The 42,366-nt window shown below is 56.1% G+C and carries 44 protein-coding genes and 4 pseudogenes; 22 read left to right on the top strand and 26 right to left on the bottom strand.

Going from position 1 to position 42,366, the window contains the following annotated elements; genetic code table 11:
• Both QMP16_RS22100 and QMP16_RS22095 read right to left on the bottom strand, forming a co-directional pair.
• Window positions 1–396, bottom strand: a pseudogene (locus QMP16_RS22100) (type III glutamate--ammonia ligase); the annotation flags it as partial.
• 80 nt (window positions 397–476) lie between these two features.
• Window positions 477–1,076, bottom strand: a pseudogene (locus tag QMP16_RS22095) (glutamate synthase-related protein); the annotation flags it as partial.
• Here QMP16_RS22095 and QMP16_RS22090 point away from each other — a divergent pair.
• Complete coding sequence (locus tag QMP16_RS22090) at window positions 993–1,244, top strand: hypothetical protein (RefSeq protein ID WP_282154160.1); 252 nt, start codon at window positions 993–995, stop codon at window positions 1,242–1,244. The pseudogene QMP16_RS22095 and the gene QMP16_RS22090 overlap by 84 nt on opposite strands.
• Window positions 1,245–1,441: 197 nt before the next feature.
• Window positions 1,442–2,422 (top strand): annotated as a pseudogene (locus QMP16_RS22085) (TIGR03032 family protein).
• Window positions 2,423–3,261: 839 nt separating this feature from the next.
• Here the strand turns inward: QMP16_RS22085 and QMP16_RS22080 are convergent.
• Window positions 3,262–4,293, bottom strand: coding sequence for an NADP-dependent oxidoreductase (locus QMP16_RS22080; protein ID WP_282154159.1), 1,032 nt, complete (start codon window positions 4,291–4,293; stop codon window positions 3,262–3,264).
• A gap of 217 nt (window positions 4,294–4,510) precedes the next feature.
• On the opposite strand from QMP16_RS22080, the pseudogene QMP16_RS22075 reads away from it, so the two are divergent.
• Window positions 4,511–4,983 (top strand): annotated as a pseudogene (locus QMP16_RS22075) (transposase); the annotation flags it as partial.
• A gap of 191 nt (window positions 4,984–5,174) precedes the next feature.
• Here the strand turns inward: QMP16_RS22075 and QMP16_RS22070 are convergent.
• Genes QMP16_RS22070 through QMP16_RS22060 form a run of 3 tightly spaced genes read right to left on the bottom strand, consistent with a single transcriptional unit; the run spans window position 5,175 to window position 7,744 of the window.
• Window positions 5,175–6,554 (bottom strand): MATE family efflux transporter, encoded by a 1,380-nt coding sequence (locus QMP16_RS22070; protein ID WP_282154158.1) that lies wholly within the window; start codon window positions 6,552–6,554, stop codon window positions 5,175–5,177.
• Between the two features lie 12 nt (window positions 6,555–6,566).
• On the bottom strand, window positions 6,567–7,154 hold the full coding sequence (locus QMP16_RS22065) for a helix-turn-helix domain-containing protein (protein ID WP_282154157.1): 588 nt from the start codon (window positions 7,152–7,154) through the stop codon (window positions 6,567–6,569).
• A gap of 11 nt (window positions 7,155–7,165) precedes the next feature.
• Complete coding sequence (locus tag QMP16_RS22060; RefSeq protein ID WP_282154156.1) at window positions 7,166–7,744, bottom strand: carboxymuconolactone decarboxylase family protein; 579 nt, start codon at window positions 7,742–7,744, stop codon at window positions 7,166–7,168.
• Between the two features lie 308 nt (window positions 7,745–8,052).
• On the opposite strand from QMP16_RS22060, the gene QMP16_RS22055 reads away from it, so the two are divergent.
• Genes QMP16_RS22055 through QMP16_RS22035 form a run of 5 tightly spaced genes read left to right on the top strand, consistent with a single transcriptional unit; the run spans window position 8,053 to window position 12,075 of the window.
• Complete coding sequence (locus QMP16_RS22055) at window positions 8,053–8,799, top strand: amino acid ABC transporter ATP-binding protein (RefSeq protein WP_282121048.1); 747 nt, start codon at window positions 8,053–8,055, stop codon at window positions 8,797–8,799.
• 1 nt (window position 8,800) lies between these two features.
• On the top strand, window positions 8,801–9,643 hold the full coding sequence (locus QMP16_RS22050; RefSeq protein ID WP_282154155.1) for an amino acid ABC transporter permease: 843 nt from the start codon (window positions 8,801–8,803) through the stop codon (window positions 9,641–9,643).
• A gap of 35 nt (window positions 9,644–9,678) precedes the next feature.
• Window positions 9,679–10,512, top strand: a complete 834-nt coding sequence (locus tag QMP16_RS22045; protein WP_282121046.1) for a transporter substrate-binding domain-containing protein — start codon at window positions 9,679–9,681, stop codon at window positions 10,510–10,512.
• 59 nt (window positions 10,513–10,571) lie between these two features.
• Window positions 10,572–11,453: an amino acid ABC transporter permease gene (locus QMP16_RS22040; RefSeq protein ID WP_282154154.1), complete on the top strand. Its 882-nt coding sequence runs from the start codon at window positions 10,572–10,574 to the stop codon at window positions 11,451–11,453.
• A gap of 13 nt (window positions 11,454–11,466) precedes the next feature.
• The gene (locus QMP16_RS22035) at window positions 11,467–12,075 is read left to right on the top strand and encodes a glutathione S-transferase family protein (protein ID WP_282154153.1); all 609 of its coding nucleotides are present in this window, start codon (window positions 11,467–11,469) and stop codon (window positions 12,073–12,075) included.
• 12 nt (window positions 12,076–12,087) lie between these two features.
• On the opposite strand, the gene QMP16_RS22030 is transcribed toward QMP16_RS22035, so the two are convergent.
• The 3 genes from QMP16_RS22030 to QMP16_RS22020 all read right to left on the bottom strand — a co-directional run bounded on the left by QMP16_RS22030 (window position 12,088) and on the right by QMP16_RS22020 (window position 14,588).
• Window positions 12,088–12,405, bottom strand: a complete 318-nt coding sequence (locus QMP16_RS22030; RefSeq protein ID WP_282154152.1) for a non-heme iron oxygenase ferredoxin subunit — start codon at window positions 12,403–12,405, stop codon at window positions 12,088–12,090.
• Window positions 12,406–12,408: 3 nt separating this feature from the next.
• Window positions 12,409–13,350 (bottom strand): fatty acid desaturase family protein, encoded by a 942-nt coding sequence (locus QMP16_RS22025; protein ID WP_282154151.1) that lies wholly within the window; start codon window positions 13,348–13,350, stop codon window positions 12,409–12,411.
• A 152-nt stretch (window positions 13,351–13,502) separates the two neighbouring features.
• Window positions 13,503–14,588 carry a hypothetical protein gene (locus tag QMP16_RS22020; RefSeq protein WP_282154150.1) on the bottom strand — a complete coding sequence of 362 codons (1,086 nt, stop codon included), beginning with the start codon at window positions 14,586–14,588 and terminating at the stop codon, window positions 13,503–13,505.
• 96 nt (window positions 14,589–14,684) lie between these two features.
• Between QMP16_RS22020 and QMP16_RS22015 the strand changes: the two genes are divergently transcribed.
• Together QMP16_RS22015 and QMP16_RS22010 are read left to right on the top strand one after the other, a co-directional pair.
• Window positions 14,685–15,614, top strand: coding sequence for a LysR substrate-binding domain-containing protein (locus QMP16_RS22015; RefSeq protein WP_282154149.1), 930 nt, complete (start codon window positions 14,685–14,687; stop codon window positions 15,612–15,614).
• A 96-nt stretch (window positions 15,615–15,710) separates the two neighbouring features.
• The gene (locus QMP16_RS22010; RefSeq protein ID WP_282154148.1) at window positions 15,711–16,757 is read left to right on the top strand and encodes an aromatic ring-hydroxylating dioxygenase subunit alpha; all 1,047 of its coding nucleotides are present in this window, start codon (window positions 15,711–15,713) and stop codon (window positions 16,755–16,757) included.
• Between the two features lie 113 nt (window positions 16,758–16,870).
• On the opposite strand, the gene QMP16_RS22005 is transcribed toward QMP16_RS22010, so the two are convergent.
• On the bottom strand, window positions 16,871–17,659 hold the full coding sequence (locus tag QMP16_RS22005) for a phytanoyl-CoA dioxygenase family protein (RefSeq protein ID WP_282154147.1): 789 nt from the start codon (window positions 17,657–17,659) through the stop codon (window positions 16,871–16,873).
• Window positions 17,660–17,967: 308 nt separating this feature from the next.
• Between QMP16_RS22005 and QMP16_RS22000 the strand changes: the two genes are divergently transcribed.
• The 6 genes from QMP16_RS22000 to QMP16_RS21975 all read left to right on the top strand — a co-directional run bounded on the left by QMP16_RS22000 (window position 17,968) and on the right by QMP16_RS21975 (window position 24,297).
• Window positions 17,968–19,218: an FAD-dependent oxidoreductase gene (locus tag QMP16_RS22000; RefSeq protein WP_282154146.1), complete on the top strand. Its 1,251-nt coding sequence runs from the start codon at window positions 17,968–17,970 to the stop codon at window positions 19,216–19,218.
• Window positions 19,219–19,232: 14 nt separating this feature from the next.
• A complete protein-coding gene (locus tag QMP16_RS21995) occupies window positions 19,233–19,490 on the top strand; it encodes a sarcosine oxidase subunit delta (protein ID WP_282121036.1) in 258 nt (85 codons plus the stop codon).
• Complete coding sequence (locus QMP16_RS21990; RefSeq protein WP_282154145.1) at window positions 19,477–22,347, top strand: 2Fe-2S iron-sulfur cluster-binding protein; 2,871 nt, start codon at window positions 19,477–19,479, stop codon at window positions 22,345–22,347. Before QMP16_RS21995 ends, QMP16_RS21990 begins: the two co-directional genes overlap by 14 nt.
• A gap of 1 nt (window position 22,348) precedes the next feature.
• Window positions 22,349–22,846 (top strand): sarcosine oxidase subunit gamma family protein, encoded by a 498-nt coding sequence (locus QMP16_RS21985; protein WP_282154144.1) that lies wholly within the window; start codon window positions 22,349–22,351, stop codon window positions 22,844–22,846.
• 13 nt (window positions 22,847–22,859) lie between these two features.
• Window positions 22,860–23,273 carry a RidA family protein gene (locus tag QMP16_RS21980; RefSeq protein ID WP_282154143.1) on the top strand — a complete coding sequence of 138 codons (414 nt, stop codon included), beginning with the start codon at window positions 22,860–22,862 and terminating at the stop codon, window positions 23,271–23,273.
• Between the two features lie 91 nt (window positions 23,274–23,364).
• The gene (locus QMP16_RS21975) at window positions 23,365–24,297 is read left to right on the top strand and encodes an AEC family transporter (RefSeq protein WP_282154142.1); all 933 of its coding nucleotides are present in this window, start codon (window positions 23,365–23,367) and stop codon (window positions 24,295–24,297) included.
• A 4-nt stretch (window positions 24,298–24,301) separates the two neighbouring features.
• Here the strand turns inward: QMP16_RS21975 and QMP16_RS21970 are convergent, their stop codons facing one another.
• From QMP16_RS21970 to QMP16_RS21940, 7 genes are read right to left on the bottom strand one after another with little or no spacing between them, the layout of a single operon-like run.
• Window positions 24,302–25,585, bottom strand: a complete 1,284-nt coding sequence (locus QMP16_RS21970) for an amidase (RefSeq protein WP_282154141.1) — start codon at window positions 25,583–25,585, stop codon at window positions 24,302–24,304.
• A complete protein-coding gene (locus QMP16_RS21965) occupies window positions 25,582–26,772 on the bottom strand; it encodes a DUF1116 domain-containing protein (RefSeq protein WP_282154140.1) in 1,191 nt (396 codons plus the stop codon). The genes QMP16_RS21970 and QMP16_RS21965 overlap by 4 nt, the downstream gene beginning before the upstream one ends.
• Entirely contained in the window at window positions 26,772–27,398 is a 627-nt protein-coding gene (locus QMP16_RS21960) for a hypothetical protein (RefSeq protein WP_282154139.1), read from the bottom strand. The genes QMP16_RS21965 and QMP16_RS21960 overlap by 1 nt, the downstream gene beginning before the upstream one ends.
• The gene (locus tag QMP16_RS21955) at window positions 27,398–28,030 is read right to left on the bottom strand and encodes a hypothetical protein (RefSeq protein WP_282154138.1); all 633 of its coding nucleotides are present in this window, start codon (window positions 28,028–28,030) and stop codon (window positions 27,398–27,400) included. Before QMP16_RS21955 ends, QMP16_RS21960 begins: the two co-directional genes overlap by 1 nt.
• Window positions 28,027–29,397: a Rieske 2Fe-2S domain-containing protein gene (locus tag QMP16_RS21950; protein ID WP_282154137.1), complete on the bottom strand. Its 1,371-nt coding sequence runs from the start codon at window positions 29,395–29,397 to the stop codon at window positions 28,027–28,029. The genes QMP16_RS21955 and QMP16_RS21950 overlap by 4 nt, the downstream gene beginning before the upstream one ends.
• Before the next feature lie 24 nt (window positions 29,398–29,421).
• Entirely contained in the window at window positions 29,422–30,882 is a 1,461-nt protein-coding gene (locus QMP16_RS21945) for an aldehyde dehydrogenase (protein ID WP_282154136.1), read from the bottom strand.
• Window positions 30,883–31,905, bottom strand: a complete 1,023-nt coding sequence (locus tag QMP16_RS21940; RefSeq protein WP_282154135.1) for a succinylglutamate desuccinylase/aspartoacylase family protein — start codon at window positions 31,903–31,905, stop codon at window positions 30,883–30,885.
• A gap of 130 nt (window positions 31,906–32,035) precedes the next feature.
• Here QMP16_RS21940 and QMP16_RS21935 point away from each other — a divergent pair, with 130 nt between their 5' ends.
• Genes QMP16_RS21935 through QMP16_RS21925 form a run of 3 tightly spaced genes read left to right on the top strand, consistent with a single transcriptional unit; the run spans window position 32,036 to window position 34,247 of the window.
• Window positions 32,036–33,130 (top strand): pyridoxal phosphate-dependent aminotransferase, encoded by a 1,095-nt coding sequence (locus QMP16_RS21935; protein ID WP_282154134.1) that lies wholly within the window; start codon window positions 32,036–32,038, stop codon window positions 33,128–33,130.
• A complete protein-coding gene (locus QMP16_RS21930; RefSeq protein WP_282154133.1) occupies window positions 33,130–33,678 on the top strand; it encodes a decarboxylase in 549 nt (182 codons plus the stop codon). The genes QMP16_RS21935 and QMP16_RS21930 overlap by 1 nt, the downstream gene beginning before the upstream one ends.
• Entirely contained in the window at window positions 33,675–34,247 is a 573-nt protein-coding gene (locus QMP16_RS21925; protein WP_282154132.1) for a thiamine pyrophosphate-dependent enzyme, read from the top strand. Before QMP16_RS21930 ends, QMP16_RS21925 begins: the two co-directional genes overlap by 4 nt.
• Here QMP16_RS21925 and QMP16_RS21920 read toward each other — a convergent pair.
• Entirely contained in the window at window positions 34,234–35,124 is an 891-nt protein-coding gene (locus QMP16_RS21920; RefSeq protein WP_282154131.1) for a LysR substrate-binding domain-containing protein, read from the bottom strand. The genes QMP16_RS21925 and QMP16_RS21920 overlap by 14 nt on opposite strands.
• Window positions 35,125–35,243: 119 nt before the next feature.
• Window positions 35,244–35,822, bottom strand: coding sequence for a helix-turn-helix domain-containing protein (locus QMP16_RS21915; protein ID WP_282154130.1), 579 nt, complete (start codon window positions 35,820–35,822; stop codon window positions 35,244–35,246).
• A 656-nt stretch (window positions 35,823–36,478) separates the two neighbouring features.
• On the opposite strand from QMP16_RS21915, the gene QMP16_RS21910 reads away from it, so the two are divergent.
• Window positions 36,479–36,949 carry a transposase gene (locus QMP16_RS21910; RefSeq protein WP_282154129.1) on the top strand — a complete coding sequence of 157 codons (471 nt, stop codon included), beginning with the start codon at window positions 36,479–36,481 and terminating at the stop codon, window positions 36,947–36,949.
• A complete protein-coding gene (locus QMP16_RS23695) occupies window positions 36,946–37,167 on the top strand; it encodes a hypothetical protein (protein WP_432653428.1) in 222 nt (73 codons plus the stop codon). Before QMP16_RS21910 ends, QMP16_RS23695 begins: the two co-directional genes overlap by 4 nt.
• A gap of 9 nt (window positions 37,168–37,176) precedes the next feature.
• Here QMP16_RS23695 and QMP16_RS21905 read toward each other — a convergent pair whose 3' ends face one another.
• The 7 genes from QMP16_RS21905 to QMP16_RS21875 form a co-directional block, all read right to left on the bottom strand.
• The gene (locus QMP16_RS21905; RefSeq protein WP_282154128.1) at window positions 37,177–38,004 is read right to left on the bottom strand and encodes an MBL fold metallo-hydrolase; all 828 of its coding nucleotides are present in this window, start codon (window positions 38,002–38,004) and stop codon (window positions 37,177–37,179) included.
• A 32-nt stretch (window positions 38,005–38,036) separates the two neighbouring features.
• A complete protein-coding gene (locus tag QMP16_RS21900; RefSeq protein WP_282154127.1) occupies window positions 38,037–38,660 on the bottom strand; it encodes a protocatechuate 3,4-dioxygenase in 624 nt (207 codons plus the stop codon).
• A gap of 15 nt (window positions 38,661–38,675) precedes the next feature.
• Window positions 38,676–39,077 (bottom strand): DoxX family protein, encoded by a 402-nt coding sequence (locus QMP16_RS21895; RefSeq protein WP_348774628.1) that lies wholly within the window; start codon window positions 39,075–39,077, stop codon window positions 38,676–38,678.
• 81 nt (window positions 39,078–39,158) lie between these two features.
• On the bottom strand, window positions 39,159–39,548 hold the full coding sequence (locus tag QMP16_RS21890) for a nuclear transport factor 2 family protein (protein WP_282154126.1): 390 nt from the start codon (window positions 39,546–39,548) through the stop codon (window positions 39,159–39,161).
• Window positions 39,549–39,809: 261 nt separating this feature from the next.
• Window positions 39,810–40,673, bottom strand: coding sequence for an MBL fold metallo-hydrolase (locus QMP16_RS21885; protein WP_282154125.1), 864 nt, complete (start codon window positions 40,671–40,673; stop codon window positions 39,810–39,812).
• Between the two features lie 17 nt (window positions 40,674–40,690).
• Window positions 40,691–41,134, bottom strand: a complete 444-nt coding sequence (locus tag QMP16_RS21880) for a hypothetical protein (protein WP_282154124.1) — start codon at window positions 41,132–41,134, stop codon at window positions 40,691–40,693.
• A complete protein-coding gene (locus QMP16_RS21875) occupies window positions 41,079–41,282 on the bottom strand; it encodes a hypothetical protein (protein ID WP_282154123.1) in 204 nt (67 codons plus the stop codon). The genes QMP16_RS21880 and QMP16_RS21875 overlap by 56 nt, the downstream gene beginning before the upstream one ends.
• Window positions 41,283–41,378: 96 nt before the next feature.
• Here QMP16_RS21875 and QMP16_RS21870 point away from each other — a divergent pair, with 96 nt between their 5' ends.
• Complete coding sequence (locus QMP16_RS21870) at window positions 41,379–42,281, top strand: LysR family transcriptional regulator (protein ID WP_282154122.1); 903 nt, start codon at window positions 41,379–41,381, stop codon at window positions 42,279–42,281.
• Window positions 42,282–42,366: the final 85 nt, after the last annotated feature.

Genomic DNA, 42,366 nt, shown 5'->3' with positions numbered 1-42,366 from the left:
GTCCGGGGTCAGCAGAAAAAACTCGGCCTCAATACCGGTTTTGACATGCATGCCTTCGCCTGCGGCTTCGTCAATCAGTCGGCGCAGGACGTTGCGCGGCGCCTGCGCCACATCCTGACCTTCCATCACGCAATTGCCTGCAACCCAGGCCACTTCGGGCTTCCACGGCAGTTGAATGACCGAGGACGGATCCGGCACCGCCAGCATGTCCGGATGCGCCGGTGTCATGTCCAGCCATGTGGCGAACCCGGCAAAACCTGCGCCGTCCTGCTGCATGTCGGCAATCGCCTGCGCGGGTACCAGTTTGGCCCGCTGTCCACCGAACAGATCGGTGAACGAGATCATGAAGTATTTGACGCCTTTTTCTTTTGCGAAAGCTGCGAGATCTATCGTCACGATTGCTTTCCTTTCCCTGTTGAATTTTAGTTTTTCAAAGCAAAAACGCGGCCCCCATCAGGGAGCCGCGCAGCATATATTCAGAACCCTTCCTTACCCGGGTACCAACTGGTTCCCGCCAGCGGCACCCGCGCCATGGCGGCGGCCTCCATTGTCAGGGCACACAAGTCCTCGGGCTCGAGGTTGTGCAGGTGATTGTGCCCACAGGCGCGCGCAATGGTCTGCGCCTCAAGCGTCATAACTTTCAGGTAGTTACGCAGCCTGCGGCCCGCATCGACCGGGTCTAGACGTGCGGCCAGTTCGGGATCCTGCGTGGTAATACCAGCCGGGTCCTGTCCTTCGTGCCAGTCATCATAGGCACCGGTTGTCGTGCCCAGCTTCTGGTACTCGGATTCCCACTTGGGATCGTTGTCGCCTAGGGCAACCAGAGCGGCGGTGCCGATAGCAACCGCATCTGCACCCAGCGCCAAAGCCTTAGCCACATCGGCCCCGGTGCGGATACCGCCCGAGATAACCAGCTGCACCTCACGATGCACACCCAGATCCTGCAGCGCTTGCACGGCGGGGCGGATACAGGACAGCGTCGGCAGACCGACATGTTCGATGAATACGTCCTGCGTGGCGGTGGTGCCGCCCTGCATGCCGTCCATGACAACAACATCGGCCCCCGCCTTTATGGCAAAATTGGAGCAATCTTCTTTGCCAACCCCGACACCACTGTGACGGCCCGCATCGGCGATGGTCCGAATTTCGACAACACCAGTGATATTGACCGGATGTTTTGGGGCATCGAGGTCGGTCTGTCACTGTTCGAAAAGGACAAAACGACCCTCAAACTGCGCTCTTAGGGTCGCTTTTCAGGCGATACAAAGGTCAATGGTGCCTTTGTCAAAGGCAGTATTCGGTTTTGATACCGCTTTCAGACAAATCGCAGGGGGGCGCGGCAGGCAGACTTTGCATCTACCTGCCGCGTTGTTGATAAGAAAAAAACGACTATGCAGGATACCGTTGTGCAGGAAAATCAACCTCTCGTTCAGGGCGCTGCGTGCTAGTTTGCCGAAAGCCCAGAGGCGCGACATGCCGCACAGTTCTCGGTTTCGGGCGGGTTCGTGCGGTTGCTGGACGCCCCAATATCTCGGTCGGTGTGGTGTCCTACCAGTCCGAGCGGCTCTATCTGCTGCGTCGCGACCCCAGCGGCGGGTTGATGGTGCACGAGCAAATGTTCCAGCGCTCGGTGGGGCTGCATTATCGCGACGATACACTTTACCTTGCTACTCAGGCTAATATCTATCGGATGCCCAATATTATACGGTCCGATCAAATCATCGACGGGCGATTTACCGAGTGTTTTGTCGCCCAAACGGCGCATCTGACAGGATATCTGGATGCCCACGACATCGGTGTTCAGGCGGATTGAAACGAGGTGTTCGTCAACACGCGCTGAAACTTCATCGCCGAACTATCCGACGCGCAAGCGTTCAAACCGGTCTGGAAACCGGGATTCATATCCGCGATTGTGACCGAAGATCGCTGTCATCTGAACGGTATGGTAATGCAAGACGGCAAACCCCGTTATGTCACCGCTGTCAACAAGTCCGATACAATCGACGGGTGGCGTGATCGCCGGGCAGATGGCGGCGTCGTCATCGATGTTGAGCGGGACGAGATCGTGTGCGAGGGGTTATCAATGCCACACTCTCCGCGACTGAATCAAGAAAAACTGTGGGTTCTGAACTCGGGAACGGGCGAGCCGGGTTGGATTGACATAACCCAGCAAGATGCGCGTCAATGGTTTCAACCTTTGGCCATCTGCCCGGGCTTTGTGCGTGGTTTGGCTTTTTATGAAAATTTCGCATTTGTGGGCCTGTCCAAGCCTCGGTACGAGCGGTTCGAAGGATTTGCGCTGGACCAGAAGTTGAAGGACGCAGACAGCGCGCCGTGGTGTGGTGTGCAGGTGATTGATCTGAACGCCGGAATCTGTGTGCAATGGTTTCGTATCGACAGCGATATCGCTGAACGTCTATGACGTTGAAATCCTGCCCCAGATCTTGTGCCCCCGGTCCTATGGATTCCTGAGGAAGGATGTTTTTGAGATTATGACGGGGATTTCAGGTTAGCCATCGTTTGGTCGCTTATGTTTGTAATAAGCCGTGGCTCGCATCGATTAAATCAAAATTGATCAGTTACATACGCCTCGGATTGGTGTTGTCACATTGATTTCGGGCCTAACAAGGAATGCCTCGAGGCGGTGATGTCGGATTGTTAAGTCAGAGCGACGCCATGTTGATCGACCGCGCGCTAAACCAAATGTTTCTGACATGAGATTTTGACGACCACCTCAACAAGATGTCAGAAGTCACTAGGATGGCCCTGTCGCTGACGAAATTTGTGAGCGATCTGCGAACCCAACTTGACGACCCAGCGCCGGATGGGTTCGTGGGATGTTTCAATCCCACGATGTTGTAGCATCTCCTCAATTTCACGCAGGCTCATATTGAAGCGAACAAAAAGTCACGCCGCGTCGCAATGATTAGAGAAGGATATCGGAGACGATTGAAATGGATGGGGGATTAATACCGTCGATGCCACTTACTTCCAGATCTAGGCACAAGTAATCGAACGATGGATAATGTGACAACCTTTTAACCAACTCTTAGCGTTAGTAGGCAGCGAACCACCCCTATCGGCCTTTCACCTAAACTTTTCGCGCTGCAATGCACTATTCCCGACCCGCGACGTTCGTAGCGAGCACAAATCTAGTGGTCGTGGCATAGTTTTTTAATTTGACACTCTTGCGTTTCGCCAACGACCTGGATTGTGGCATCGAGGCGCGGGTTGATGGAAACAACTTTTTACTGCCCTGGCTCAATCTATCTTGACGACCATTTTCCCAAAGTTGTCTCCGGCCAGCAGTTGGTTAAATGCAACCGGAGCATTTTCAAGACCTTCAACCACATGCTCTTTATACGTAATTGAGCCTTCCTTCAGCCATCCTGTCATGTCCCGAACGAACTCGGAATACACCTTGGGGCCGAAATTGTCGAAAATGATGAAGCCCTGCATTTTGACCTTCATCCGCAACAAGGTACCCATGATCACCGGGCCCATATCCGGTCCGTCCGGCAAACCCGGCAAGTTGTACCAGGCCACGACGCCGCAGACCGGAACACGCGCAAACGGATTCAAAAGCGGTAAGACCGCATACAGCACCTTGCCACCGACATTCTCGAAGTAGACATCAATGCCGTCAGGGCACGCGTCGCGCAATTGCGCCGAAAGATCCGCCGCGCGGTGATCAACGCAAGCGTCGAACCCAAGGTTCTTTACCACGTGATCGCATTTTTCCGGGCCACCCGCGATACCCACCACGCGGCACCCTTTAAGCTTTGCGATCTGACCTACGGTAGCGCCCACCGGTCCAGCCGCAGCCGCCACGACAACGGTTTCACCGGGCTTTGGTTCGCCTATCTTCAGCAGCCCCGCATAAGCCGTGTAGCCGGGCATTCCCAGAATACCCAACGCCCAGGACGGATTGTCCGGCGTCTTGCCAAGATTGACGACCTGCTCACCAGTTGAGATCGCATAATCCTGCCAGCCACTCGTGTTTAAAACGTAGTCTCCGGCTTCGTACCCTTCGAGGTTCGATTCCACTACCTGCCCCACAACCTGAGCCGTCATGACGCCACCGATCGGAACCGGTTCAGCGTAGGATTTCGCGTCATTCATACGACCCCGCATGTAAGGGTCCAGAGACAGGTACACCGTGCGCACCAGCATCTCTCCGTTGCCGGGTGTTGGAATGTCTGTGATTTCAAGCCGCAAAGTGTTTTTGTCCGGGCGACCAGTGGGGCGTTCCGCAAGAACTATGCGACGGTTGGTGTCGGATGCTTGGGGCATTGAAATCTCCTGAAAAATGAGAGTGGTGCAACGCAGCCAAGCAAGATTGTCAAAAACTGTCCAGCCCAAAAACCTAAGCAAGTAGCGCATATACCGATTGCGCTATTCAAGGCCGCCCATTGGTGTCGTCACATTAGCCGTCGTTCGTTGCTCGTGCTAGGCTCCGTATACATTGATTTTAGTCGTACGGCATAGTTCACCGCGCTCAAAATTAGCGGTGAACAAGTCAAATTTTTTCTGGTTGAGAGGCGCGCAGATAGCGCGTCTTGAATCGATTTTTATCAAGTCCCTCGGCAAGCCGAGTGTTGATGTCAAGGCGTTCTCTACGGGATTGTATTTATCAATCTCAATGGCTTTCGGTGGTGCGATGCGCCCAGGGATGACGGTCCAAACAAAACGCTCTACAACCGCTGGTAACGGCGGAGTGATGAAGGGATCTTTGCCAAGATGTTGGTCAACTTGGCGGTTGACCACGGCGAAGGGAATACAGTTGTGATCGAACCCACATATCTTGAAGCCCATCGCACAGCGCCCAGCCTTGCTGTGAAAAAGGGGACGTGGACGCATGATTGGTAGTACCAAAGGCGGAACGAACACCAAGTTCATGCCTTCTGTGACAGCCAAGGGCGTCTGCTGTACTTGTTTGTCACCGCCTATCAGGTCTGCGATATCGTCAGACCACGCGCTTTGGGTGGCAGCTGTCAAAAATAGATTTGTTGCTCGGAGATGAGGCTGCTCACCGCCGCCACAAACTTTTCGCCTTTGCAAGAATTCTTGAGCAGACTTTCGACTTACTATTTCTGATAGCCATTCACTCGCTACTGCCACAATCGTCAATCATCTAAAGTACGCAAAAGATCCTTTCAGATGTGCGATCATTGTCACCCCGTGGCAGGCACCCACAATCCGCCGATCTCTGTCTTCGCAATACGTATGGTCAACGCCATTGCGACTATCCAGCCGGTCACTACGGCCGCGGCCGTTCCGAACCACACCCCGGTTTCGTTGAATCCCAATATGCCAATAAACACCCAAACAAAGAACGCGACCCCAAAGGCCTGGCGATAAAGGCTGATCCAAACGGTCCAAATAGGTTTTTTGAAGGCCTGCAAAAGTGAGTTGATTGAAAACAGCATCATGTAAAAAGGCAGGATCAGACTGTCGACTCGTAGATATCCCACACCAACGCGAACAACCTCTGGGTCAGCTGTAAAAAGGCGCATCACTAAGGGACCACCAAGCCAGAGGATCGGGATCGCAACCAGTGACATGTAAAATCCGATTCGCCAGCAATAGAACAACGCGGCGCGCACCCGCTGGCTGTCCCGAGCACCGAAGTTCTGTGAGGCGATTGGCAGTAGGGCACCCGTGACGCCAAGAATGGGCAGCAACAAAACTTGTTCAAGCCGTATAGCGATTGCGTAACCGGCAATTGCATGTTCACCAAACAGCTTCAGCGCAAACTGTAGGACAAAGGCTGACAACAGCATGATCGTAAACGAAAAGGCAGTGGGCAGAACCTGCAGCGAAATTTCTGCAAACCGTTTTAGGCGTGGTCTGAAATAGGCCGCGCGCATACGTTTCATTCGCTTTCGCCGAAGAACCTGCTGGATCAAAAAGATCATCACGCCTGTCTGGCTGATCACCGTGGATAAAGCCAAACCGTTGAAGCCGATGCCCGGGGTCACGCCCGGAATTCCGTAGATCAGAAGGGGATTCAGGATGATGTTCGCCAGAAACGCGACGATAAGTGCCCGTTGCATAGACACTGCGTCGCCATGGGCCTGCAAGATGCCATTACATCCATGAGCCAGAAGAAATCCCGGCATTGCCAAAAGCAACCAATAGAAATAACGAAGCCCGGCTTCACGATAAACGCCTGGTTCCGAGACAAGCTTGATTAACAATGGGCCGAACCAAAGCCCTGCCAGGGCAAGCAGGCAAGACGCAACGATTCCATAAGTTATCCCTTGGGCCGCTAGGCGTCGTGCCGTTCGGTTGTCGCCAGCTCCCAGAGCGTTTCCAACCAGTGCACTCATAGCTGCGCCCAGCCCGACGCCCACGGAAATAGAGATGAAAAAAGCTTGAAAACCAAGGGCCAGCCCGGCTTGGGCGCTAGTCGACAACAGCCCGGCAAAGAAGATGTCGACGATGTTGTACAGTGTACTGAAAAGCATTCCGACCGCGCCGGGTATCGCCAATGTTCGGAAATGGCCTGCAATGGACCCTTGGGTCAGATTAAGGTCGATTGCCTGAGCCATGTTAACTGGGTGTCATGGGCGCTCGGCCTGGACTGTTAGAAAGACAAACTCAGGGGTCAGAACATCTTCGAACCCGTGGTTGAGTTCAGCATCCACACTGATCGAGTCGCCAGCTGACAGCGTAAAGCGGGCCTCGCCATATCGGTAAACGGCCTGGCCTTCGAGTGCTTGTACAAACACTACGCCGTGGCCGACATAAGTGGGCGGCGGCCCGCCTTCGCGCAATAGAGTCACGCGACGCGCCTGAAATCGCAGGTCTTTACGAGAATGTAGTGAAAGATTGACATATTCGTGGCTGTGCCCCGCCGAGATACGGTTTGATTTCAGTCCCTCACCATGGCGCACGAGAGTGTAGTCAGTGTGATCTGTACGCGCTTCGCGGAACAAAGAAACAATCGGAACTTCGAGCGCTTCGGCCAGTGCCGCCAGAGTGTCGATTGAGGGAGAAACCAACCCATTTTCGATCCGGCTGATCATAGCGGCTGAGATACCGGACTGTTCTGCCAGCCTTCGCGCGGATTGCTTCCGACTTTGCCGCAGTTCCTTCAGCGAGGCGCCGATGGCACGGTCGATCTGTCTGCCTGGAGTGTCTCCTTGCATGATCCGTCCTTTCAGTCGCTGCTATAATACCCCACCACATCGCCATCAGTGGTGACACCAAGGCCATTCAGCAACCGGTTGGCGTAGTTGAAGTAACCTACGATCTGGTTGATTTCGAGAATCTCGCCATCCTCCCAACCGGTGTCTTTCAGGGCTGCCACATCAGAATCGACCATCGTACCCGGCGAAAGTGTAAGCTTTTCCGCATAGGTCAGTGCCGCCAAATGTGCGCTGTCGAATGCATCTTGAGGGCGATGTGCCTCGAGTGCGGCTTCGATCTTGTCGGCGCGTGCGGCGTCGTCGATCAGGTGACGGGCGTTTGACCAGTGGTTGGCATAGGAATAGGGGCAGGTGTTGAGAGTGGATACGTAGGAACTGATCACTTCCTGAAACCACATGGGAACTTTGTTCGCCTCATCGTGCAGACAGGCCCGGTACAGAATCACATGCCCCTTCATGGTGTTAGGCCGCAGGGAATGCACCCGCATGACATTGTCGACAGTGCCGTGCGGTGTACGCGCCAGATCCAGAGTGGCCTTCAGATGCGAGTCAGCATCTTCGTCAGATATCATGCTGATCCAGGCAGACATTTGCGGTTCCTCCCTTGGTCGTCAGTATTATCTGAGGGCAGATCAAAAATTGTCCTCTGAGTTTTTTATTGACGAGTATTGCATATTAAGCAACCATATTAATTAGTGTGCAACGTATTTGAGGAGGCTCAGGCCTTGCCCGACTGCCCCAAACAATCGCAGCGCCAGCCCGGCCTCGGCTATTTTGTCAGGCCAGGCACCACGCCATGCCGGCCTGCCTTTGCAGGAACGGTGGAGGAAACTCCTTTGCGCGCCCGGTCCATCAAAAGACAAATTCGCATGGTGTCCCGAACCCAAGCAGGTACGACATGAACCAAGCCACTCCGATGATTGAAGTGACCAATCTGGATAAATATTACGGTGCGTTTCACGCGCTGAAAAACATCGATCTGACGGTCCATCAGGGTGAAAAAGTCGTGATCTGCGGTCCCTCGGGATCGGGAAAATCGACGCTGATCCGGTGTTTTAACGGGCTAGAGTGGCACAACTCCGGCCGCCTCGTGATCGACGGGATCGAGGTTTATGACGGAGCCAAAGAAATTCGCGAGCTGCGGCAGGAAGTCGGTATGGTTTTTCAGCAGTTCAACCTGTTTCCACACCTGACAGTACTAGAGAATCTGACGATCGGTCCGATGAAAGTGCGCGGGATATCCAAGGCGCAGGCCGAAGAAACTGCACGCAACTATCTTGAACGTGTTCATATCCCGGAACAGGCCGACAAGTACCCGGCACAGCTGTCGGGCGGGCAACAGCAGCGCGTGGCAATTGCGCGTTCTCTATGCATGGAAACTCGGATCATGCTGTTTGACGAACCGACATCCGCGCTGGACCCCGAGATGATTAATGAGGTCTTGGATGTGATGGTCGAGCTGGCCGATACCGGCATGACCATGGTTGTCGTCACTCACGAGATGGGCTTTGCTCGTAAGGTCGCTGATACGATGGTCTTTATGGAGGCGGGCCAGATCGTCGAAGTCTCACCACCCGAACAGTTTTTCACAAACCCCTCAAGCGAACGCTGCCGTTTGTTCTTAGATCAGATTTTGGCGCATTGACATGAGCGATCTGGGCATCTCCCGGCCAAAAGGTCAGCCGCTGCCTAAGCCGCCTTTTTTAAAGCGGTTTTTTGACTCAACCCTGATTTCGGTCGGGATCTATGCCGTTATCGCGGGGCTGATCGCCTATGGTGCATATACAGGCGCGCAGGGCATGGGGTATAACTGGCAATGGTACCGGGTGCCGCAGTTTCTGTATCGAAATACCGAGGTCGGGTTTGAATGGGGTGAAATTCCCATCGGGCTGGTCGCGACGATCAAATTGTCGGTCACGGCTTTCATTCTGGCTATGGTTATAGGCCTGCTTGTGGCGTTGCTGCGTCTGTCGGATCTTGTCATCGGGTCCGCAGTTGCGGTTGGATTTCTGGAGCTGATCCGAAATATCCCGCTGTTGGTTCTGCTCTACCTCTTCTATTATGTTCTGGGGCCGATTTTTGGGTTTGACCGATACACGGCCAGTATCCTTACCCTGGCCGTTTTCCATTCTGCCTTGATTTCGGAAATCTTCCGGGCCGGGATCAACGCCGTCCCCACAGGCCAGTGGGAGGCCGCTAAATCCATCGGGATGAGCCCGTCCCAGACTTATCGCTATATCATCCTGCCACAATCCGTCCGCTTCATGCTGCCGCCGATGACCGGTGAAGTCGTTCACCTCATCAAATCTTCGGCCATTGTTAGCGTGATTGCGGTGGCCGAGCTGACGACCTTCGGACGCAACATCATTTCAGACACATACATGAGTTTCGAAATCTGGTTCACCATCGCACTGGTTTATCTGGTGGTGACCCTGATCCTGTCGATTGGCGTAAGCCATCTGGAGAAGAAATATGCCGTCGACCAATAACCCAGAAAATATGTCGGACAACAAGGAGAACCAAGATGAAGCTTTCTCGCAGAATGCTCGGGGCTGCCCTCGGCGCGGTCGTGGCTACCGGTGTGGCGACCTCAGGCTGGGCGCAGAGCGCTACGCAGGAACTATCCAGCGAAAGTGTGATTGAAACTATCAAGCAGGATGGCGTGATCCGGATCGGTCTGTCGCTGTTCGTGCCATGGTCGATGCGCGACAAGAATGGCGATCTGATCGGATTCGAACTGGATGTTGGCCGTCAGCTGGCCGAGGATATGGGGGTTGAGGTCGAATTCGTGCCCACCGCTTGGGATGGTATCATCCCGGCGCTGGTCTCAGGCAATTTCGACGTGATCATCTCGGGCATGTCGGTGACAGCGCAGCGGAACCTGACCATTAACTTTACCGATCCATACGCCTATTCGGGTCTGGCCATTCTGGCCAATAAGTCGATGACTGAAGGCATGACGCTTGAGGATTTCAACAATCCCGAAGTGACCTTTGCCGCCCGGCGTGGTGCAACACCTGCGGCGGTGATTGCACAGAACTTCCCAGACGCGACCTTGCTGTTGTTCGATGAAGACGGTGCCTCGACTCAGGAGGTTCTGAATGGGAACGCTCATGCTTCCATGGCAGCGCAGCCAACTCCGAACCGCGAGGCTGGGTTGCACCCTGAAACGCTGAGTGTGCCGTTCGAAAATCTCTATGATCCGCGCGGTGAAGCCTTTGGTGTGCGAAAGGGCGACCCGGACGCCATGAACTATTTCAACAACTGGATCGCGCAGCAGTGGCGTTCCGGTTGGCTGAAAGAACGTCATGACTATTGGTTTGCTGGAAATGAATGGGCTGACCAGGTCGCCCAGTAACCCTGACCCACCCGGGGGGCAGCGATGCAGCCCCCCGGATCTGATACGGAGCGTCTCGCGTGCAGGATTTTCTCAAAAAACTCAGATGGCCGGACTACCTGATCGCCGCGGTTCTGTTCGTGTTTTTCGGGTATATCTGGCTGTCGATTGAAGGCACGCTCAATTATAGGTGGCGCTGGGACGTCATCCCCAGTTACATTGTCGGCTGGCATTCAGGTCGTGAGGAATACTTTGCCAATTTGCTGCTGCAAGGGTTGGCCGCAACGGTTCGCATCAGCCTCTATGCCGGAATTCTGGCGTTGATCCTGGGCACCATTCTGGGTGTAGCCCGCTGTTCATCAAATCTGACCATCCGCATGCTGGCGCGCACCTACTTGGAATTCTTGCGCAATGTGCCGCCGGTTGTTGTCGTTTTCATTTTCTTCTTCTTCCTGTCCCAACAACTGATTGATGCGTTGAATCTGGAACGATGGGCGCGCGGTATCGCGCGGCAGGAAAACAATCAGATCTGGGAGTTCTTCTTCGGTGAAATGCGCCGCTTCCCATCGCTTGTTTCGGGGGTCATTGTCCTGGCCCTTTTTGAGAGCGCATTCGTTGGTGAAATTGTGCGTGCCGGTATCCAGTCGATCCCTAAAGGTCAGAGGGAAGCCGCGCGCTCTATCGGTATGAGCCGCATTCAGGAACTGCGTTATGTGGTACTGCCGCAAGCGATGAAGAAAGTGGTGCCACCGCTCGCCAATCAGTTCATATCGCTGATCAAGGACAGCTCAATCCTGTCGCTGATTTCTGTGCAGGAACTGACTTATAAAACGGTTGAGCTTGTGGCCTCATCCCGCATGATCTTTGAGGCGTGGATCACCACGGCCGCTTTCTACTTTGTGGTTTGCTTCGGCCTTAGCCGACTGTTTGCGCGGCTTGAAAAACGGTCGGACAAACGCTGACGTAAAGGCCAGTATGATACGCCTCTATGATTTCCGGCTTTCGGGCAGTTGTCACAAAGTACGACTGCTCCTGTCCATGCTGCAGCGGGATCATGAGGTCATCGACGTGGACTTGCTGAACGGTGACCAAAACCAGAGCGCGTTTTTGCAGGTCAATCCGCTGAACAAGGTACCGGTTCTGGACGATGATGGGTTCGTTCTGCGCGACAGCGCTGCTATCATGGTCTATCTGGCACAGAAATATGGCGCAGACGAATGGGCCCCGACCACACCGAAAGAACACGGCGACATACAGCAATGGCTGTCGTTTTCTGTGAATGAAATCTTCCACGGCGTCGCAATGGCCCGGGCGATTGTTCTGTTTGAACGCGATACCGATCTGGCCGAGCCGCAGGCGCTTGGGCAGAAATCCCTGAAGATTATGGAGCAACACTTGTCAGACCACCGCTGGCTGGCCTGCGACCGTCCCACCCTCGCAGATCTGGCCTGCTACCCCTACATAGCTCTGGCTTATCAGGGTGAAATATCGATGTCTCCATACCCGGCGGTGCGCGCGTGGATCGCGCGTGTTGAGGCTTTGCCGGGATATGTCCCGATGCCGGGGTTGCCGGCACCGGGTTAGGGGCAATCGGGGCTATGCTCTGATCTGAACCATGCCGTTTTCGACCCGGGATTCAAACACTTTCATCGGCCGCGTCGCAGGCGCTGAAACCGGGTGCCCATTTCGCACATCAAACGCGCCCTGATGCAGGGGGCACTCGATGACATAGCCATCGAAGTACCCGTCACACAGATCCGCGCCGCCATGATTGCACAGCGCCAGTGAGGCATAGATACCACCGGGCGTGTCGTAGATTGCGATAATACGTGAGCCGAGTTCGACCCGTGTGACCCAATTTCTTTCCAACCGAGCAGCCTCGATCACGTCTTTCCACGGTTTTACATCTGTCATCGATCACGCCTCCTCGTTGTGCCGGATCTGACGCAGGATTTCGCGGTGGGCAGCCAGATAGCCGCCGGGCTCGATATGGATGTGGTCTTTTAGCTTCTCATGCAGGCGCGGCAGCGCGTGATACGGGACCGAAGCGACATAATGATGTTCCGCGTGGTAATTCATGTTCCAGCACAGAAAGGACCACGGTGCCGAAACCAGATTGGTGCGCGTATTTTCCGACATCTGCGCGACGGTCGGGCGTCCGACATGTTCGGTCATCCGGATGAAGCGCATCACCGGCTCGCCCAGAAACAGTGGGATGAACCAATACCAGATCAGCCCCCACCAGCCTGTGATGGCCATGGCCAGAAAGATCGCCGCATAAATAGCCAGCATTCTACGGGCATCGCGATATACGGCCTGATGTTCGACTTTCGGAATGAACCGCTGCTCGGTCTCGCTGAGATTGCCGCTGGCGTGGCGAAACAACTCCGTGAATTTGCCGCGCCAATAGGGCAGGGCGGACAGATAAAGCAGATATTCTCCCATTGTTCCGGGCAAAGGGATCAGTTCGGGATCTTCTCCGGTCAATTGCGTATAGGTGTGATGATCGCAATGTTCGTAGCGAAAGAACCGATGCGGCAGAATGATGATCAGGCCGCAGATCTGACCTACCAAATCATTCAGCCACCGGGTTCGGAACACTGTATAGTGCACGCATTCATGCTGTAGTGAGAAATGGTGCACCAGAACAATGCCTTGCAGGAACATTGCGGGCCAGATTAGCCAGCTGTTCCAGGCTAGGGTGACCAAGGTAGTTGTGCCAGCCAGTACCAGTGCCCAAAGCGCCAGATGCCGCAGGCCGGGGCCGTCGGACCGTTGCATGAATCCTTTCAGTTCTTCACGCGTGAGCTTGCCTTCGGCCAGTGCCTGAGACAGGGGCGTAACGATTGCTTGTGACATGTGAGTTCCACATTTTTGCCGGTGCGGGGGCCGTGCCCTCATCGCATGTACCGGCACCGGAGACGGGAGTGCTCCGCACCATAGGACCTTGTCAGGTGGCCCTATTGCAATCAGTTTAGCGCGATGGCACACGTTCGATCAAGCGGGAAGGTTCAACCAGTGCGGCGTAGACCGATATCCAGATCGGGGTCGGCGAACAGAGCGGCCGCACAGGGGTGCTTGTCCAGAATGGTGGCTCCGCCAGGCAGCCGGTCGGCGTGGAAAGCCCCGTTTTCCCAGTAGGTCACACCGTCGATTACGATCGTCGGATCAAACACGTTCCAGCTGATTTCGCCTGGGGCATAAGCGCCGCAGGTGTGGAAGTGCAAAATACGCGGATTGCCAAAAGCGGACCCGCCCCAACGCTCGAAATTCTCGCGCATGTCCCATGGGTAGCCGCAGCCCGGGTGGATGCCCGCATGCCAGGAATGCACGAAATTGCGGTCGATGCCGAACTTACCCGCGACCCGGTCATAATGAGCCTCGGCCCGCGCGGCGTCGGCAGGATTTCCGTCAAATCCTGTCAGGCGCCCGCTTTCCAGCATCGCAAACACCGGTCTTTCGAACTCTACCGTATAATCATCATAGTATTTTGATCCGGTGCCCGTCAGAAATTTCAACGCCACCCGGCCCGAAAAACTATGTGCTGGAACCGGCGTGAAGACCGACATGGGAAAGCGCAAGATCGACGTATCGCCCGTCGTATCCAGGTTCATCTCAGGCCGCCCCTGAAAATCCGTACCCAGAGGGCAGGTAACCCGCACGTCGGTGGCCCTGTTCAGAACGCCATTGATCCCAGCCTTGATGTCGAGGAAGGCATCGTGATGCCCGTTCGAAAACCCAGAGCCAAAAAGCTCGCGGCTCAGGGCAAAACTGACGATGATCTTCTTGCTCTGCGGCATTTCCGAGAACCGGAGCTGATCCCCGAGACGGGCCAGAAACAGGATGATATCGGCGGTTTCGAACCGCGCCAGGAGTTCCGCGGAAAGGTGCGGATTGTCCGGATTAAAACCCACATCCACCGCATCAACCGACAGCCCCATGGATCGCGCGGCATGCGTGACGATTTGGACACTATCCGCATCGAAATAGCCATGTTCGGGAGGTTCATAAGCGATCAACAACCGGTCGCCTGCCGTTGCGTGGGCGCAGTTAGTCAATAGATTTCGCGCGCCGCGCTCGGGTGTGATGTCCGACATTCGCGTCTCCTACGGGTTCCGGTCAGTATAGATTAGGCTCGGGTTGTGCGCCTAATCTATTTGAAAGTGATTATGCCTGACATTAGGGTGACTAATATGATCGTAAACCTGCCCTATTCCGCCCTGCGCGCCTTCGAGGCAGTTGTCCGACATTCCGGCTTTTCCCCGGCAGCAGCTGAGCTGGGTGTCAGCCAAAGTGCGGTCAGTCAGCATGTGCGGGCGCTTGAGGAATGGCTTGGTCTCGAGTTGCTGGTACGTGGTGCGCGGTCATCGCGTCCGACCCGCGAAGGGGAACTGCTGGCGCTAGCCATTTCTGAAGGGTTGGGGCGTATTTCGGACGTTTGTACCCAGCTGAGGGACAAGACCCGCACCGACAGGACCATCGTGATTTCATGTCTGCCGGGTTTTGCGTTCAACTGGTTGTTTCCGCGCCTTTTAAACTTTGATCTTGCTCATCCGGACCTGTCGATTTCCATTGCCACAGATACCGGGCAATATCCGTTTTCAGGGGCGGATGCGGATATCGGTATTCGCTATGGTCTGGGTGATTATCCTGGCTATCAGGTCGATCTTCTGATGACCGAGCAGCTGTTTCCGGTCTGCGCCCCCTCTTTGATACCAAGCTTGCGCGGGGTCGAAGATCTGGCGCAACACACGATGCTGGTGGATGAGAACCTGCATCATGGGCCCGCAAGTCCCACGTGGGATTTCTGGGCGCGGCAATGCGGGTTGACGCTACCGTGGCCATTGCGAACACGGCGATTTGGACAATCCAATCTGGTTGTTCAGGCGGCCATCGAGGGGCTTGGTGTCGCTTTAGGGCGGGAACCTCTGGTCATCGACACGCTGTGCGATGGACGTTTGGTGCGACCAATTCCGGAGCTGACGCAGTCTCCGCTGTCTTATTGGCTGGTTCGACCCCATGAAACTAAGGACAGCCCGAAAGTTGGTGAGTTTCTGAACTGGATCCGTGCCGAGGTTGAGGCGCAGCCGGACATTCCGCCAGCCGCGGGCGCCGGGAATTAGCCTGACTTATACGAGTCATTACCATTCCAGCATGGTGCAAGATCGGCTTGCCGCCCATACTTGCACAAGCCATCTGACAATCTGGAGAGCATTTCAATGTATCTGAGAAACTGCTGGTATGTCGCCGCCTGGAGCAAAGATATCGGTCGCGAGCTGAAGGCCGAGACGTTTTTGGGCGAGAATATCGTGCTTTACCGGCAGGAGGATGGCAGGCCAGTCGCATTGGAGGATGCTTGCCCGCACCGCAAGCTGCCTCTGTCCAAGGGCAACCTTATCGGGGATGTCGTGGAATGCGGCTATCACGGGCTTAAATTCGACTGCACGGGCAAGTGCACCGACAGTCCGACGCAGCGCGGCATGACCCCGCGGCGGGCGGTGGTTAGATCATATCCGGTTGTGGATCGGTATCGGTTCCTTTGGATATGGATGGGCGATCCGGAACTTGCGGATCCCGACAAGATCTTCCCGATCGAGAATTTTGACGATGACAGCTGGGGCAAGACCGACGGTGGGGTAATGGATATCGACTGCCATTACCTGTGGGTCTGCGACAACCTGCTTGATCCCAGCCATGTCGCCTGGGTGCATGTATCTTCTTTTGCAGGCGCTGGAACGGATGAAGAGCCGCTAAACGTCGAGCGGACCGACCGTGGCGTCGTCGTCTCGCGCTGGATTGCAAACAAACCGCCATCGCCCTATTACGCCAAACTGGTGGCATTTGACGGCGATTGCGACCGGCTGCAGCATTATGAGATGTGCATGCCCGCGATCGGGCTGAACAAATCCATCTATACGCCGGTCGGGACCGGCGGGTATGACAAGCAACCCATTGCTGAAACGTTCATCAATATCTCCTATAATTTCATGACCCCAATCGATGAAGATCGCACCAGATACTTCTGGTTTCAGCACCGAAATTCCGATCCCGAAAATGCGGAAGTGTCCAAATTCATGAATGACGGTGCGCGCATGGCGTTTCTTGAGGACAAGGACGTTCTGGAAGAAGTCCACAAGGGTATGAAGTACGCCAAGACGCCCAATATCGATCTCGGGTTGGACGCGGGTGCCAAACTGTTTCGCAAAACGCTTGATCGCGCGATCGAAGCCGAAACCACCCCTGTGAGTACAACAGTTCCGGCTTGAGGCGCCGTCTGCGAAAGTTACTTATGTAGTTTCACTTGATCGGGCTATTTTAAGTTGACCCCGCCCTGCCGACCGAATTTTTGGCAAGAAGGGCGGAGTTTGCCACTTGCTTGTTATGTCGCTCTGTAGATCACTGGAAACCGGCCCCCAGCGAAGGGCGCACCGGGGCGTAAGCTGTCGTCGTGCAGCCATTCGGTGACAGTATCGCGGGGCTCATAGGTTGCGCCGTCCACAGCGAACCGGATCGCATAGCCGCGTCTGCGCCGGGTTGAGGTGCGGTTGCCCATTGCTGAGTGTACAATCATACCGTCAAATGCCAGCGCATCGCCGGGTTTCATCTTCGGGTAGTGAAAGATGTCGTAGTCGGCTCGGTTCATCTCGAAATCGGGCATGTCGATATAGTCTGGGTTGTTCACTTCGAGATAGTGCAAAAAGCCCCCAAGCTGGTCTGTTTTGAAGGGCCGGTATTTGGCGCCCCAGGCGTGCGAGCCCCTTACAAACTCCAACGCGCCGTTGTCGGGGTCCACAGGGTCCAGCGCAATCCACATGGTCATGATCGGGCCTGAGACCGGCCAATACGGTTGATCCGTATGCCAGCCGGTTTGTGTTTTTGTGCCCGGTTCTTTGGCAAATATCTGGTCGTAGATCAGAGAGGTCCAGGGGCTGTTTGCTACCTCTGCCACACGCTGCCCAATATCAGAATTCAGGCAATAGTCTTGAAACACACCAGGATTTTCACGCATGTTTTTGTAAGCAAAGTAACGGTCGCCTTTGGAAACTTCGTCATCAACAGCCTGGCGCAGCTTACTCAGCCAATCCTGCGACAGCACTTGTTTCAGCAGCACGACTCCGTCGCGCGCATAGGTATTCTGAACGGTTTTCAGGTCAGGTGTTTGTGTCATGTAACGTCCATTTCTGTCACCTCATTTACTGAGGCGGTTGCAGAAGGTAGGCGCGTTGCGCCCAGTTTTTCTGGCGTTACGAGGTGGGTGAACTGCGGCAGTTTATGATGAAGCAGGGCCAAAGCGACCGGGCCGACCATTTGCCGGCAAGACGTCGACGGAACTGTTCCACACGGAAGCTCATTGCGTCACCTTTCTCCGTTATCTTAGCCGCAATTTCCGCATTGGAATAGAACCCGTGGCGAGTTGTTTTGCATATCGATAAATTTATTGACTAAATGTGCATAGTGATAAATATTATTACCATCATGCAAAATTATTCTGTTTTCTCGCTCGCCCGCAATGCGCTAACCGGGCACCGGAATTGGCCGCAGGTCTGGCGCAGCCCGCCGTTGAAAGACCGCTATGATGTCGTGGTGATCGGGGCAGGAGGTCACGGGCTGGCAACTGCCTATTATCTGGCCAAGGAATTCGGCATCACCAATGTTGCCGTGTTGGAACGCGGCTGGTTGGGCGGCGGCAACATCGCGCGAAATACGGTGACCATTCGATCGAATTACATGAGGGATGAGTCAATCCCATTCTATGTCAAATCCGTCGCCATGTACGAAGGGCTCACGGACGAGTTGAATTTCAACATGATGCATTCCAAACGAACCATGGTGGATGTGGTTCAGACCTGGCCCAAGCTGCGCGAGCTGCGGCGGCGGCAGTTGGTGATGGACATCTACGGCTCGACCTACGAACAGATCACAACCGAGGAATTGCGCCGCCGCATTCCTGCGTTGACTGGCGGCGGCCAAGATGCACGGCTGCCTGTGATTTGCGGCATGGTTCATACGGATGCAGGTGTGAACCGGCATGATGCGGTGGCCTGGGGCTATGCCCGCGCGGCTGACGCGCGCGGGGTTGAGATTCATCAGCAAACAGCGGTGCAATCCCTGCTACGCGGGGCGGATGGGGCCATCGAAGGGGTCGAGACCAACCGGGGCACAGTTCGCGCAAAGAAAGTGGTCGTGGCAGTCTCAGGCCATACAACGACGCTGACCGAAACTGCGGACCTCAGACTTCCGCTGCGGACGATGAACCTGACGGCCTTTGTGTCCGAGCCGGTCAAGCCGCTGGTTGATGTGATCGTGAACTGTCCGGACAGCGGGTTCTATTTCAGCCAGTCCGACAAAGGTGAGATGGTCATCGGCGGCGCGCCCGATATGGGGCAGAGCTTCCGTCGAGACATAAAGCAACATGTATTCGAGGATACCGTGACTGCGATGCTGTCGCTTTTCCCCAGTTTCAAGAAGCTCAAACTGATGCGGCAGTGGGGCGGGCATCTGGATATTGCTCATGATGCCTCACCCATCATGGATCAGACAGATGTGCCGGGCCTGTTTGTCACCGCCGGATGGTGGGGCGGGTATAAGGCTATCCCTGCGGGCGGGCTGACACTGGCGCATCTGGTGGCCAAAGGTGAACCGCACCCGCTGATGGCACCCTTCACACTGGGCAGGTTTCGGCATCTGGACTTCGTAATGGAAGCCGGAACCACCACAGCGCGATAGGAAAGGACAGGATCATGATGCTTATAACCTGCCCGTTTTGTGGCAAGCGCAATGAAAGCGAATTTATCCATGGTGGCCCGGTAGGGGCGGTCCGCCCCGATCCCAATGCCGTCAGCGATGAGGAATGGGTCGAGTATCTGACGGTGACGCCGAATCCACTGGGTCCGGTTCAGGAGAAATGGTGGCACGCACGGGGATGCGGTGAATGGTTCACGATCTGGCGTGATACACGGACCCATGACATTGTGGAGGCACCCGATGGCACAACGTAACCGCCGCGCCTCGGGCGGGCGCATCGACCGAAATCGCCCTTTGCATTTCACCTTCAATGGCAAAGCATATGAAGGGTTTGAGGGCGATACGTTGGCCTCGGCCCTGCTGGCCAACGGTATTCGTGTCACCGCCCGCAGTTTTAAGTATCACCGCCCGCGCGGTATTATGGGGCACGGGGTCGAAGAACCTGCGACTCTGGTGGAACTGGACGGCGAGGATGCCTCGGGTAACCGTCCCGCGACCACCGTCCCGCTTCGGGACGGGCTCAGCGCACGCTCAGTCAATTGCTGTCCGTCGCCCGAGTTCGATCTGGGCGGGATCAATCAGTTACTCGCGCGGTTTATCCCCGCAGGGTTTTATTACAAGACGTTCAAATGGCCGAACTGGCATCTGTTCGAACCTTCGATCCGCCGGGCTGCAGGGTTGGCGGCAGCACCCAAAAGCCCCCCGGCTTCGGGCCGTTACGAGGCCCGAAACGCCCATGCCGATGTGCTGATCGCGGGGGCGGGCCCGGCCGGGCTGCAAGCGGCACTTGAAGCTGGTCGCGCCGGAAAACGCGTGTTTCTGGCCGATGAGGGTACCGAGGCGGGTGGTAGTTTGTTGAACCGCAACCTGTCTATCGGTGGGCGTTCGGCCTTGGACTGGGTCGCGGATGCGGTGGCAGAGCTGCGTGGGATGGAGAATGTCACTCATCTGCAGGATGCAACCGTCTGGGCTTACCGCGAGCACAATCTGATGATCGTGAACGAACGCGAACCCGAACTGGACGGAGTTTTGGAACGCAGCTGGCGCGTGCGAGCGGGGGAAGTTGTGATCGCAACCGGGGCCACCGAACGTGCCATGGTCTTTGGTGACAATGATCGACCCGGTGTCATGCTGGCCTCTTCGGTACAGGCCTATGTCAACCGCTGGGGCGTTAAGCCCGGGCAACGTGTGGTGCTGTTTACAAACAACAACAGTGTTTATGCTGTGGCGGCCGATCTGGCAGCAGCCGGTATGCAAGTTGAGGCCATCCTCGATTGTCGCAAAACCGTTCCACCTGAAGCTTTGAAGCTGGTGCCGGATATTCCGGTTCATGCCGCAATCGTTACTGGTGACGTGCGCGGGCGCAAAGGCGTGCGCGCTGTCAAAGCCGTTCCCGTGACCGGAGGGGCGGGTCGCTGGATCGACTGTGATGTGCTGGGTTGTTCCGGCGGTTGGAACCCGACCGTTCATCTTTGGTCGCAATCCCGCAGTACGTTGCGATTTGATGAGGATCTGGCAGCTTTCGTTCCTGACGAGGCGGTTCAGAATTGTCGCGCTGTGGGGGCAGCGGCGGGTGATCTGACGCTGGATAGGATTGTTGAGGGCGGCGAAGACATGGCCTACGCGATCGAACCTCTCTGGCGGGTCAACGTGCCGGGACAGCGCGGGAAGGCGTTTCTGGACGTGCAGAACGATGTCTCGGTCAGCGATGTTCATCTGGCCCTGCGGGAAGGCTATGACAATGTGGAACACGTCAAGCGCTACACGACCGGCGGCATGGGGATCGATCAGGGTAAGACCGGCAATATCAACATCATTGGCACTGTTGCGATGCAAAAGGGCGTGCCGCTGCAAGAGGTTGGAACAACCACTTTTCGATCTCCCTACACGCCTGTTTCGTTTGGTGCGATTGGCGGGTTACGGGAAGGCTGGCGGCTATTCCCGTATCGCCATACCCCTGTAACCCAATGGAATAAGGACAACGGCGCTGTGATGTATGAAGCCGGCGCGCGCTGGCGGCGTCCGGGCTATTTCCCGAAGCCGGGTGAAGGCCTGCAAGAGGCGGTAAACCGCGAATGCCGCGCTGTTCGTGAAGGCGTCGGTGTCTATGACGGCTCGCCTCTTGGCACGTTTGAACTGAAGGGGCGGGACGTTCCGAAATTCCTGGATTTCATCTACTCCAACATTATGTCCACGCTGAAACCGGGTGACGGGCGCTATGGGCTGATGTTGTCTGAAGATGGTTTAATCCTGGACGATGGCGTGGCCTTCCGACTGGATGAGCACCGCTGGATGATTTCAACCTCGACCGGTCACGCGGATGCGGTGAACCAGCATATGGAAAAGCTTCTGCAAACCGAATTCCCTGACTGGCAGGTGCTGATCACCACTGTCACCAGCCAGTGGAACAATGCCACTATTTGCGGTCCCGAGGCGCGTGAAGTTTTGCAGGCGGTGGGCTCGGATATCGACCTCTCGCCCGAGGCGTTCCCTTTCATGTCTTTCCGTGAAGGCACTGTCGCTGGTTTCCCTGCGCGGGTGGTGCGGGTGAGCTTCACCGGTGAACTGTCCTATGAGGTCAACGTGGCCCCGCGCCACATGGCGGCCCTGTGGGACAAGGTGATGGAGGTTGGTGCGCCCTTTGGTATCCTGCCTGTGGGTTCGGAATCCAGCCATGTGCTGCGGGTCGAAAAAGGGTTCCTGTCGTTGGGGCATGAGGTCGACGGCACGGTGGATGCCTATGATCTGGGAATGGGATGGGCGATGTCCAAGAAGAAGCCTGACTATCTGGGCAAACGCTCGGTCCACCTGCGCAGGTCAGGCGGCGTTACCCGGCGCGAGCTGGTCGGAATTCTGGCGGATGATCCGAACCGGCAAATCCCCGAAGGTGCGCCACTGACGCCCGGTGGTCGGAAAGAAGCCACCGACGGGTTGGTCACTGCCTGTGTATGGAGCGTGGTAAACAACCGTTGGGTTGGGCTGGCGTTGCTGGAAGATGGCCACGCGCGGCAGGGCGAAACCGCGCACGTCCGGCTGAAGGATGACGTGATCCCGGTCGCGGTCACGAAACCGGTCTTTCACGACCCCGAAGGTAAATTGCTGAGGTCCTGAGATGAGTTATGATGTCACAATTGAACGGTGCGGCCTGAAGGCTCTGTTCGACCTCAAAGGCGCGCCGGAGGCGGTATCGCAATGGGTCGGGGACGCTTTGCCGAGTTTGCCGCTCAGCCCCAATAGCCGGACAGAAAAGGACCGCATCGAACTGTTCTACATTGGTCGTAACCACTGGATCACCTGCGCCCCACTGGCACAGGAAGACGCGATGGAAGCCCGGCTGAAGCCCACGGACTGCCCGGCAGATATCAGTATTGTTCGGGTCTCGGACACGATGACCTTCTTTCGCATAGTCGGCCCAAATGCAGGTCAGGTGATGGCAGTTGCTTGCCCGATGGACCTGCATGACAGCGTGTTCCGGACAGATGCGGTTTCCTATACCGAAGTATTTGGCCTCAAGGCTTTGGTGATGCGGTGTCAGGATGGTATTGAGTTCGCAGTCGAACAGAGTTTTGCGGATATGGTCGAAGACTATCTGATCCGCGCCACGGCTTGAGGGGAAGATCGGCATGGCTCGAACGCATATACACAAGTACCAGACGCGCTATCACGCGAAAGCAACCTATTCCAAGGCGATCCGCGCCCGGGGTGACTTTGTTTTCATGCAGGGTCAGGTCGGCACGCTGATGGATGGCACACTGGTTGGCGAAGGCGACGCGGGCGCGCAGGCAGATCAGGCTTGCCGCAACATCCAGCGCTGGCTGGAAGAGGCCGGGGGTAGCTTGACCGATGTCTGCAAGTTGACAGTCTACGTCACCGATATTTCGTACCGTCCGGCCGTTTACGAGGCGATCAATCGCTGGTTCGAAGGTGTTCATCACTGTTCGACAGGCGTGGTTGTGCAGGGGTTGGCCGATCCGTCGCTTTTGGTCGAGATCGACGCGATGGCTGTCATCGACGATGATGCTGACACCCCCGGCTGAAGGAGTCGGGTCTATCCGACATCGCATTGCGTAGAAACGCCAGTCATGAGAGTGTCCGGTCGAGCCGGCCCGGTTTTGTCTGCGAATTGTTATGCTTTCGACACTCACCTCGATACTGCCGATCTTTTTGATCATTGCGCTGGGTTTGGCCCTGCGCAAAGGCGGCATTCCCAGTACGGATTTCTGGAACCTGAATGACAAGCTTGTCTATTGGGTTCTGATGCCATGCCTTCTGTTCAGCAAAATTTCCCTGTCGCCGTTGGACAAGTCGGCGCTGGGTCTTTACTCGGTTGCCATTCTGGGCGGGTTCGTTGTGGCGCTTCTGTTTGCGCTTCTTAGTGCCCGTTTGATGGGTTTTGCGCCGCCGCAGGCCACCTCGATCCTGCAAGGCAGCGCGCGACATAACTCATTCATCGGACTTGCGCTGGCTGCGAACTTGTTTGGGCCAGCGGGGTTGGATATCGCGATTCTGGCGACTGCAATTCTCGTGCCCACCACCAATATTGTTATGGTGGTTCTGATGGTTGGTGCGCTCAAAGGCGATCGGACCAACAGCCTGGCCGTTGCAATTCTGCGGGAACTCGCACGCAATCCATACGTGATTTCGATCTTTCTGGCGGTCTGTGCCAACCAGTTGATCGGTAACAGGATAGCGGTCGTGCATGATGTGACGGATGTTCTGGGTGCAGGAGCTTTGCCGATCACATTGCTGGCCGTCGGTGCCAATCTGAGGGTCCGGGCCATGGCCGCAAGTGCGCTGCCTTTAATTCTGGCCTTCACGGGCAAGATGATTGTCTTCCCTCTGGCAGTATTGGTGATCGGATTACTGGTTGGGTTGCCGCGGGAAGTTCTGCAGATCGCCGTCGTCTATTCGGTTGTGCCGACCGGTGCGTCTTCGTACACGCTGGCCAAGCACTTGGGTGGAGACGCGCCGCTGATGGCGGCCATTGTCACGTTGCAGACGTTGATAGCAGCCGTCAGCATTCCCGTATCACTTGCTTTGCTGCTGCCCCTAATTCCTTAAGCGGTCATTGCGACAAGTGTTCATGGGCCCAGACCGCGATGTCCAGCAGGCGGGCGTCATCACCCTTTCGTCCGATCAATTGAATGCCAAGCGGCAGGCCATTCTGGTCGGTCCCGAATGGCAAAGCGACCGAAGGCACCTGCAACAGGTTCCACATCCGGGAAAAAAGCGGATCTCCAGTAGCGTCCAAACCGGCAGGGGCTGGTCCGGGGGCCGACGGGACCAACAGAGCGTCCACATCGCGGAACATCTGGTCCAGCATCGCGCCCGCCCGGTCACGCAGGTCCAGCGCAGCTTGGTATTCTGCGTTGGTGACCGCCAGCCCCGCCGTGACAAGGTCATGAAATTGCGGGCTGATGGCGGGCATGCCGATAGCGTATTCTGCAGCGCGCTGCCGCGCGACCTCATAGCCCATGACGGTGATCTGAGCCTGCGTGAGTTCGGCAAAAACGGGTGGAAAGGCAATTTCTCCGGTCTCTGCCCCCGTTGCGGCAAGGGCAGCCAACACACGCGTGCAGGTGTCCCGCATCTCGACCGAACCGTTCCGCCAGTGCGGGCCGCGCATTAGGCTGACCCTAGGCAAAGCCTCTTCGAACTCAGCTGGCGGTGCCGGGTCAGTTTGGCACATAACCGCGTCGGTCAGCACAAAGTCGCGGGGATCACGAGCCAACAGGCCAAGTGTATCCAGACTTTGGGACAAGCCCATGACACCCGTCAGAACATACCGGCCGGTGGTTGGCTTGAACCCGCAGACCCCGCAATACGCTGCTGGTCGGATCAGCGAGGCTGCGGTTTGCGAACCAAATGCGAGCGGAGCCATGAAATCGGCCACAGCTGCGGCCGAACCGGATGACGAGCCACCCGGCGTATGCGCCGGATTCGCCGGATTGGCAGTTTTACCGGGTTTGAAGTAGGCGAATTCGGTGGAAATGGTTTTACCGGTTGGGATCGCGCCCGCGTCCAAAAAAGCCTGAACGCAAGCTGCATTTCGGTCGGGGCGGCGCCCGGCATACAGGTCGCTACCCCATCCTGTCGGCATGTCATCCGTGTCGATGATATCCTTGATCACAAACGGCACGCCATGGAGCGGCCCACCAACGGGGAGAGTGTCGGCGGCCTTTGCACGCTCCATGGCGCGGTCCGCATCGAGGGTTTGAAAAGCCCCGATGACGGGTTCACGGTTCGTGATCCGGTCCAGATGGGCCGCCATCACCTCGGAAGGCTTCACCTCACCTACCCGGATCAATGTGGCAAGTTCATGGGCAGAATGATGGTTCAGCCCGGTCATGCCTCCAGCGCTTTCAACGCGTCGGCAAAGGGGGAGACTGGCATGTCGTAGATGCCACCGCCCAACCGACCGGCCTCGCCCAATCGGTCAAGAATGCCCAGCCCGATCACAGGCCCCGAACCCTGTTCCACGGCACCCCGCGCCGTGCTGCCCAGCCGAACATGCAAGGCCCGGAAATACGGATGCGTTCCGACTGACAGACCTGACATTCGCGCTTGAGCGTCGTCGGGCAGATAGGCACCCAGACCCTTCTTTTGTTCAGGGCTCAGATCTATGGCCATTGCCCCCAGCCCGAATGCCTCGACCACGGCACTGTCGCCGATCGCGCCACTGGCGCGGTCCTGCGGCAAATCCACGTCAAACGCCCCCTTGGGAGGGTTGGCCGGAATTGTGAACCAACGGCCCGGTAGGCCCGAGATCTGGATGCCAATTTCGCGCCCATTGCCGCCTGCAGCGGTGACGAAGCTTGACCCTTCAATACCCTCCGCCAGTTTCATCATGCATTTGGTCGCCGCCATCCAGAGGTTGAGAAACAGTGAGGGCGAGCTGTCCATAAAAGCCAACACGTCGTCATCCGTGATCCCGCTGGTGCTGCGATCCTTGAGTTCAGCAATCAACGCCTGTGCGGCCACGGGTGTGCGGCCATGGCAATCATCCCCGCCCATCAGGCCGATCACAGCCAGCGGGACCAGAGCGATCCCTTCGGCAATCCCTTTCTCCAGAACATCAAGAAACCGGGTGTTGAGCCAGCGAATGTGGTTGAGCACCGCCTCGGACCGCAGCCCTAAACGCATCGCTGGGCGGTTGCCTGCATTGATCGGCGCGTAAACACGTTGTTGGCCACGCCACGCGTCATAGACTGTGTGCAGCGGCATATCCGCCGAGACGACCGCGGCCAGAGGTGTCACGACATCATGGTCCTGCGCAGGTTTCAGGATGACCTCGCCTGCGTTGATCATCGCCTCGGCCTGATCGAAGTTCTGTGCCAGCCCTTGCCAGACGGCAGCGACACAGGCCGAGTTCAGGATCGGCGCGGTGATCTGATCAGGGCTGGCGAAGGCGGGACCGGCATGTAGCAGGACATTTTCATCCAACCTCAGCGCTTCGGACGCAGTATTGAACCGGTTCCAGACCGGTTGTGTCACCATGGCCTGGTCGAACGCCAGCTGATCAGCCGGATGCAGCATCAAGTATCCTCCGGCGGGATGATCCATGTTTCCGAGAAATAGAGGAAGGCAGTTGTCGTTTCATACCCGGCCTGCACCCGTGTGCCCAACTTGCCCGGCAATGCGTGACCATTAACGATGATCTGGGCCGAATGTGCGGGCACCAGTAGCGAGAACATGTTCTGCTCACCCGAAGCGACCTCATGCGGAGAGAGCTCCAGCGCGCGGGGTGGCTCGAGCCCCTCCCAGACCAGTTCGACCGTCAGGTTTTCCCCGGCGATGGTTTCGGTATAGCGATGGCTCATCGGATCGCCCGAGGAACGGACGACCTGCGCGCCTATCTCTGGCAGGGAGGCAAAAGCGGGAGCATTTGCGAAAGCGGCCAGTTTGCTGATGAAATTGCTCTTCAGAAAGGCGGTCAGATCGGGATTGTCGCTCAGGATTACGTTCGGTGCCTCGGGCGGTCCGTCCACCTGATCTGGCGTTCCGTACAACAGCAGCACCTGACCCTGACCCACCGGAGACCATGCCACGCGAAAAAACAGCGCCATGGCGGTGAAATTGTTGTTGTCGTCTTTCAGCAGGATGCCGGGGTTCTCGCCTGTCCAGTCGACGGTTCCGGGGGTGATCGGTTCGTTCAACGGCATCACAGATCCTCCTGCGGGGTCACCCAGGTTTCGGAAAAGGCCAGAAAGGCGGTCGACATGGTGCGGCCAAAGAACTGGCGGCTTGCGACCTGACCGGGGAGCGGTGTGCCGTTGATGACGACCTGCGCCGTCTTGGCTTCAAGGAAAACCGAATACATCTCATGCTCTTTGGTTGCCGAGTTTTCCTTAGTGACCTCAACTGGCAAGGGTGGACCCATTTCCTGCCAGATCATCTCGACCGTGACGCCCGAGCCGCGCAGGGTCTCGGAATAGCGCGATCTCAAATCGCCTGGGCGTTTTTCGACGCTGTCACAGTCCAGCCAGCTCATCGCGTCGAGGCCTGCCTTTCCGATAAAGGTCGGCATCTTGGTGACCCAGCCATCCACGATCCAGCGCATCATGCGTTGGTTATCCGTCATGATCAGATTGGGGGCGTGCGGCCAACCCTGCGCTTGATCCGGCGCGCCCAGGATCAATGCGGCATGGCCCCGACCATAGGGCGACAAAACCACCCGGAAGAACAGCGCCAGAGTGTCATAGTGGTCCTGCGTCGGGTTCTGTTTCAAATAAATGCCGGGGTTTTCGCCGGACCAGTCGACCCGACCTGGATTTTGTGGAACACGATTGGTCATGACCAGCTTGCCTCATACTTTTTCAGCGCATCGACGATGAACGTCTTACGGGCCTCGCCCTGCAATTGGTCGCCAGATTTGTAGATCTCAGCTACCTGATGCGAGATTTCCTTGAGCACTGCACCATCGTCGCGGCCGTCCTGAAGCGGGATGCGTAGCATTGTGTCCCCGGCATAGGTCGGTATCACCTGACCGGCAAAGCTGTCGGTCGGTTGCGGAGGGGACTGACCGTCTTTCAACGCGCGAATGGCGTTGCGCAACAGGCGGCGTGCCTTGGCCACGCCCCGATCCGTAAAGCTGAGGTTTTCGCGGGCATGGACGTTCCGCGGCCCCTGACTGACCCAGGCGTCATAGTCGCCGGGGTCCCGCTGGCGCATCTCATAGGGTCGATCGGGATCCTGACCATAGAAATCGGTCATCCCAAAGCCCACTTTTCTTTTGTCCGTCAGGCCCTTTGGATCGTCATTCGCCGCCGCATCCCGGAAGTGGCGCCATGCGATGACCATCGTGTTGGTGTCGTCAATCGGGGTTATCCAACGCGACAGCCCGCAGCGCCCAAAATAGCGCGGCCCGTCTGGCACCGGGAAGTGGCCGCCATTTTGCGTGAACGACGGCAACATATGGTCATGTATGCGCACCCAGACGATATCCTCGACTCGTCGGACATTGGTGTAAAAATCGCCCGTTTGACTATCGTGAAACTCGATCATCGGCATTTCAGCAAAGGCGTCGATGAACTGGCTGCGTACAGCCAGTGTATGCAGGTAGACAACATGGAACGGGTCCCATGCGTTTTCCATCACCTGAAGCCAGTTGCACGGGGATTTGATGAGGTAAGGCACCAACTCGTCGCCATCATCATCAAATGTGTCCATTACTGGGAATGGGGGTTGCTCTTCGGGGGGACCCATAAATGCAAAGGCCAAACCCTTGTATTCGATCACCGGATAAGCCCCCAGACAGGCCTTTTTCTTGACCTGTGACGCGGGCGGTTCACACGGGGTTTCCAGAATGGTGCCGTCCAAGCCGTATTTCCAACCGTGGTATGAGCATCTAATTCCGCCTTCCTCAACGATGCCGAACTCCAGGCTCATGTTGCGGTGGCAGCAATGCAGATGGGTCAGGCCCAGCTTGCCCTCTTTTTTTTCGCGGAACAGAACCAGATCTTCGCCCAGAATACGCAGGCGATAGGGCAGGTCGCCGATCTGATCGGTCATTGCTACCGGCATCCAGAACCGGCGCAGGTATTCGCCGCACGGCGTGCCGGGGCCAACCTCGGTCAGTTCCGGGTCAGGTTGCTGTTGCCAGACTTTTTGTTGGTCGTGACCGCGGAAATTGCCCTTGGGGGCTGAGAAATGATCGTTCATGCCGTCCTCCGTGCGTATCGGTGGTCAGGGAAACGGATCGGGCACCGGCGTGGTGCCGGTCCAGATCGATTTGACCTGACAGAAATCCCTTATGGCGTCCGGGCCCAATTCACGCCCGTAGCCCGACAGTTTGACCCCACCAATGGGGCAGGCAGGGTCAACGCTGCGATAATGGTTGATGTAAGCAGTGCCCGCCTCGATTGCCTCGGCTACCCGCGCGCCCTTTTCGGCATCGGTGGTCCAGACCCCTGCAGCCAGCCCGTAGTCGCTGTCATTAGCCAGCGCGATGGCTTCTTCTTCGGTGGTGAAAGAGATGACGGCCAGAACCGGTCCGAACACTTCTTCACGCCAGAGCTGCATGCTGGGGGTCACATCGTCAAATACCGTTGGTCCGATATAGAACCCATTCCGGCCTGCCGTTGTGGCGGTGCCGTCCAGTAAGCAAACCGCACCGTCGGCTTTGGCGCGTTCGATCATTGCCGTAACCTTTCGCAGATGCGGTTCATTGGCCAGCGGTGCGACCTGAGTATCCGGGTCCATCGGATCCCCCATCCGCAATGTGCGGGCGCGATCGATCAGGCGGGATAACAGCCTGTCCTTCAGCCCGGCCTCAACGATCAGCCGCGATCCAGCGACGCAGGTCTGGCCATTTGAAAGGAAGATGCCGGACAGAATTCCGTTGACCGCATTGTCCATGTCACAATCGGCAAACACCACCTGCGGAGATTTCCCGCCCAGTTCCAGCACCGCCGGGATTACGCCGGCCGAGGCGGCCTCGGCCACTTTTCGTCCGCCAAAGTCCGAACCGGTAAAGGTGACCTTGCGTGTTAGAGGGTGGCGGACCAGTGCTTCGCCGACCTCGTGACCCAGTCCGGTGACGACGTTAAGCACCCCGGGTGGTAGTCCCGCCTCATGTGCCAGGCGTGCAAATTCCAAGGTTGATGCCGAAGCCATTTCTGAGGGCTTCACTACAACCGTATTGCCAGCTGCCAGTGCCGGGGCCAGCTTCCATGCAAGGATCATCAGCGGAGAATTCCAGGGCGTGATGGCGACCACGACGCCATAGGGCCTAAAGTGGCCCACGCTATGCACACCGGGGATGGAAATGGCCTGAGGTTCGGGCTGCAGCTTGCGTGCCTCTGTCGCAAAAAACCGAAACCAGTTGTGCAACCCGGCAAACTGCCCGCGCACCTCGGTAATGCGTTTGCCGTTGTCGCGGATTTCGGGTTTGACAAGGTCTTCCCACCGGGTTTCCAGTATGTCAGCTAAACGGTCGAGCATATCCGCCCGTTCTGTCGGCCCAGCTTTGGCCCATGGCCCGCGGCGGAAGGCCTGGTCGGCGCCCCGGATGGCCATGCCGGCGGTTTGTGTGTCGCCACGGGCGATCATGCTCCACACCTGACCGGTGGCGGGGTCGATACTGGGCAGGGTTTCACCATCCCAATCGACAAAGGCACCGGAAATGAACGGGGAATAAGTTTTCATTCAACGTTCCTCGGACAGCGGTTGAGCCACCAATGCCAACAGATCGCCACGGCGCACCATGCCACGATTGCCATGAGCCAGAACGTGCCCGGCTGTGGGAAATTTAAGTTCGACGGCCGAACGTTCCGGTTCGGCGGGGAAATGCAGCGTGCCTGCCAGATCGCCTCGTTTGACCTGTTGTCCTGCGGTGCAGCGTCGGTCGAACAGCCCATCTGCGGGTGCGTGGATCGAATGCAACGGATCGGCGATTTCGACACATTGCGTCGGAACAGAGTCCGGTGCACCGCCGGGCAGGATACCTAAATGCTTCAGACAGCGTTTAAGCCCGGCTTCGGCAAGGTCCGCGGCATGCGGATCGACACCCCCGCCGCCGCTGAGTTCAGCTGCGATCATCGGGACCCCAACTCGCGCGGCCGCAGCATTCACACTTCGGTTGTCGTTATGGGCGCCCAGCACCCAGATCAGAGGCAACCCGAAAGCGCGGGCCAGTTCCATGTTGGAAGCGGTCAGGTCCGTGTCATTCCCCCGCGCTGCCAAGGCGCAGGGCTCGAATACAGATGCCTTGCCACCCGAGTGCAGGTCAATGGCGGCATCTACGCGCGGCAGCAGTACAGTTTCAACAAAATGCGCCAGCATCGCTGTCGGGCCGCCATTCGCGGTGCCAGGAAAAGCCCGGTTCAGGTTTTGCCCATCCAATGGCGACACCCGCGATGAGGCGAGAAACGCGGGGGCGTTCAAGGCCGGGATCAGGATCACCTGTCCGGTCAGGTCAGAAGGGTTCAGCTGTGCCGCAAACCGCAGGATCGCGGCAGGTCCTTCGAATTCGTCTCCATGAGTGCCGCCCAAAATCAGAACAGAAGGTCCGGGTTTGCCACGTAAGCTGACGACCGGGATTGGGTGGTATCCCAACGGTACGGCATTGTCGGACCATTTCAGCATCAGATCACCGGACTGTCGACCTGGCGCGTCCAGATCGATGGTCAGGTGAAGCCTGCTGGGTTGGGGCGAAAACGTATCGGTCATCCGGGTTCTTTTGCTGAGTCACAGCCTTCATATCATAATTTTTTTGAAAGTGAATTGCTTAAAATACGATGTTATGTGATATATATTGAAAATTGCCATTGCCGCCATCTGGTGGTGCCGGAGGAATTGGATGGGCATTACCCTCGCAAAATCAGGAATAGGCAGGATCAAACCTCATATGGTTGGTGGAGCATCTGCTGACGTTCCACCGCCTGCGATTCTTTTGAACTCGAATGAAAGCGTGTTTGGTCCCAGCCCGTCTGCCCGCGCTGCCGCTTGTGCGGCAATCAGCAATGTCGAGCGCTATTTGGAAAACCCTGACGATATCTTGGCCCCGGCGATTGCCGCGCAATACGGGTTGGATGCGGCACGGATCACCACAGGACAGGGATCGGACGATCTGTTGGCCCGTCTGGCACGCGCCTATCTAGGGCAGGGTACCGAGCTGATCCGTAGTGCCAATGGCTATCTCAAAGTGCCCAACTATGCTTTTGCCAACGATGCCGAGGTGGTGTCAGTCGCGGATAATGCATTCAAACCTTCGGTCGACCGGATGATCGATGCGTTGACCGAACGAACCCGGATCGTCTACCTCGCCAACCCCGAGAACCCGGCAGGCACCTATCTGAACGGCGCAGAGCTGCGCCGCCTGCATGCCGCGTTGCCGGAAAACGTCCTGCTGATCATCGACGCTGCCTATGAGGAATATGTCGACGCGGCAGATTATGAGCCCGCGCATAAGCTGGTAGAGGCTGCCAATAACGTGGTCATGTGCCGGACGTTTTCAAAGATTTTCGGGCTTGCTGGTGCGCGTGTTGGTTGGATGTACGGGTCCAACGATGTGGTGGACAATGTACGCCGGATCGGCCTGACCTTCCCGGTGGCGTCCTCTTCGGCCGCAGCTGCTGTTGCGGCGCTGGAAGACACGGCACATACCCGTTTCGTTCGAGAGACAAATTTGAACAGCCGGGCCTGGCTTAGCGCCGCGCTAACGGAAATGGGTCTGCATGTTGTCCCAAGTCAGGCCAATTTCGTGCTGGTTCATTTTCCGAACCCCGGGAAATCTGCCGAAGCGGCCGATCTTTTCCTGCGCGGACAGGGGATTTCTGTGCGTCGGTTCGCCTCACCCGCCTACCGTGATTTTATTCGCATCACCATCGGTCACAGGTATGAACTGCAAGCGGCGCGGGATGGGCTTGCCGCATTTCTGGACGGAGGTGCCTGATGGTTGCGTCCCCTCTACCGACCGAATGTACGCCGCAGGTCAAGAATCCTTCAGGTGCGGCTATCATCGCTGCTATCAAAGCGGCGGGTGTTGGCGAAATCGTGGCATTGCCGGACATCGTTACCAGTGACGGGCTGCTCTGGCCGATCTCGCGAGATCCCGAATTTCGCCTGACCCGGATCTGCAAGGAGGATGAGGGCGTCAGCATCTGCGGGGCGATGTCCTTTAACGGCACGCGCGCGATCCTGATGATGCAACAAACGGGGCTGATGGATTCATTGAATGCGATCCGGGCCATTGGCGTCGATTATGAACTGCCGGTGGTCATGATGGTTGGCCTGCAGGGTAAAGAGCCACATATTCATCCGGACCAATCGGCCTCTTACGGGGTGCGGATTGTTCGGCCGGTGTTGAATGCGATGGAACTGTCACATTCCCTGATCGAATGGCCAGGGGACGAGGCTCATATCCCGCAGGCGATTGAAGCGGCTTATGCAACTTCGAGACCCCACATTTTCTTGATCGGCCGGGCGCCGGAGGCATCATGACCATGCACCGCGACGCAGCGCTTAAGGCTCTGATCCCTCATGTCCGCGAGGATGATATTGTTGTTGCTGTTTATCAGAGCTGTTTCGACTGGCTTGCCCTGAATCCGCGCGACCTTAATTACGTGGCCGTCGGGGCTATGGGACAGGCGTCGTCCCATGGTCTGGGTCTGGCGCTGGCCAATCCTGACAGGCGGGTCATCGTTCTGGATGGCGATGGCAGCTTGTTGATGAATCTTGGGACATTGGTGACGATTGCCAATTCAGGGGTGACGAACCTCTATCATTTTCTGTCGGCTAACCGGGTCTATGAGGTGAACGGGTCGCATCCCCTGCCTGGTGCGGATAGGGTTGATTTTGCGGCCATGGCCTGGGCTGCCGGGTATGCCAGTGTGCAGCGCTTTACCGAGCTGGATCAGTTTTCAGCTGCGGTGCCTCAGGTTCTGTCATCCACCGGCCCGCAATTCGTCTCGATGGAACTGACGGCAGGTGCCCCTTACCCTCGGGACTACGCCTATATCCACAGCGCGCAGGCGCGAGCCAGTTTTCGCGAGGCGCTTAATCGTCGCTGATCTGCGATTGCACGATCTTCAAAAAGGACTGTCCCACGGCGGACAAGGGCTTGTTCTTGGACCAGAACAGGACTGCTCGAAACGTCAGAGGCGCCGCAAAAGGCAGCGCGACACAATCGGGAATGGTTTTGAGATAATCCAGGCTTGCTCCGACAACAGAAACTCCTAGACCGCGCGCGACCAGACGGCACACTGCGTCGGTAGTGCGGGTCTCATACTGCATCTGACGTGAGATCCCTTTGGCCTCAAAAAACTGGTCAATCTCAAACCGGAAGCGTGAGGACGGCATATATGAGATAAAGCTCTTACCCGCCAGGTCCTGCGCCTGAACTATGGTTTTCTCTGCCAGAGGATGGCCGGTTGGAACGACGCAACAGACGTCGCTGTTCCGGATAACCAGGTTGTCAAAGGACGGGTTGGCGGGTTGGGTTGTCGTGATCCCGAAATCGTAATTCTGCGAAACCATCCATTCGACGGCGTCATCGCTGGGCGCGATTTCCATTCGGGCCATGGCTTTTGGCCAAGTAGCTGAAAACTCCTGAAGCAGATCCGGAGCAAGCTGAGAGGACACCCCCGGCGTGATCACCAGGTTAAGCCGCGCGTGACCGAACTTCCCAATGGCTGTGGCGGAATCCTTTATGTGCTCCATGCCGCTAACGGCCTGCCGAACCTCTTCCACCAGCAAGCGTGCTTCATCCGTGGGTACCAGGACCCGGCCCGAGCGCTGAAACAGCTGAAAACCGACTTCGGCCTCGAAATCCGAGATCAGGCGGCTGACCGCGGGTTGTGAGATGCCCAGCATCGCTGCCGCTTCGGTTACAGTTCCGGTGGAGACGACGGTTCGAAATGCATCAACCTGTTTGAACGTAATTTTCATGGGGGCTCAGTGCCTGATTGGGATATGCGGTTGGATTATTCATAGTTTCACATAATACAAGAATATGAAACGGTCCGGATAGGTTATACGGCCTGAGAGTGTCAAATCGCGGTCTGAATTTACTGCGGGCGAGTTGATACAGTGATGAATTCGATCTCATCCGACACGATCTTGCAAAACCCGTGACGCAGCTTGGCATCGAAGCTTAGGGTATCGCCAGTTGCCATAACAAAATCCTCGGTGCCACACCTGTATATAGCGTCGCCCATTATCATGTAGAGAAAAACACAGCCTTCGTGCTGGTAACTGGGCAATGTCCCAGATTGGTCCTTTGAAATGGTGATACGGGCAGATTGAAACAGACCTCCCGGCCCGCCATGTTTACCAAGCAACAGGTAGTTATGCACGTGACCCTGCGTAATACGTCGGGACATGAGACCTTCGCCTGCTTTGACGTGATGTACGTCGGCCGAAACTTCCGTATCCGCAAACAAGGCCATCAGAGGAACATTCATCGCGTCCGCCAATGCCTGTAGCGTGCCAAGAGACGGAGAGACGCTACCGTTTTCAATTCGGCTGATCATCGAGGTCGAGACCTGCGACGTTGTCGCCAGCTCAGAGAGGATCAGATTGCGTTCCTGCCTTAGCCTTTGTAAGGTTTGCCCTACTTCACGTTCGATATCTCTTTGTTTGATCACAGTTTTCAGTGCCGATACTGCTGTAGTTGCATAGAAGATTGTTAGTCTTAGTTGTGTCAGTTTTTAGCATTCAGTCAATTGGTCTTTGTCAGGTTATTGACGGCCGATCAGCAGGAAAGCGATCCACCATTCTGTTCTGTCGCAAGAACCTTGTTGAAATCCTTCTCTGGGGTTGCAAGGCTATGATGTACGCACAGCGAAGGTGAGTGCACGCTTATGTCCTTTCAGCGCTTGGGCGCAAAAGCAGAAAAGAATACGCTGAAGAAGTTCTATTGATCATTTCTTGTTTGTGGCCTGAATTTATCGCTTAGTAATTTGAAAAGACATTTCCGAATCTGAGCGGTGGGGCAAAGGCATCGTTGCTGACTGTAATGATACTCTATGGCTTGCGAGAACAGTAATACACAAAAGGAACGCTGTTTTTCGAACGACCAACGGTATTGTCACGGTAACTGTATAGGGTTTGTTCAAGCCTAAACCTGGCCGTAATTGGTATCGATGAATTCAATTTCTATCAGCTACAAGCATCACCGATTTCCTGCTCAGGTAATTGCGCAGGCGGTGTGGTTGACCTGAACTACTCCCGGAAATTCGGACACTTACGTAAGCTGCTTTTTGTTGTCTGCTGATCTTCAATAGAAAGGAGATCGGAAAAGTTGAAACGGAAGCAACGTCACCCAGATTTCCAGGCCATAGTCGCGTTGGAAGCGCTGAAGGGCGAGCAGACGGTCAGCGAATTGGCCGGTCGGTTCGGTATTCACCCAACGATGATCCATCAATGGAAACGGGCGCTGCTTGAAGGTGCTTCGGTTGTATTCGAGCGTGGTGGCAGGAACGCGCTTGAAGTGAACGAAGAGCAGGTCAGGGGCCTTCACGCCAAGATCGGGGAGTTGGCCTTCGCCAACGATTTTTTGGCCAGAAAAGCTCAAACCCTGGACCGGCAAGTGAGGCGGAAGACGATCGAACCGAACCTGTCCAATCTTTCTGTCGGCAAGCAATCCGCTCTTCCGTCGAACTCGCGGTCGTCGTTTTACTACGAACCGAGGGGCGAAAGTGAGATGAACCTCAATCTGATGCGCGTGATCGACATGAAGTTCTTGGAGACGGGTTTTATGGCGTTCGTCTGATAACATGGCGCCTGCGCAATGAGGACCTTCCGGTAAACGAGAAATGCATCCAGCGTTTGATGCGGCTGATGGGCCTTATGCCGATTTACCAGAAGCCCATAAATATCAATGTCGCAGGTTGTCTGAATGGCCGATTTGATGAACTAAATGGTAACTGGGTAACGCAATCTGGGTTTTCACATCGGAGGGCCAATATCTGTATTGCAATCTCTCAATAGTCAAGATCTTCAGTAATCAACGATTCCGCTTTTGATCAAATGCCGAGCCATACCACGCACATTGCTTGGGCGCCAAGTATCGTATTGCTGCCAGTGGCTTCGGTCTGGGTACGTTAGTTCTTCTACCAGTTGGTTTGTCGATTTCCCGGCTTGCAGCCCTTTCAAAACATCCGCGCGCAGTTCTTCCATATAGAGCCGAACGTTTGTCAGGTCGTCATGGTCGCCAACACGCCCGTGGCCGGGTACGAAGGTATCGAATTCCAGCGCCTCGGCGGTGAGTATCTGCTGATACCAACCCTGAACATTGTTTCTGCCAAGGCTAGTGTAGAACATGCGTTCGGGTGCGGCGACATCGACAAGAAAGACAACATTTTCGGGGCGCACGACCGTTGCGATCATGTCCTCTTCGTCTCCGGGCCCAAGATAGGTCAGTTCGATCGTGTTCTTGCCCAATTGAAAGCTATGCTCTTGATCGAACTGGGCATCGAGACTTACGCCGCCCAGTGTTGCCGGAGCGTTCGAATGCGCGATGGCCTGAACATCGTCGCCATAGACATCACCGCCCGAGGCGTGATCGCCATGCGAATGCGAGAAAATCAGATGCGTCACTGGCTGGTCCGTTAGTGAGGGAAGATTGTTCTGCAGCTGCTCTGCCGTGCGGCCGTTCGGATCGACAACAAGGGTCCCTTCCTCGGTGACGACAACAAGCGAATTGTAGCTGCCGTTCTGGAAGTAATAGACATTGCCTGCGACATGGGTGAAGGCATCTGCGGATTGTGCTGTGGCAATGGCTGGCATCAGGATTGCCATGGCTGCGACGATCAATGCGTTTTTCATAATCTGTTCCTTTCCTGATCCGGCCGAGCCCGTCAGACAACAATGTTTACGATAGTTTCTGTGCCCTTCGGCCCTTCGGTGAATGCCATGGATACTGCTCGGGCTTCCGCCTTCGACATCCTGCGATAGAGCCCGTCTTTCGCATTGTCCGGATCACCTTCAATGTAGAGCTGTGTGGTCAGAAGCTCTCGGCTTCCATCTAGGACTTTCACATGAATATGTGGTGTTCGCCCCGGATACTTAGTTGGCCTGATCGTGCGGAACGCATAGTTGCCAGCGTCATCCGTGATATCGTGGCCATAGCCCTGAAAACCCTGGTCATAGGGCACTGGACGATCATCGCCGGGGTGCAAGTACTTTCCATTCACATCACATTGCCAAATTTCGATGCGTGCACCCGTTATCGGGATACCATTGCGACCGGTAAGCTGACCTTTGAGCGTGATGATCTCCCCGCCTGCCTCGCGAACAAGCCCTGCGATCTTCACCAAGTCATTGTCGGTGTCGCTCACGCGCATCGATCTGGTCGGATAAAACGGCCCTTCTGCAGCGCGCGGTGTCAACTCCGCAGCAAACGCGGTCCGGGACAGGAGCAGGCTTCCTGTGGCAGAAGTAATCCCTGCGAGAATCTTTCGGCGCGATTTTGAATGAGTCATCAAATTCCTCCTCAGCTATTCGCGGCCCATCTTGGCATCAAGGCTCCAGCGACCTGGGCCGGAAAATACAAAGTACAGGAAGATGAAGCAGTACAAAATTGCGGCATCACCGGCATTCAGGATCGGATAAAAGTTCTGCGGGGCGTGGGCTATGAAGTAGGCGCTGGCCATCAAACCGGACAGAAGGAACGCGACCGGACGCGTAAAAAGGCCCAGAACAATCAAGGCACCGCCGAAAAGCTCCATCATGCCGGCAAACCATGGCATCGAGAATGTCGCGACCTCCCACTCTGGCGGCGCAGGGAAGTTCAGTATTTTCTGGGTTCCATGCGCCATAAACAGCAGGCCCGTCATGATCCGCAGAATGCTGAGAACCCGCGGGGATTGATTGTTCAGAACTGCTATCATTTTAGTCATTCCCGAGATTTGATCGGCCGGGTTTTTTGGGCCCGCCGACCGATGTTGAGTGAAATTGGTATTCGGATGAGATGGGGTGAATTACTCCATCGCTTCCTTTACTGGCGCGCTGTCGACGAACTGTTCAAATTTAACGATCTTGCCGTCTTCGACCTGCCAGACATGTGCAACGCGCGCCGAAAATGCCTTTTCGGTTGCATTATACGTTCCATAGTAGGTCCCGTATGCGACGACGCGGTGGTCATCGGCTACATAGTTTTCAGGAACAAACCGATAGTCGGTCCATTCTGAAGCCAACCGCGCAAACACGTTTTTCGCGATCTCGTCAAAACCGGTATAGGTTCCCGAATAGGGAAAACCCGCTGCCTCTGTCCATTTGGCATCAGGTGCCAAATGCCACTGAAGGCTGCGACCGTTTTCTTCGGAGGTTCCGCCTTCATAGGTGCTTTTGACAATTTCCAATGGAGTCATGTTTTACTCCTGAGCGTTGACGGCAATTGTTGTCGCCGAAACGAATGCAAACAGGACAGCACCAATGATGCTGCTTTGCGTGATCTTGGTATTCGCGAACTTGCAAGACATGAAATTGCTTCTCTTCCTTGCGGCGAATGCAGTGTCGTTCAAAGCAAACCGAGTTTTGCACTGTTGGTGATTGGGCGCCGGATTTGATAGGCCAGCGCCCCTTTTGTAATACAGAAACCGAAGTGGACGGCTTCTGATGCCGGTCTACGCTTACGGCCAGGAACGCTCGCCCTCGATAACCTGGGCGCTTAGCTCCAGATCGCTCACGTTCTCAAAGTCGGGATAAGCCGCCTGCATCGCGGCGATCAACTCGGCTGAACCCTCAGCCTTGTCCGCGGCTGCCTCGAACGCGGCGACATATTCCTTTGTGAAATCAACGATGCTTGCGTCCTCTGCACTATCGCCGATCACGTGGCCCGGAACAATCCGCGCGGGGTTCAATTCTAGAATCTGATCTAACGTTGCACGCCAGCTGTCGCGGCTTTCCGGGGTTTGGTTGTCAGCCATCCAGACATGCACGTTTTCATAAAGGACGACGCCGCCCAGCACGGTTTTTTCCGACGGTACCCACAGGAATGTATGAACCGGATCGTGTCCATCGAGGCCAATGACCTGGACGGCTTCGCCATCCACTGTCAGGCTATCGCCATTCAGAACCTCAGGAACAATCAATTCGGATGGGGCGTTCGTGTCCAAGATCGGGCCCCAGAAATCGTATTTGAGCTGGATGGTTTTCTCGATGCCTTTGACGGTCTCAGGTGTCGCGACAATTTTGACATCCGGGTAGGCTGCGCGGATCGTATTCAACCCGAAATAGAAGTCAGGATCCTTGTGGCTGATAAAGACGGTCGTCAAGGGCTTGCCGGTCGCCTTGATCATATCAACCAGTTGCTGGGCATCGTCCTTTTCAAACTGGGCGTCCACCAAGATCACCTCATTCGGACCTTCGATCAGGTTCGATGAGACCGGGAACAGGCTGCCTTCATTCGGGCTGAAGGCCGTGATGGTGAGATCAGCCGCAAAGGCTGCGGTGGACAGCAGCATGGCTGCAGTAGAAGTGAGGATCGTCTTCATAGGGATGCTCCTTGCATTTATGCGGCCAGTGCCGCGATCTGTTCTGGAAGGGTGTGGTAAGATGAGATATCGACTTGGGTTATTCCGCCGTCGGTATGCATCAGCAAAGTTGGGACGCCTTGCGTGCCGAACCTTGCTTGCAATTTCGCGGCTTGCTTACTGATCTTTCTGGCTTGGTCTCGGCCCTCGTCCAATGAGCCGTCGATGCCGAATTCTGTCAGCGCTTTCCGGATTGCTTCGAGGTCAACCGCAGAGACACCGCCAGCATAGCGCGCCCGCTGCAAGACATGGGCCAGCGTCATCTCTGCTTTGGCACCCTGATCATGAACCAGAGCAGCGGCGCAGGCGGTCAGACTGGACTCCAGCATTTCGTCCGGGTTTCCCAGAATGTTCTGAACATAAGCATCACTGAACGCTTGGCCGGTTAGCTGTTCGATACGCCGATCGTATTCTAAAGCCATCGCCCATTCGGTATGCATTTGCGCCCTGGAACAAATGGCGATGCATGACAGTAACATCGGCACCGCTCTCTATCAGCGCATCAATCACCGGGGCGGCACCATAGCACCAGCCGCAATAGGTATCATAGATATAGGTGAAGCGCGTCATTGCAGTCTCCGTTTTGGTGGACCACAGGTAGTGCGCCGCTATTGTAGACTAAAGGTAATACTTGTAGACACTGAGTCAGTCAAAAGTTGACAAGAGATGAAGAAACCAAATCTGAACCGTCTAGAGTACTTTGTCGCCATCGCGGAAGAAGGAACGATTACTGCGGCCGCTGATCGCATGCGTATTAGCAAGGCGGTCGTCAGCAAGCAGCTTCAGCTTTTGGAGGAAGAGCTTGGTGCAACTCTTGTTGTGCGTAACTCTCGCTATCTAAACCTCACGGAAACCGGACAATCCTTCTATGAGGCCGCACGTGCATCAGTGGCGCAGGCAGAAGAAGCTTATGAAATGGCAAAGCAAGGGCGCGCAGAACCGACTGGAAACCTGCGCATCACCGCCCCTCTCGATATGGGCGTAACATACGTTTCACCGGTCGTGGCCGAGTTTCGCATCGCCTATCCGGCTGTCACGATTGACTTGACGCTAAGCGATACGCGGTTCGATCCGGTCGAGGCACGATTTGACATTGCATATCGGGTAGGCTGGCTTGCCGATTCCGCCAACGTTGCGCGCAAGTTGGCCGACTTTCAGCAAATCGTAGTGGCGTCGCCTGATTTGGTTGAGCAACTTGGGCGGCCAAACCATCCGGAACGATTGGCAGCGTTTCCGTTCGTCGAACACAGAGCCCTGCCAAACCCGCTGAACTGGCAATTCAAAAAAGCTACCGGTGAAACATGTGACGTTAAAATGAACCCCGCGCTGCGAGCAGACGTAACACCAGCGATCAAGGCAATGGCAATCGAAGGGGCTGGGATCTCCATTCTGCCAGATTTTTTCGCTAAGAGAGAAATCGAAAACGGCACATTGATCCGGCTTGTTCCGGATTGGGCGCTTCCAACAGGAGGCATCTATGCCGTTTACCCTCCGACGCAATTTCGATCGGCTGCGACAAAACAGTTTGCGGGTCTGTTTGCGGAAAGACTTCGAAACAGTTTGGCCTAAGAGAAGGGTGGCTCTGCTCAATCTAGTGGCAGCAACGCGGATAGGCTGTGTGAAATCTCTCGCTGTTTTGTGGGTATTGTCACGG

Source organism: Ruegeria atlantica (genome assembly GCF_947495585.1).
Classification (GTDB): domain Bacteria; phylum Pseudomonadota; class Alphaproteobacteria; order Rhodobacterales; family Rhodobacteraceae; genus Ruegeria; species Ruegeria atlantica_G.
The sequence above is the reverse complement of the archived record's forward strand: the minus strand, read 5'-3'. Positions and strand labels throughout refer to the sequence as shown.

Excerpts from the sequence above, each read along its gene's own strand:
- QMP16_RS22090 (WP_282154160.1), top strand. The coding sequence starts at position 993 with ATGTTCGATGAATACGTCCTGCGTGGCGGTGGTGCCGCCCTGCATGCC.
- QMP16_RS22080 (WP_282154159.1), bottom strand. The coding sequence starts at position 4,293 with ATGCCCCAAGCATCCGACACCAACCGTCGCATAGTTCTTGCGGAACGC.
- QMP16_RS22070 (WP_282154158.1), bottom strand. The coding sequence starts at position 6,554 with ATGGCTCAGGCAATCGACCTTAATCTGACCCAAGGGTCCATTGCAGGC.
- QMP16_RS22065 (WP_282154157.1), bottom strand. The coding sequence starts at position 7,154 with ATGCAAGGAGACACTCCAGGCAGACAGATCGACCGTGCCATCGGCGCC.
- QMP16_RS22060 (WP_282154156.1), bottom strand. The coding sequence starts at position 7,744 with ATGTCTGCCTGGATCAGCATGATATCTGACGAAGATGCTGACTCGCAT.
- QMP16_RS22055 (WP_282121048.1), top strand. The coding sequence starts at position 8,053 with ATGAACCAAGCCACTCCGATGATTGAAGTGACCAATCTGGATAAATAT.
- QMP16_RS22050 (WP_282154155.1), top strand. The coding sequence starts at position 8,801 with ATGAGCGATCTGGGCATCTCCCGGCCAAAAGGTCAGCCGCTGCCTAAG.
- QMP16_RS22045 (WP_282121046.1), top strand. The coding sequence starts at position 9,679 with ATGAAGCTTTCTCGCAGAATGCTCGGGGCTGCCCTCGGCGCGGTCGTG.
- QMP16_RS22035 (WP_282154153.1), top strand. The coding sequence starts at position 11,467 with ATGATACGCCTCTATGATTTCCGGCTTTCGGGCAGTTGTCACAAAGTA.
- QMP16_RS22030 (WP_282154152.1), bottom strand. The coding sequence starts at position 12,405 with ATGACAGATGTAAAACCGTGGAAAGACGTGATCGAGGCTGCTCGGTTG.
- QMP16_RS22025 (WP_282154151.1), bottom strand. The coding sequence starts at position 13,350 with ATGTCACAAGCAATCGTTACGCCCCTGTCTCAGGCACTGGCCGAAGGC.
- QMP16_RS22020 (WP_282154150.1), bottom strand. The coding sequence starts at position 14,588 with ATGTCGGACATCACACCCGAGCGCGGCGCGCGAAATCTATTGACTAAC.
- QMP16_RS22015 (WP_282154149.1), top strand. The coding sequence starts at position 14,685 with ATGATCGTAAACCTGCCCTATTCCGCCCTGCGCGCCTTCGAGGCAGTT.
- QMP16_RS22010 (WP_282154148.1), top strand. The coding sequence starts at position 15,711 with ATGTATCTGAGAAACTGCTGGTATGTCGCCGCCTGGAGCAAAGATATC.
- QMP16_RS22005 (WP_282154147.1), bottom strand. The coding sequence starts at position 17,659 with ATGACACAAACACCTGACCTGAAAACCGTTCAGAATACCTATGCGCGC.
- QMP16_RS22000 (WP_282154146.1), top strand. The coding sequence starts at position 17,968 with ATGCAAAATTATTCTGTTTTCTCGCTCGCCCGCAATGCGCTAACCGGG.
- QMP16_RS21995 (WP_282121036.1), top strand. The coding sequence starts at position 19,233 with ATGATGCTTATAACCTGCCCGTTTTGTGGCAAGCGCAATGAAAGCGAA.
- QMP16_RS21990 (WP_282154145.1), top strand. The coding sequence starts at position 19,477 with ATGGCACAACGTAACCGCCGCGCCTCGGGCGGGCGCATCGACCGAAAT.
- QMP16_RS21985 (WP_282154144.1), top strand. The coding sequence starts at position 22,349 with ATGAGTTATGATGTCACAATTGAACGGTGCGGCCTGAAGGCTCTGTTC.
- QMP16_RS21980 (WP_282154143.1), top strand. The coding sequence starts at position 22,860 with ATGGCTCGAACGCATATACACAAGTACCAGACGCGCTATCACGCGAAA.
- QMP16_RS21975 (WP_282154142.1), top strand. The coding sequence starts at position 23,365 with ATGCTTTCGACACTCACCTCGATACTGCCGATCTTTTTGATCATTGCG.
- QMP16_RS21970 (WP_282154141.1), bottom strand. The coding sequence starts at position 25,585 with ATGACCGGGCTGAACCATCATTCTGCCCATGAACTTGCCACATTGATC.
- QMP16_RS21965 (WP_282154140.1), bottom strand. The coding sequence starts at position 26,772 with ATGCTGCATCCGGCTGATCAGCTGGCGTTCGACCAGGCCATGGTGACA.
- QMP16_RS21960 (WP_282154139.1), bottom strand. The coding sequence starts at position 27,398 with ATGCCGTTGAACGAACCGATCACCCCCGGAACCGTCGACTGGACAGGC.
- QMP16_RS21955 (WP_282154138.1), bottom strand. The coding sequence starts at position 28,030 with ATGACCAATCGTGTTCCACAAAATCCAGGTCGGGTCGACTGGTCCGGC.
- QMP16_RS21950 (WP_282154137.1), bottom strand. The coding sequence starts at position 29,397 with ATGAACGATCATTTCTCAGCCCCCAAGGGCAATTTCCGCGGTCACGAC.
- QMP16_RS21945 (WP_282154136.1), bottom strand. The coding sequence starts at position 30,882 with ATGAAAACTTATTCCCCGTTCATTTCCGGTGCCTTTGTCGATTGGGAT.
- QMP16_RS21940 (WP_282154135.1), bottom strand. The coding sequence starts at position 31,905 with ATGACCGATACGTTTTCGCCCCAACCCAGCAGGCTTCACCTGACCATC.
- QMP16_RS21935 (WP_282154134.1), top strand. The coding sequence starts at position 32,036 with ATGGGCATTACCCTCGCAAAATCAGGAATAGGCAGGATCAAACCTCAT.
- QMP16_RS21930 (WP_282154133.1), top strand. The coding sequence starts at position 33,130 with ATGGTTGCGTCCCCTCTACCGACCGAATGTACGCCGCAGGTCAAGAAT.
- QMP16_RS21925 (WP_282154132.1), top strand. The coding sequence starts at position 33,675 with ATGACCATGCACCGCGACGCAGCGCTTAAGGCTCTGATCCCTCATGTC.
- QMP16_RS21920 (WP_282154131.1), bottom strand. The coding sequence starts at position 35,124 with ATGAAAATTACGTTCAAACAGGTTGATGCATTTCGAACCGTCGTCTCC.
- QMP16_RS21905 (WP_282154128.1), bottom strand. The coding sequence starts at position 38,004 with ATGAAAAACGCATTGATCGTCGCAGCCATGGCAATCCTGATGCCAGCC.
- QMP16_RS21900 (WP_282154127.1), bottom strand. The coding sequence starts at position 38,660 with ATGACTCATTCAAAATCGCGCCGAAAGATTCTCGCAGGGATTACTTCT.
- QMP16_RS21895 (WP_348774628.1), bottom strand. The coding sequence starts at position 39,077 with ATGACTAAAATGATAGCAGTTCTGAACAATCAATCCCCGCGGGTTCTC.
- QMP16_RS21890 (WP_282154126.1), bottom strand. The coding sequence starts at position 39,548 with ATGACTCCATTGGAAATTGTCAAAAGCACCTATGAAGGCGGAACCTCC.
- QMP16_RS21885 (WP_282154125.1), bottom strand. The coding sequence starts at position 40,673 with ATGAAGACGATCCTCACTTCTACTGCAGCCATGCTGCTGTCCACCGCA.
- QMP16_RS21880 (WP_282154124.1), bottom strand. The coding sequence starts at position 41,134 with ATGGCTTTAGAATACGATCGGCGTATCGAACAGCTAACCGGCCAAGCG.
- QMP16_RS21875 (WP_282154123.1), bottom strand. The coding sequence starts at position 41,282 with ATGACGCGCTTCACCTATATCTATGATACCTATTGCGGCTGGTGCTAT.
- QMP16_RS21870 (WP_282154122.1), top strand. The coding sequence starts at position 41,379 with ATGAAGAAACCAAATCTGAACCGTCTAGAGTACTTTGTCGCCATCGCG.